A 53,884-nucleotide genomic window follows, 5' to 3' on the forward strand; every position below is an offset into this window, starting at 1 on the left:
CGCCGGTACACCGAGCTGGTCCGTGCCGGCGCGGGCAATGAGGCCGTGCGGCTGGACTTGCTGCGGGCGCACCGGACCCGGGTGCTGGCCCAGATGAGCCAGCTTGGGCGGTGTCTGGACCTGGTCACCTTCAAGATCGGGGTGTACGAGGACATTCTGGACAGCGCGTCGGCCGTGTCGGACCAGGGTTGACCGCGGCGCGTTTCCGGCACCCCACCGGACCGGCGCGCCCGGTAGGTTTCTCCGGGTGGAAGAGACCGACCGTGCCATCCTCGCCGCGCTGACCACCGACGGCCGGTTGTCCTATACGGACCTGGCCGAGCGGGTGGGCCTGTCGGTGTCCGCGGTACACCAGCGGGTGCGCCGGCTGGAGCAGCGCGGGATCATTCGCGGGTACGCCGCCCGGGTGGCCTACGACGCGGTGGAGCTGCCGTTGACCGCGTTCGTGGCGATCCGTCCGTTCGATCCGTCCCAGCCTGACGACGCCCCGGAACGGCTGGCCCACCTGCCGGAGATCGAGTCGTGCTATTCGGTGGCGGGGGAGGACTTCTACCTGCTGCTGGTCCGGGTGGCGGGCCCGGTGGACCTGGAACGGGTGTTGCAGGAGATCCGTACCTCGGCGAACGTCACCACCCGGACCACCGTGGTGCTGTCGACGCCGTACGAGGCCCGGCCGCCCCGGTTGGCCCCGCAGCTCTGACCCGGCTCGACCCGGCCTGACCCCGGCGGGCAACGCCGGGTCTCACCCGTCCCACGGCCCGGCCCGGATTTCGGCGCGGCCCCGAGTGATTGCCGCCGCCGCGATGACGGTCAGTCGGTCACCTGGCTGTCAGCCGGTCACCGGGGCGTTCCAGCGCCGGATGACCCGGCGGTCCCGTTCGAAGCCGAGTACCGACAGCGTGCCGGTGGCCAGCCAGAGCAGGGCGCCGCCGGCCGGGGAGAGTCCGATCCACCGCGCGGCGGCGACGCGCAGGCTGTGGCCGTGCGCGATCAGGGCGACGTCTCCGTCGTCGAGCCGGTCGGCGACCCGGGCCAGCACCCGGTCCAGGCGGGCGCCCACCTGGGCGGGCGATTCGCCGCCGGGACAGCCGTCGACCCACAGGTCCCAGTCGGGGTGGTCGGCGCGGATCTGGGGGGTGGTCCGGCCCTCGAAGGCGCCGTAGTTCCACTCGGCCAGGTCGTCGTCGAGGTCGGTCACGGTCAGCCCCGCCAGTTCGGCGGTGCTCCGGGCGCGTAGCCGGGGGCTGCACAGCACGGTGCCGAAACGCCGCCCGGCGAGCGGGGCGGCGAGGGCGCGGGCCTGCCGCTCGCCGTCGGGGGTGAGTGGCAGGTCGGTGTACGAGGTGTGCCGGCCCGCCGCGCTCCACTCGGTCTGGCCGTGTCTGAGAAGAACGATCTCGCCCATCAGGCCAGTCAACCACCGCACCCGGCCGGTCACCCGACGGGGAGATCCGGCCGGCAAAGATACCCCTAGCATCCTAGGACGCCCTACGGGGTGTGCGGCCTGGCACATGGCGGAAAAACGGTTTCCCCGACACCGGAACCGGGCACCAAAGAGGTCGACCCGAACCTGAAACGGCGACTTGAGGAGTGCGATATGAGCTTCGCGGACAAGGTCTCGAACAAGATCGAAGAGCTGAAGGGCGCCGGCAAGGAGAAGTTCGGCGACGCCACCGACAACGAGAGCCTGCAGGCCGAAGGCGCGACCGACCGTACCGAGGCGCAGACCAGGCAGGCCGGCGAGCACCTCAAGGACGCGGGTCGGGACGTCAAGGACGCGTTCGGCGCCTGATCCTGATCCGACGTTTGAGGGCCCGGAACACCGCGGTGTTCCGGGCCCTCAAACGTGGACGCCGCGGTGGGCTCAGTGGCCGGCTGGCTCCTGCTCGGCCCACCACTTCTGGCCGGTTTCGGGAAGCGTGTCGATCGGGTCGTAGTACGCGTACCGCTTGCTGAGCGCGTCGGCGTCGGCGGCCTCGATGGAGGTGCGGTAGTTCTTCGTCCAGTACGAGATGCCGCGTTCGCGGTCGTACTCGGTGACCATGTGCACCCACCGCTTGCCGACGAACGGTACGTCGCAGACGATCCGCGGGGTCGCGTAGCCGGGCAGGTAGCCCATCATGTCGTGCTGGAGCTGCTCGGCGTGCCAGACCGGCACCCGCCAGTGTTCCGCGTTGGGGATCATGTCGCACATGTAGAAGTAGTACGGCAGGATGCCGGCCTCGCCCTGCAGGGCGAAGCACAGGTCGAGCAGCGCCGGGGCGGTTGCGTTGACGCCGCGCATGAGGACGCCCTGGTTGCGGACGTCCCGGACGCCGACCTCGAGGGCGGTCTGGGCGGCCCGGGCGACCAGCGGGGTGAGCGACTGGGCGTGGTTGACGTGGGTGTGGATGGCGAGGTTGACGCCGCGGCGGGAGGCGGTGCGGGCGACCCGTTCGAGGCCCTCGACGACGTCGGGTTGGAGCCAGTGCTGGGGGAGGCCCATGAGGGCCTTGGTGGCCAGCCGGATGTCGCGGATGGTTTCGATCTCCAGCAGGCGCATCAGGTACGCCTCGAGGTTGCGCCAGGGCACGTTGGCCACGTCGCCGCCGGAGACGACGACGTCCCGGACCCCGGGGTGGGCCTTGAGGTAGTTGACGTGGGCGTCGTACCGGTCGACGGGCTTGAGGGTGAGCTTGAGTTTGTCGACGGTGGGGGTGGAGTTGCCGACGAGGTCCATCCGGGTGCAGTGCCCGCAGTACTGGGGGCAGGTGGAGAGCAGTTCGGCGAGGACCTTGGTGGGGTAGCGGTGGGTGAGTCCCTCGGCGACCCACATGTCGTGTTCGTGCAGGCTGTCGCGGGTGGCGTAGGGGTGTGAGGGCCAGTCGGTGCGGCGGTCGGAGGCCACCGGGATCATGTAGCGCCGGATGGGGTCGGCGTAGAGGGCGTCGGTGCTGGGTGGGGCGTCCGGGACCATGGTGTTGAGCATCTGGGGTGGCACCAGCATGGACATGGTGGCGTGCTGGGCCTGGTCGTCGGCGAGGTCGGCGTAGAAGGTGTCGTCCACCAGGTCGCCGAGGAGCCGGCGGAGCTGTTTGGCGTTCTTGACGCAGTTGACGCGCTGCCACTGGGCGGATTCCCACTGTTCGCGCGTGACGTCGCGCCAGCCGGGGAAGCGGGTCCAGTCGGGTTCGACCAGGGGCCGGCGGCGGTATTCGTATGGCTGGCCGCCGGCGAGGGTGGTGCGGGCGGCGGGGGATTCGGCGGGGTGTTCCGGTGCCGGTTCGGTGGGGGTGCGAGGGGTGGGCGCGCCCAGTTGGGCGGCCGGTACGGGCTCGGTCTGGGTCACGGGTCCTCCTCGGGTGGCGGCGCTGTCTGGCGGTGACCCCGGACGGTACTGGAAAATATCCTGGTCAGAAACTATTCTGCCGTAAGTTTTCCGGCCAGGCGAGTGGGGTCGGGAGTATCAGGGGAGGGTTGGCATGACGTCACCGGTCGGGTTGCACCGGGTGCTGGAACCGGTGGGGGTGCTGCCGCAGGCGGCGTACCGGTTGGATACCGCTCCGGAGGTCGGCCCGGACGAGGTGCGGGTGCGGGTGGAGCGGCTGAATCTGGACGCGGCGAGTTTCCGGCAGTTGGCCGAGAAGCACGGCGGGGACGGCGCGGCGGTGCGGGCTGAGGTGCTGGACATCATTTCCAGCCGGGGGAAGATGCACAATCCGGTGACCGGCTCGGGTGGCATGTTGATCGGCACGGTGGACGAGGTCGGCCCGGATTCGCCGTTGGGGTTGAGGCCGGGTGACCGGGTGGCGACGTTGGTGTCGTTGACGCTGACCCCGCTCGCGGTGTCGGACGGGCTGGCCGGGTGGGATGGCCGGGGTGAGCAGGTGCCGTGTGCGGGGCACGCGATCCTGTTCGCGCGGTCGATCGCGGCGGTGCTTCCCGGGGACCTGGATCCGCAGCTGAGTCTGGCGGTGTTGGACGTGTGTGGGGCGCCGGCGCTGACGGCGCGGGTGGTGGGTGCGCGCCGGTCGGCCGGCGCCGGGGTGTCGGTGGCGGTGATCGGGGGTGCCGGCAAGAGTGGGTCGCTCGCGCTGGCGGCGGCCCGGCGGGCGGGGGCGAGCCGGACGGTCGGGGTGGTGCCGGTGCCGGCGGAGCGGGACCGGCTGGTGGCGGCGGGTCTGGCTGACGCGGTGGTGTTGGCGGACGCCCGGGATCCGGTGGCGCTGTCGGGGGCGGTGACCGGTGCGTTGGGCGGGCCGGCGGATGTGACGGTGGTGTGCGTGGATGTGCCGGGGTGCGAGCACGGGGCGATCCTGGCGACCGCGGATGGCGGCACGGTGGTGTTCTTCTCGATGGCGACGAGTTTCGCGGCGGCGGCGTTGGGCGCGGAGGGTCTGGCGGCGGACGTGACGATGCTGGTGGGCAACGGGTACGTGCCGGGGCACGCGGAGCTGGCGTTGGGGTTGTTGCGGGAGGTGCCGGGGGTGCGTGCGCTGTTCGAGGCCCGGCTTTCGGCAGACTGACGTCATGACTGCTCAGGTGTCGGGCCGCGCGCGGGTGGCCGGGAAGTCCTCGACGTTGTATCGCGGTGGACGGTTGCACTGTCCGTCTGATCCGTCGGCGACGGCGTTGCTGGTGCGGGACGGCCGGATCGACTGGTTGGGTCCGGACGGGGACGCGCCGGTGGCGGATCGGGTGGTGGAGCTGGACGGGGCGTTGGTGACGCCGGCGTTCGTGGACGCGCATGTGCACTGCACGGACACCGGTCTGGCGTTGGCCGGGTTGGATCTGTCGGCGGTCCGGTCGGCGGGGGAGGTGTTGGACCGGGTGGCGGGGTTCGCCGCGGGTCTGCCGGGTGACGCGGTGGTGTTGGGGCACGGGTGGGATGAGTCCGGGTGGTCGGATGCCCGGTTGCCGGACGCGGCGCAGTTGGATCGGGCGGCGGGTGGTCGCCGGGTGTATCTGTCGCAGGCGTCGATCCATTCGGCGCTGGTGTCGGCGGCGTTGCTGGCGGCGGCGCCGCGGGTGCGGGAGGCGGTGGGGTTCGACGGGTCGGGTTGGGTGCGGCGGGACGCGCATCACGTGGTGCGGGAGGTGGCGTTGGGTTCGGTGTCGGCGGCGCAGCGGTCCCGGGCGCAGCGGTTGGCGTTGCGGCGGGCGGCGGAGTTGGGTGTCGCGGCGGTGCACGAGTGTGGTGGGCCGGGTACGTCGGACGAGGCGGATTTCACCGGGGTGTTGGCGTTGTCGGGTGACGGGTTGCCGGAGGTGTACGGCTACTGGGGTGAGTTGTTGGGTGCGGAGCGGGCTCGGGAGTTGGGTGCGGTGGGTGCGGGTGGGGATCTGTACGCGGACGGGGCGTTGGGGTCGCGGACGGCGCACGTGTCGGTGCCGTACCTGGATGGTGAGCCGGGTGGGTGTGGGCACGGGTACCTGTCGGTGGAGCAGGTGCGGGATCACCTGGTGGATTGTGTGCGGCGGGGGATGCAGGGCGGGTTTCACGCGATCGGTGACGCGGCGTTGTCGACGGTGTTGGCGGGGTTCGCGGCGGCGGGCGGGTTGGTGGGGGTTGACCGGTTGCGGGCGGGGCGGCATCGGGTGGAGCACGCGGAGTTGATGGACAAGCGGTTGATCGCGGGGTTTGTGGAGTTCGGGGTGGTGGCGAGCATGCAGCCGGCGTTCGACCGGTTGTGGGGTGGTGAGCGGCAGATGTACGCGGCGCGGTTGGGGGCGGGGCGGGCGTTGGCGTCGAATCCGATGGGTGCGATGCACGGGGTGGGGGTGCCGTTGGCGTTCGGGTCGGATTCGCCGGTGACGCCGTTGGATCCGTGGGGTTCGGTGCGGGCGGCGGCGGCGCATTTCAATCCGGTGCAGCGGATGAGTGTGGCGGCGGCGTTCGCGGCGCACACCCGGGGTGGTTGGGCGGCGTTGCCGGCTCGGCCGCGGGGGTCGGGGTTGCCGGCGGAGGGGGTGTTGGCGCGGGGTGCGGCGGCGACGTTCGCGGTGTGGTCGACGCCGGCGGGGGTGCGTCGGGGGTTGCCGGTGTTGTTGGCCGCCGATCCGGAGGTGCGGGGGCCGGAGGATCCGACTCCGTTGCCGGTGTGCCGGCGCACGGTGCTGCGGGGTGACGTGATTTTCGAGGAGGGCGGGTCGTCGTGAGCGGCAAGTTGGGATTGGATCCGGCGGTGGTGGCGCGGGCCCGGGAGTTGGCCCGGTTGGCGGGCCAGCCGGTGGTGGATCTGGCGCGTGGTCACACGACGGTGTCGGTGGAGCGGGCGGTGTTGCGGCTGGCCGGGGTGGCGGGTGCGGATCCGGAGGGGATTCCGTGGGTGAACCGGCTGGTGGACGCGGTGGTGGCCGATGTGGGGTTGGGGCATGGGGTGGCGTTGCCGGTGTTCGACGCGCTGGCGCGGGAGCAGCTCGATGATCTGACGTTGCTGGCGCAGAAGGCGGCGGCCGGGTCGGTGCGGTTCGAGGTGCCGGTGGGGAAGGCGGCGACGGCGGCGCGGCGGGGGGCGCGGCGGGCGGTGGCGGGTGGGATCCGGTTGATCGATCGGCGGCGGGTGGAGCGGGAGCGGTTGATCAGGCGGTACGGGGATGCGCCGCGGCGGCCGTGGGTGTATCTGATCGTGGCGACGGGGGACATCTACGAGGACATTCCGCAGGCGCAGGCGGCGGCGCGGGCGGGTGCGGATGTGATCGCGGTGATCCGGTCGACGGGTCAGTCGTTGTTGGACTACGTGCCGGAGGGGGCGACCCGGGAGGGGTTCGCGGGGACGTACGCGACGCAGGAGAATTTCCGGTTGATGCGGGCGGCGTTGGACACCTCGTCGCGGGAGTTGGGACGTTATGTCCGGTTGACGAATTACGCGTCGGGGCTGTGCATGCCCGAGATGGCGGCCCTCGCGGGGCTGGAGCGGCTGGACATGATGTTGAACGACTCGATGTACGGGATCCTGTTCCGGGACATCAACCCGATCCGCACGTTCGTGGACCAGCGGTTCTCCCGGCAGGTGCACGCGCGGGCGGGGATCATCATCAACACCGGTGAGGACAACTATCTGACCACGGCGGACGCGGTGGACGAGGCGCACACGGTGACGGTGTCGCAGTTGTTGAACGAGTTCTTCGCGCACGAGGCGGGGTTGGCGGACTGGCAGTTGGGGTTGGGGCACGCGTTCGAGATCAATCCGGAGGTGCCGGAGTCGTTCCGGTTGGAGTTGGCGCACGCGTTGCTGGCCCGGGAGTTGTTCCCGGACGCGCCGTTGAAGTGGATGCCGCCGACGAAGCACATGACCGGGGACGTGTTCCGGGGGAACCTGCTGGACGGGTTCTTCAACCTGGTGGGTGCGATGACGGGCCAGGGGATCCTGCTGGTGGGGATGATGACGGAGGCGGTGGTGACGCCGTGGTTGTCGGACCGGGACATCGCGCTGCAGAACGTGCGGTACGTGTTGGGCGCGGCGGGCGGATTGCACGAGGATTTCGTGCCGGCGCCGGGTGGGTTCATCCAGACCCGGGCGCACCGGGTGCTGGCCGAGGCGGTCGAGTTGCTGGCGAGGATCACGGACAGTGCCGGCGCCGCCGAACCGCACGCTCTCGGCGGGCCGCTGCTGAACGCGATCGCGGACGGCACGTTCGGGATCATGAAGCGGCCGGCGGACCGGGGCAGGGGCCTGGACGGGGTGGCGCCGCACGAGGCGGGTTACTACAACCCGGCCACGGAGATCCTGGAAGGGGACCGGTCGTGACGGCCGCGACGGACCGGCCCGGCGTCAGCCCGGCCGGTGGCGCCGAGGATCCCGGCGTGACCGGCGGCGCGGCGAAGCGGATCGTGCGCCCGTACGGGGACACCACCGGGGACGGCATGGTGCAGGTGTCGTTCACGTTGCCGGTGCCGCACGACAAGCGGGCCGAGGGCGCGGCGTTGCAGTTGGCCGGGAAGATGGGTCTGGATCCGGCGATGCTGGTGCACGCCAGGCAGATGGGTGACGGGTTCACCTTCTTCGTGGTGTACGGGCGGGTGGGTCATCTGGTCGACGTCTCGGCGGTGGAGGTGGTGGAGCGGGACTTCCCGCTGCTGTCCGCCAAGGAGGTCAACGCGGTGGTGCGGCAGCGGTTGCGGCGGAAGCTGTCGGTGGTGGGCGCGTGCATCGGCACCGACGCGCACACGGTGGGCATCGACGCGATCCTGAACGTGAAGGGCATCGCCGGGGAGAAGGGCCTGGAGTACTACCGGGAGTTGTCGGTGACGAACCTGGGCGCGCAGGTGAGCGTGCCGGATCTGGTGGAGGCGGCCCGGGCGGCGAAGGCGGACGCGGTGCTGGTGTCGCAGGTGGTGACGCAGCGCGACGCGCATCTGCGTAACACCCGGGAGATGTCGGCGGCGTTCCGGGAGGCGATGCCGGCGGGGAAGCGGCCGCTGCTGGTGGTGGGTGGTCCGCGGTTCGACGAGAAGCAGGCCGGTGAGTTGGGGGTGGACCGGATCTTCGGCCGGGGCACCACGCCCGGTGAGGTGGCGAGTTACCTGGTACATGCGCTGGTCACGAACCGGAAGGCGGCGAGGGTGTGAGTGGGACGACGGGCGCGGACCCGCGGCTGGGGTTGACGGTGACACACCGACGGTACGTGCCGTACTCGCACGCGCACTACGCGGGGAACCTGGTGGACGGGGCGTACGCGCTGGGGCTGTTCGGGGACGTGGCCACGGAGGTGTGCATCCGCACCGACGGTGACGAGGGGTTGTTCGCGGGCTATTCCGAGGTGCGGTTCGACGCGCCGATCCGGGCCGGGGACGTGGTGGAGGTGACCGCGCGGGTGTCCCGGGTGGGTACCCGCAGCCGCACCCTGGAGTTGAGTTGTGTGGTGGTGTGCCGGGGCCGCCCGGACCGCTCGGAGTCGGCGGCGGAGGTTCTCGACCCGCCGCTGGTGGCGGTGACCGCGACGGGCACGGTGGTCGTGCCGCCGCCGGCGGCGTGAGCGGGTACGCGATCTGCGCCGACGTCGGGTCGACGTTCACCAAGGTCGCGGTGGTGGACCTGGCGGCCGGCCGGTTGGCCGGGGCGGCGGTGGCGCGCACCACGGTCGGCACCGACGTGTTGCACGGGCTGGACGCGGCGGTGGCGCGGGCGACCGCCGGGGTGCCGGGGGTCGGGGCCGCGCCCTGGTACGTCTGCTCGTCGGCCGGGGGTGGGCTGCGGCTGGCGGTGGTCGGCTACGAGGAGTTGGTGACGGCGCAGGCGGGGCACCGGGTGGGGTTGTCGGCCGGGGCCCGGGTGGTGCACGTGGCGGCGGGCCGGTTGACCGAGGTGGACCTGGCGGCGGTGCGGGCGGCCCGGCCGGACGTGGTGCTGCTGGTGGGTGGCACCGACGGTGGGGACGCGGAGGTGCTGGTACACAACGCCGGCCGGTTGGCGCGGGCCCGGTGGCGACGGCCGGTGGTGGTGGCCGGCAACGCCGAGGCCGCCGACGAGGCGCGGGCGGTCCTGGCCGGGCGGGGGGTGCCGGTGACGGTGACCGCCAACGTGCTGCCCCGGATCGGGGTGTTGGCGCCGGGGCCGGCGCGCGCGGCGATCCGGGAGGTGTTCCTGCGGCACGTCATCGGCGGCAAGGGCCTGTCGCGGGGGCGCCGGTTCGCCTCGCTGGTGCGGGCGGCGACCCCGGACGCGGTGTTGACCGGGGTGGAGGTGCTGGCCGACGGGTGTGGTGGGGACCTGGCGGTGGTCGATGTGGGCGGTGCCACCACGGACGTGTACTCGGTGCTCACCCCGGACGAGCGGGCCGGCGGGCCGGGCCGGCCGGTGGCCGGTGAGCTGTGGCGGGCCCGCACCGTGGAGGGCGACCTGGGGATGCGGTGGAGCGCGCCGGGGGTGGTGGCCGCCGCGGCGGCGGAACGGTTGCTCGACGAGGCGGAGCGGGACGGGTTGGCCGCCGCCGCGGCGGTCCGGGCGGCCGATCCGGGGTTCCTGGCCGCTGACGAGCGGGACCGGGCGGTGGACCGGCGGTTGGCGTCGCTGGCGGCGACGGTGGCGGTGCGCCGGCACGCCCGGGGTGGGGCGATCGGGGAACGGGCCGCCCGGGACCTGCGGGATGTGCGGCTGCTCGTCGGTTCGGGTGGGGTGTTGCGGCACGCGGGCGCGGCGGACCGGTCGGCGGTGCTGGCGGCGGTGCTGGCCGATCACGCCGGCGGGTGGTCGGTGCCCAGGGCGGCGCGCGCGGTGGTGGACGGTGACTACGTGCTGGCCGCCGGTGGGCTGCTGGCGGCCGAGCATCCGGGCGCCGCGGCCGGGTTGCTGCGCCGGTACCTGCTGCCGGACTGACCCGGGCCGGCGGCCGACGTCCCGGATCCCGGGACGTCGGTGAGCGAGTTTTCCGGGTGGTCCACCGGGCCCGGCGGCGGGGTGTCGGCTTCGACACGCCGGATCGGTACCGGCGACAGGCCCGGGGCGGTTGACAGCGCCGGGGGGGCACCACGTACCGTCTTTGAGTCCTACAACGGGAAGCGATTGTTGTTCGCTTCGTCCCTTCGCCCGCTGGCCGAGCGGCAGGTTTGGTTCCGCCGCGGCGGCCAGGTCCAGCGGGCGGGGGTCGGCGGGGCGGCGCGAACCGATCGCTGTTACCGGTGTCCGGACGGGGTGGTTTGTGCGGCCAGTAGACAACGGGTGGACGGGAACAGCCAGTTCGCGTCCGGTCGGTCCGAAGGTCGTGTGGACCATCTTCGCCGCACCGGCCGGGAGGGGCCTGGGAGCATCGGGGCGCGGTCATCGACCGCGCCCCGATTTTCGTTCCCCCGGCTGTGGCGGGCCGCCGTCGGCCGGCCCGACCGGCGTTGGTGAACACCCGCCGGCCCGACCGGCGCCGACCCCGAACAATTCCGGCCCGACCGGCGCCGCTTCGGCACGCCGGACTGGGCGGCCCCGGCACGCCGGCCGACCGGCCCCGAGCCGGCCCGCCGGGGCGGATGGGATGATCCGGTGATGTCGCCCGCGGTGTCCATCCCGGAGCGGTTCGCCCGCACCACCGTGACCGTGTGGGGTGCGGCGGGCCGCCGTTGGCTGGCCGAGCTGCCCGCGACCGTCGCGGCACTCGCCGCCGACTGGCAGCTGCGGGTCGGTGACCCGTTCGGGTTGACGTTCCACTGGGTGTCGGCCGTGACGACGGCGGACGGCACGCCGGCCGTGCTCAAGATCGGCGTACCCGGGGGGAGCGATCTGGGTCGGGAGGCCGCCGCCCTGCGCGCGTTCGCCGGCCGGGGCGCGGTCCGGCTGCTGGCCGAGGACCCGGCGCGGGCGGCGTTGCTGCTGGAGCGGGCCCGTCCCGGCACGACGGCCCGGGACCTGGTGCCGGAACGGGACGCCGAGGCGACCGACGTGGCGGTCGGGCTGCTGCGCCGGCTGCACGTCGCGCCGCCGGCGGGATGCCCGCTGCCACCGCTGTCGGACTACCGGCGGTCGTTCACCGGGCACCTGGGCCGGTTTCCCGGCGACGATCCGCTGCCCCGGGACCTGGTGCGGCACGGGCTGGCGCTGTTCGACGAACTGTGCGCCACGGCGCCGGCGACCGTCGTGCTGCACGGCGACCTGCACCACGACAACATGTTGACCGCCGAACGGGAGCCGTGGCTGGCCATCGACCCGCACGGGGTGGTGGGGGACCCGGGGTTCGACGCGGGGCCGCTGCTGTACAACCCGGGGCCGGACGCCCGCTCCGGTGGGCTGCTGGCGCTGGTGGAGTCCCGGGTCGAACGGTTGGCCGCCGGGCTGGGACTGCCGGTCGAGCGGGTTCGGGCCTGGGGGTTCGTGATGGCGGTGCTGTCGGAGGTGTGGACGGTGCAGGACGGCGGGACGGCCCGTACCCGGGCGTTGGACGTGGCGCTACGGCTGCGCCCCACCCTGCCGTAGAACGTTGCGGGGCGAGGGCGGCGGCCTGCTCAGGTCCGGCCCACTGACCCGGCGGGCCACCCCCACCCACTCCCGGTCGGGACGCGGGTGTGGCGGGTAACCTTCGCCCGGGAACACCGCCGCCGGTCCGGCGGCCGGACCGGAGGGTGTGGGACGCGGGTGGTGAGGGTGGACACGGCGGACGTGCTCGACGCGGATCGCGTTGAGACGGCACCGCGGGCGGGTCGGCTGCCGCTGCCGCTGCCGGCGGCGACGCTGGCCGCGGTGGCCGCCGGTGGCGCGTTGCTGCTGGCCTTCCCGCCGTACGGGTGCTGGTGGCTGGCGCCGGTCGGGGTGGCGGTGCAGGCGGCGGCGGTGCACCGGCGGCGGTTGCGCGCCGGCGCCGGGCTGGGTCTGCTGACCGGTCTGACGTTGTTCGTCCCCCTGCTGGCCTGGACGAACCTGCACACCGGCTGGCTGCCGTGGCTGCTGTTGTGCGGGTCGCAGGCGACCTTCCTGGCCCTGTCGGGGCTGGTGTCCGCGTACCTCAGCCCGGTGGTCGACCGGTGGTGGTGGGCGTGGCCGCCGCTGGTCGGGGCGCTGTGGGTGGCACAGGAGGCGGCCCGGTCGCGGATTCCGTTCGGGGGGTTCCCGTGGGGGCGGCTGGCGTTCAGCCAGGGCGACTCGCCGGTGCTGCGGCTGGCCGTGGTGGGCGGGGCGCCGCTGGTGACGTTCGCGGTCGCGTTCGCCGGTGGGCTGCTGGTGGCCGCCGCGTGGCAGCCGTGGCGGGCCGCGGCGGGCCCGGCCGGTACCCGTACCGGGGTGCTGCGCACGCCGGCGGCGGTCGGCGCGGGCCTGGCCCTGGCCGCCGTCGCGGTGCTGGCCGGTGGGGCGCTGGTGCCGACCGGTGCCGCCGCGGGCCGGTCGGTGACCGTGGCGATCGTGCAGGGCAGCGTGCCCCGGCTGGGCCTGGACTTCAACGCGCAGCGGCGGGCGGTGCTGGACAACCACGTACGCGGCACGCTGACGCTGACGCAGCGGGTGGCGGCCGGGCAGGAGCCGCAGCCGGATCTGGTGGTGTGGCCGGAGAACTCCAGCGACATCGACCCGCTGCGTAACCCCGACGCCGCGCAGGAGATCGGCACGGCCGCCGCGACGGTCGGGGCCCCGATCCTGGTCGGTGCGGCGCTGCTGGGACCCGATCCGGGACAGGTGCGCAACGCGGGGCTGGTGTGGCGGCCGGGAGCCGGACCGGACCTGGACCAGGTGTACGTCAAGCGGCATCCGGTGCCGTTCGCCGAGTACATACCGCTGCGCGGCATCGCCCGCCGGGTCAGCAAGGAGGTGGACCGGGTCCGGACGGACTTCATCCCCGGTGACCGGCCGGGGGTGCTGCACACCGGTGGGATGACCGTGGGTGACGTCATCTGTTTCGAGGTGGCCTACGACGGGCTGGTGCGGGACACCGTCACCGGCGGCGGTCAGGTGCTGGTGGTGCAGACCAACAACGCCACCTTCGACGAGGCGGAGGCGTTGCAGCAGCTGGCGATGGTGCGGCTGCGGGCCGTGGAGCACGGCCGGGAGTCGTTGATGGCCTCCACGGTCGGCGTGTCCGGGTTCGTGACCCCCACCGGGCGGGTAGTCGCCCCCACCGGGTTCGACACCGGCGCGGTGATCACCCGGCAGATACGTCTCGGTCAGGGCCGTACGGTCGCCACCCGATTGGGGGCGTGGCCGGAGGTGGTGCTGGCCGGGCTCGCCGTCATCGGGGTCGCCGGGGCGGCGGTGGTGCGCCGCCGGCGGGTGACCGGGGCGCCGGTGGCGCCGGATGAGCCGGCGGGGGCGGAGGAGCCGTGACAGGCAGATCCGGGTCGGCGGGATATCCCGGGGTGGGCCGGGTGTTGATCGCCGTGCCGACGTACAACGAGGCGGAGAACCTTCCCGGGATCGTGCGCCGGTTGCGGGCCGCGGTGCCGGCCGCGGAGATCCTGGTCGCCGACGACGACAGCCCGGACGGCACCGGCGCGGTGGCCGACCGGCTGGCCGCCGACGACGACCAGGTACGGGTTCTGCACCGGCCCGGCAAGGACGGGCTGGGCGCGGCGTACGTGGCGGGGTTCCGGTGGGCCCGGGAACATGGTTTCGACGCGGTGGTGGAGATGGACGCCGACGGGTCGCACGCCCCGGAGGAACTGCCCCGGCTGCTGGACGCGGCGCGGCACGCGGAGGTGGTGCTGGGGTCGCGGTGGGTGCGGGGCGCGCGGGTGGTGAACTGGCCGTGGCACCGGCTGCTGCTGTCGCGGGTGGGAAACCTGTACACCCGGGTCGCGTTGGGGATGCCGGTGTCGGACGCCACCGGCGGGTTCCGGGTGTACCGGCTGCCCGCCCTGGAGAAGATCAACTTCGGGTCGGTGTCGTCGCAGGGCTACTCGTTCCAGGTGGAACTGGCCTGGCGGGCCCACCAGGCCGGGTTCCGGGTGGTGGAGGTGCCCATCACGTTCGCCGAACGGGAGCGCGGGGCCAGCAAGATGAGCCCGGCGATCATCGCGGAGGCGTTGTGGCGGGTCACGCAGTGGGGCGTACACGATCGGCGGATGGCGGTGCGGCGGGCCCTGCACGGCACCGCCACCGGTCAGGTGCGGTGGCCGTGAGCGGCACCGTGGCATGCTAGGTGGTACGGACCATCGGGTCCGGTCCCGCTTCCGATGAGGTGACATGCCCCGCTGGCTGAGGTTCGTGCCGCTGGCGTTGCTGGCCGCGGCCGTCGTCGAGATCGCCGTGTTCGTCCTGCTCGCCCACCTGATCGGGTACGGTCCGGCCCTGTTGCTGCTGCTGGCCGCCTCCGTCGCCGGGCTGTTCCTGCTGCGCCGGGAGGGCATGCGGGCCTGGCGCTCGTTCCGCGCCGCGGCCTCGGCCGGGCAGCCGCCCGGCCGGCAGGTCACCGACGGCCTCGTGGGCCTCGCCGGTGGGCTGCTGCTGGCGGTGCCGGGCCTGGTCAGCGGCCTGATCGGGGTGCTGCTGGTGGTGCCGCCGGTGCGCCGCGGGGCGAGCCTGCTGGCGCGGCGGGCAGCGGAGCGGCGGGTGTCGTCGATGGTGGCCGGTGAGATGTTCGGCCCGCGCCGGGTGCGGGTGCGCCGCGGCGCGCCTCGCCCCGCCGGTGACGGGCCCGGCCAGCCACCGGCTGATCCGGTACGGCCGGTCGGCCCGCCGCCGGGTGACGTGGTGGTCGAGGGCGAGATCGTCGACCACTGAACCTCTCAGGACTGGACGACGAGGCCGGATTCGCACACGCGGTCGGCGCCGCTCTTTTCGATGCAGACGTTCATGACGTAGGTGTTGTCCTCGGGGAGATCACCCGTTACCCAGGGGCTCTGGTAGGGGGAGGCGTGGCCGGCGGTCGTCGCCGAACGGCCGGTGCTCAGATAGGCGTTGATGCCGTACCCGTCGGCTAGGACGTCCCCCGCCGCGAGGGCGTCACCCGGGTCACTTCCACACGGGTCCCTGCTCCACAGGGCGTACCCCGCGTACTCGCCGGTGCCCGACCAGTAGATCTTCAGGCGGTAGTACTGGCAGCCGGTGAGGGCGACCTGACGGGTGAGGATGGTCAGCGCCGGACGGGCCGCCGGTGCCGCCTGCGCCGCGCCGCCACCGGCGCCGAGGCCACCGAGCGTGACGGTCAGGGTGGTCAGCAGGGTCGCAACCCGGTGTGTCGGACGCACGAGTTCCCTCTTTCGCCGGTGTTTCCCCCGGAGCCCGCCCAGCGGGGCCTTCCGTCCATTCGTACGCGATGAATCCGCGGAGTTGGGACCGGCGGTCAGGAATGCGTCACTTCTTCGGGCCGTCGGTCCCGGCCACCTCGGAACGGACGGCAGGAACAACGGACATCCGCCCGAACGGCGGCGGACACGCAGAACGCCGCCCCCGACCGGAATCGGGTCGGGGGCGGCGGACTGGTTCGTTCAGGCGCGAGGCCGACGGATCTGGCCAGGCGGTGGGTGTCGGTCAGGCGCGACCGCGGCGGGTACGGACCTCCTGGAGCCGCTCGGCCAGGATGTCCTCCAGCTCGGCGATGGAACGCCGCTCCAGCAGCATGTCCCAGTGGGTGCGCGGCGGCTTGGCCTTCTTCTGCTCCGGCTCGCTGCCGTCGACCAGCCGCGCGACGCTGCCGTCGAACTTGCATTCCCAGGTCATCGGGACCTCGGCGTCCACGGCGAACGGCACCTCGAACTGGTGACCCTTCGCGCACAGGTACTCCCGGGTCTGGCGGGGCGCGAGTTCCGTGTTGCGGTCGGACTCGTAGCTGACTGCGCCCAGTCGGCTTCCGCGCAGCATGCGCTCGCCCATGATCGGATGTCCCCTCGGTCGGTGCTGGTTGTCATCGGTGTAACGAAACGAATCAGGCCCGCGATTCCCGCCCGACCGTCCAGGGTACGGACAGGAAGTCCCTTCGAGGGTAGCCCGTCGTGGTCGGTAGTGACCTACCTCACCGCCGCCGTGCGCCGTCGGGGCGATTCGCCCGATACGCGATATTCCTCCCGCGTCGACGGTTCCCCTCAGCTCCGTGCCGCCCCGTCGCGCCCGTTCCAGGGTTAGGAAGGGGCCCTTGCTATACAAAATGCGATAACAAGGTGCCCTTCCTTTCACTTCGGCGCGGCCAGCCGGGCCAGGGTCGCGGCCAGGTCGCCCACCTGGCCGGAGAGCTGGTCGGCCCGCAGCCTTGCCGCGTCCCGCTCGGCTCTGGCCTCGGCGAGCCCGGCGGTCGACTCGGCCAACCGGGCCTCGGTCGCGGCCAGCGTACGGCGGGTCTCGGCCAGCTCGGTGTGTACGGTGCGCAGCTCGGCTCCGGCCCGCTCGGCGTCCCGGCGCAGGGCGGCGGTGAGCTGCTCGGTGTCCCGCCGTAGCGCTTCGAGCGCGGCGGCGCTCTCGACCCGGGCCCGCTCGGCCGTCTCGGCGGCCTGCCGGGCGCGGGTGGCGTCCGCCTCGGCGGCCCGCGCGGCCGACCGTTGCCGGTCGGCCTCCCGCCGGGCCTGATCGGCCTCGGCCCGGAACCGGTCAGCTTCGCCACGGAACCGGTCGGCCTGGGCCACGGCCTCGGCCGCTGACCGGGTGGCCCGCTCCGCGTCGACCCGGGCGGCGTCCCGCTCCCGCAGCAGCTCCGCGCCACGCAGCTGCGCGGTCTCGGCGGCGGTCCGCGCGGACCGGCTGTCCCGGCGGGCCTCGTCGCGGTCCCGCTCGGCCCGGGCGAGCAGCGCCTGGGCGGTCACCGCCGCGTTGCGGGCCTCGTCACGGTCCGCCTCCGCCGCGGTCCGGGCCCGGGCGGCCTCGGCCGCGGCGCGGGTGGCCGCCTCCGCCGCCCGCTGGGCTGCCACCCGCTGCTCGTCGGCGTCGGCCGCGGCCCGCTGGGCCGCCCGCAGTGCGGCGTCGGCCGACTCGGCGGCCTCCCGGGCGTCGTCGCGTTCGGCCTGCGCGGCGGCCACCGCGGTCGCGGCCTCGGCGCGTACCTCGGCGACCTGCCGTTCCACCCCGGCGGGGGACAGGTCGGCGTGCAGCGCCTCGCTGAGGGTGCCCACCAGCTGGTCGAGCCGGTCGACGACCTCCCAGGTGCGGGCCACCTGCCCGGTCAGGCCGGGCGCGGAGCGCTGGCGCATCCGGGCCCCCCGGGCCGCCCGCTGGCAGGCCCCGTCATTGTCCCGGCAGTACCGGAACGGCCGTCCGGCCGCCGCCCGCTGCGGCACCGGCGCTCCACAGTGCCCGCAGGGCCGGGTCTCCACGGAGTTCGGCTGGCTGTCCATGGCGGCGAAGTCTAGGCGGCCACGGCGGCGGTGCTCGGCATCGCCCGGGCCGCGCCGCCCGGCCCCGGGGGGGGGCACCACACGCCCGGCCCGGCCCGCAGGTCGCGCGCTAGGGTGGAACCCGGCGGTACGAGAGGTGACGCTCATGTCAGGTCCACGCCGGCCGGAGTCGCCGATCGAGGCGCAGATCCGGCAGGCCCAGGAGCGCGGCGAGTTCGACAACCTGCCCGGCGCCGGCAGACCGCTGCCGAGGACCGACAGCTCCGACGACGAGCTGTGGTGGATCAAGGGCTACGTCCGTCGGGAGGGTCTGCCCACCGACAGCCTGCTGCCGCCGTCGCTGCGGCTGGCCCGTCGGGTGGAGCAGCTACCCGACGAGTTGGACCGGCTGCCCGACGAGCGGGCGGTCCGGGAGGCGGTGGCCGCGCTGAACACCGAGATCACCGCGTGGCTGCGTACCCCGTGGGGACCGCCGGTGGCGCTGCGGCCGGTGCGGGTCGAGACGGCGGTGGCCGACTGGCGGTCCCGCCGGGCGACGAGGCTGGCCGGACCAGCCCCAACGCCGGCCCCGGCGCCGGGTGGGTCGACTCCGGCCGGATCGGCCCCGGACCGGCCGGCGACGGTCTCCGGCGAGGTCGCGGGCACGCCGACCGGACCGCGACGGCGACGCTGGAACCCGTTCTCCCGCCGGGGTTGAACCGCGGCGGGGACGGGTCGATCCGGCGGTGGTGCCCGCCCGGTTAGGCTGGCCGGCGGCATCCACCCGGGTCGCAGGGGAGGCGGCGATGGCCCGCAGTCACCGGTACACCGCAACCGTCACCTGGACGGGAGCGCGGGAGCACGGCACGGTCAACTACCGCTCGTACGGGCGGGAGCACGAGGTGAGCGTCGAGGGCAAGCCGGTCATCGCCGGTTCGTCGGATCCGACGTTCCGGGGCGACCCGACCCGGTGGAACCCCGAGGAACTGCTGCTGGCGTCTCTCGCCCAGTGTCACATGCTGGCGTACCTGCACCTGTGCGCGGTCAACGGCGTGGTGGTCACCGGGTACGTCGACCGGCCGCACGGCACGATGACCGAGACGCCCGGCGGCGGCCACTTCACCGAGGTGGTGTTGCGACCGGAGGTCACCGTCGCCGACGGCGCCATGGCGGACCGGGCCGTCGAGCTGCACGACCGCGCGCACGCGGCGTGCTTCATCGCCAGTTCGGTGAACTTCCCGGTACGCCACGAGCCGAGCGTGCGCGGCGCCGACTGACCAGCGGTTCCGGCCAGAGTCCGCCGGACAGCGGTCCGGCTCTGGCCAGAGTCCGCCGGACGGCGGTCCGGCTCGCCGCGTACCGGATTCCGTCGGAGCCGGTGGCGGCCGGATTATCGTCGGACCCGGGTGGCAGGCTTGCCCGGTGACCAGGACGCGGTATTACACGGCCACCAGCATCGACGGATACATTGCCGACGAGCGCCACTCGTTGGACTGGTTGTTCGAGGCGGACTCGGGCGGCGACGACCGGTTCGGCCGGTTCTTCGCCGACGTCGGGGCGTTCGCCATGGGCGCGAGCACCTACGAGTGGATGATCGGCCACGAGAACCTGCTCGCCGAGCCGGACAAGTGGCCGGGCTGGTACGGCGACCGGCCCGCCTGGGTGTTCACCCATCGCGACCTGCCCCGGGTCCCCGGCGTCGACCTGACCTTCGTGCACGGCGACGTCGCCCCGGTCCACGCCGCGATGGTCGCCGCCGCGGGCGGGCGGGACATCTGGCTGGTCGGCGGCGGGGAACTGGTCGGAGCGTTCGCCGACGCCGGCCTGCTCGACGAGATCATCCTCGGCGTGGCGCCGGTGACCCTCGGCGCGGGCGCCCCGCTGCTCCCGCGTCGGCTGACGACGGGCCGGCTGGAGCTGACCGACCTGGAGCGGTTCGGGCAGTTCGCCAACCTGACCTACCGGGTCGGCCCACCGCCGAAGGCTGGTCAGCCGGGGTAGTCCGGTAGGTCGACCTGGGTGGCCAGCGAGGCGGTGCCGCGCACCATCAGCCGTTGCACGGCTCCGGTGGACAGCAGCCGGTTGCGCAACCGCAGTCCCCGGGCGGTCGCCGGGGCCAGGAACCGTCCCGGGCTGGCCCCCTTCTGCCACCGGGCGGCGTAGCGGCGCATCCGGGCCTCGTAGGCCGGCAGCGCGACCCGGTGGTCGCCACCGGCCACGGCCAGCTCGCCGGCCAGGACGTAGGCGCCCACCAGGCCGGTGCCCACGCCCATGCCGCCGAGCGTGACGCCCCACGCGGCGTCGCCGACCAGCGCGACCCGACCGGTGTGCCAGGCCGGCACCCGGACCCGGCTGATCGAGTCGAGGTACACCTCCGGCGCGTCCCGCAGCCCGTCCAGCAGATGCGGCACGTGCCAGCCCAGCCCGGCGAACCTGTCGGCGATCACCTTCTTCTGCTGGTCGAGGTCGTGCCAGTCGTAGTCCAGTGGCGGCGCGGCGAAGACCACGAACGCCCCGGCGCGGTGCGGGTCGCGCCGGTCGGCGGAGACCGCCGCTAGCCGGCCGGGCACGTTGTAGTTGCGGGGGACCGGGTCGAAGCCCCGGTCGTTGGGCAGGTCCCATCCGGCGAGGTGATAGCCGAGGTGACGCACGTACCGGGACTCGTCGCCGAGGGCCAGCCGGCGTACCCCGGAGTGCAGGCCGTCGGCCCCGACGACCAGGTCGACGGTGCGGGCGGGGGAGCGGGCCAGCGTGACGCGTGCTCCCTCGGGGGTTTCGGTCAGCCCTGTGATCGTGTCACCGAACAGGTACTCGACCCGGTCGGCGCTGTGTTCGTAGAGGATCCGGGACAGGTCGCGGCGGTGAGTTCACATGGACCTGCCGGGCCCGACGCCGGCCGACCACCGCGCCGCCAACGCGCTGCTCTGGGACCCGCCCGTCCCGCCCCGGCGCGGCCCCCGGCCGACGCTGACCCTGCGGGCGATCGCCTCGGCCGGCGTCACGATCGCCGACGCCGAGGGCATCGGCGCGGTCACCATGCAGCGGGTCGCCGACGGCCTGGGGGTGACCAAGATGGCCCTCTACCGGTACGTCCCGGGCAAGGCCGAACTGGTCGCGCTGATGATCGAGACCGCCCTGGGTGGGCCACCGGAACGGACCGCCGCCCGGCCCTGGCGCGCGGAGTTGGACGCCTGGGCACGGCAGATGTTCGCCCGGTTCTGCCGACACCCGTGGACCCTCGCGGCCACTCTCGGGCCGCGCGCCGTCGGACCCAACGAGATGGACTGGCTGGAGTGGGCCGTCGGCGCGCTCACCGGCACCGGCCTGCACGGCGGTGAGATCCTCGACGTCGCGGTCACCCTGCTCGGACACGTCCGCAACCTGGCCCAGGTGGGGGCGGCGATGGCCACCGACCACCCGGAGCAGGCCATGCAACCGGCCCTGGCCGCCCTGTTGCGCGGTCGCGAGGACCGCTACCCGGCGCTGGTCGACGTCATGGCGTCGGCCGGCCCGCAGACGGCCCACGACCAGGCGCTGGACTTCGGGCTGGAACGCATCCTCGACGGCGTCGAGTTGCTCATCGCCGGCCGCGAGGGTCAGTCGACGGTGCCGTCCAGGTCACCGGCGTAGTCGACGATGGCCCGGCGGTAGCGCCGGACCCGCTCGTCCATGCTCGTCTCGGCCAACAGCCGCAGCAGGTCCGCGACCGCCTCCCGCGGGTCGCCGAGGTTGTAGCGGGTCATCGCGAGGAACACCCGCAGCGCGCCGTCGTCCGGGAACTCGGCCAGGCCGCGTCCGAGGGTGGCGGCAGCGTCGGCGTACCGGCCCAGCACCCGATACGTGCTGCCCAGGCCGAGATACGCGCCCCGGCGGTCCTGCGCGGACAGGTCGGCCGAGGCCAGGGCCCGCTCGTAGCCGGGTACGGCCTCGGCCTCCAGGCCGAGCGCGTCATGTGTCCAGGCGGCCTGGTAGGCCACCTCGCCGTCGTCCGGGTACCGCGCGACCAGTGCCAGCAGTTCGATCCGGGCGGCCTCTACCTCGCCCCGCTCCCGCAGCTCGACCGCCGCAGCCAGCCGTACCGACCGTTCGTCGGCGGCTCCCGCCGGCTGCCTGGGCCCATTTCCGCTCGACACGCCGCCCGGCCTCCTTCGCTGTCGGTCCGGGCAAGACCCTACCGGGCGCAGACCACGCCGACGCAGCCGTGCGGATCGCCCCGGGAGGTGTTGCCGCCGCCGTCGACCACGCTGCCGGCGGGCAGCGCCTCGATGCCGTGGTCCGCGTCGACGTACGTGTGGTTGTCCGCCACCACCAGCGGGCTGCCGACCGGCACGTCCGTGTACAGCCCGTCGTCGACCCGGCGGCCCGCCGCACCGAGGTCCAGTCCGGTACGTCCGTTGGCCCGGAACAGGTTGCCGGAGATGACGAACCGGTCGTCCGGGCCGGCGCTCGGGTCACCGGCCGTGACCACCACGCCGGCCGCGCTGTTGCGGGTGAACGTGTTGCCGCTGATGTCCAGGCCGGTCACCTCGGCCAGGACGAACGTCGAGACGTACACCCCGATCACGTTGCGGTCGAACCGGTTGCCCGTCACCCGCAGGTTGCGGCCGTCGGATTCCAACCGCACCGCGTACCGGGCGGACCGGAAGACGTTGCCGGTGATCGACAGCCCGTCGGCGAGGAACCCGTAGATCCCGGCCCCGGTGAACACGTTGTCCGCCACCACGAAGCCGCCGGTCTCGCCCAGGTCGATGGGGCTGTTCACCCACTGGTTGCCGCGCAACCGCACCGAGTACAGCTCGATGGCGCTCAGCCGGCTGTCGGTCAGGACGCTGTCGGTGACGGCGGCGTCGTGTACGTCGATGTACGACAGGAAGCCGTCGGTCATCCGTATCCGGTCGACGGTCAGATCACTGCCCTGCACGCCGCCGACGCCGGAGCCGGTGAGCCGGCTCCGGCGCAGCGACACCCCGGCGAACTGGTTCGGGTAGACGTCGGTGTCCACGAGCCGCAGGTCGGTCAGGGTGACGTCGCGGACGTCCTGCAACACGATGCCACCGGGAAAGTCCCGGATCGTGCCGTTGGCGATGGTGACGCCGGTGACGGTCTGGTCCCCGGTCACCGTGACGGCGACCTGGTCGGCCGTGCCCGTCCCGATGATCGAGTGGTGCCGCAGGTCGACGGTGACCCCGCTGGTGGCGATCAGCAGGCCCGGCCCGGAACAGCGCAGATCGGCCCGCAGCACCACGCTGGCGGTGACCGTGTCGCCGCAGGAGGGTCCGCCGGCCCGGGCCGCCGCGGGCGCGGGCGCGACGACGACCACCGCCGCCGTGAACAGCACCGACCAGCCCGTCAACCGGTTCCACCGCATCTCGCCCACCTCTTCCGGCTCTCAGCAAGGAGCGTATGCGCGTCCGGTAGTGGCGTGGTCACCCAGAGTCGTCGATCTGACCGCTCGTCCGGCGCCACGTCGACCAGCGGTCCGACCGGTCACCCGCCGCCCTGGTCGGCCCCGCGCAGCATCTTCGAAAACCGGTTGAGCTCTTCCGGCGCGGTCGCCTAGGTTGCCTGCGGCCCGTCACCGTGAGGACAGAGGACAAACCGCGTGCTCCCCCCTGCTCTGTAGACCTGACACCTTCTACCGCTCACCGGTAGCCGACGCTCCCGTCGGCTCCGCCGGGCTGCCCTCGCGCGCCCGGTCGTAAGCGTTCGAGGCCGCGCTTGATCGGCCTCGGGTCAGGTCTAGAGAGATCAGGTCTCCCGACATATGTCTTCACAACCTCATATCGTGCTGCCCTGGGTCGTCCGCCGGACCCGGCTGCCCCTGCTGTCGCTGCGCTGCGTGGTCTGCCGGGCGGAGTCGGCCACCACCGGCGAGGGCAGGTTCCGGGTCAACGCCAACGGCAACCTGCTGGACGTGTGGCTGCTGGTCCGCTGCGTGTCCTGCGACCGGACGAGCAAACTCACCGTGTCCGAGCGGGCTCCGGTCAGCTCCTTCGATCCGGCCGAACTCGACGGCTTCCACACCAACGATCCGGATCTGGTGGCGGCGACGCTGCTGGCCCCGCCGCTCGCCCGGCGCAACCGGTTCACCCTCGACTGGACGGGGGCCTGGCGGCTGGACGCCCCGTCGGCCTGGCCCGCCGGGGCGTGGCCGGTCCAGGTGGCGGTCGTCTTCGAGGATCCGGTGCCGGTACGCCCGGACCGGCTCATCGCGCGGGGGCTCGGCCTCAGCCGGGGCGAGGTGCTGCGCCGGGTCAAGTGCGACATCTCGCTGCGCCGGCCGACCAAGGCCGGGTTCACCTTCACCGTACTGGCCGGGGACCAGTCGCCGACCGGCGCGGGTTGAGGTAGCCGCGGCGGCCCGGGCCGGGGGGGTTCCGCCGGTTCGCGGACCCGCGCGCGGCCTCGTCCCGGGGGCGACTCCACGACGCCGGAGTCGCCCCCGGGCGCTCAGGCGTAGCGGCGGGCGACCGCGTCGAACGCGCGCTTGCGTCGCCAGGAGCCGTCCGGCAGGCAGGCGACGATCCCGTACGCGGCCATGTCCAGGTCCCGGGCCGGGTCCTCGTCGTGCGGGTTGGTCCAGGTGGCGAAGGTGAACACGAAGGCCCCGGCCAGCTCGTGCTCCGCGAACAGGTCGAGCATCCGCTCGATCTCGTCCGCCTGTTCCTGCTCGGAGCGCTCGAAGCTGCCCCGCAGCCGGGGCGGGTCCACCTTCCGGTCCACGACGGCCCAGGCCATGCCGCCGCGGTCGGCCGCGCCCCGGTAACAGCAGCACCCGAACTCGGTGGCGATCACCGGCTTGCCGTGCCGCCGGTAGGCGGTCAGCATCTGCGGCAGCCGTTTACGGGTCCGCCGGTCGCCGTAGCAGTCCACGGCCACGAAGTCGAACGGGGACCAGTCCACCTGCTCCCAGGTGCCGGAGGCGTACGTGATCGGGCCGGTGTAGTGCTGCCGTACCGTCTCGACCGCTCGGCCCAGGAAGGCGTTGAGTCTGGTGTGGAACGAGCCGTGCCGCATCATGTCGAAGATCAACCGCCACGGCCGCAGGAAGGTCCTGAGCCGCTCCTCCAGCCCGTCCCCGGGGACGAGCCCGTGCATGAACAGCGTCAACTCCCAGCCCAGGACCAGCACCACCGTGCCGTCGGCGCGCAGCCGTTCGGCCAGCCGGGCCGCCTCGGTCAGGTAGGCCAGCAGTTCGTCCGCGGTCCGGTCATGGGCCAGCGGACACAGCCACACCTCAAGTCCCAGGGCGAGAGCCTGCCGTGCCGCGGTCTCCACCCGCTCCAGGTCCACTCCGGAGATCCGTACGGCGGTGCAGTGCAACTCGTCGCGGATGATGGTCAGGTCCCGCTGGGACTGTTCGGGGTCGAAGTCCGGCCGGGTCGACTCACCCGGGCGAGGACTCAGCCCGACGTCGTAGTCGATACCTCGTCGCGTGAACGTCACGCGCTGAGCGTAGCGATGGCCGTCGGGCCCGGCACTCACGCCGAAGGCTTCTCCCACACCGAGACGTGACTCCGGCTGTCGCTGGTGAACGGCCGGCGGTCCCAGTCCGCCCACCGGTGGCTCAAACGCAGGCCGGCCAGCCGCGCCATCAGGTCCAGCTCGGCCGGCCAGACATAGCGGAACGGAATCGACCGGTACCTGGCGTGCCCGCCCGCCACCTGCACGTGGTGCGAGGCCATCGCCTGGGTGGCCACGTCGTAGGTGTCGAAGCCCAGCCGGGAGTCGCTGACGTGGAACGGCACGGCGTTCTGCCCCGGTGGGAGCCTGCGCAGGTCGGGGACCGCGACCTCGATGACGAACCGGCCGCCGGGCGCGAGGTGCGCGGCCACGTTGCGGAAGCAGTCGACCTGGGCGTCCTGACTGGTCAGGTTCATGATCGTGTTGAACACCAGGTACGCCAGCGAGAACGTGCCCTCGACCCGGGTGGTGGCGAAGTCGCCGATCGTCACCCCGATCGCCTCGGCGCCGGGCTTGGCGCGCAGCCGCTCGACCATCGCCCGGGACAGGTCGATGCCGTGTACCGGTACGCCCCGGGCGGCCAGCGGCAGCGCGATCCGGCCGGTGCCGATGCCCAGCTCCAGGGCGCGGCCGGGGCCGGCGAGTTCCGCCAGCAGGTCGACCGTGCGGTCGATGACGTCCCGAGCGAACACCTCGCTGTCCGGTTCGTCGTACCTGGCCGCCACCTCTTCGCCGAAGTATCCGTCGGGGTCCGTCATCTCGGGATCCGTCACGCCGGGGACGGTACAACGGCCCGACAGGCCGGCGCCGCCGATTTACCCGACCGCTGGTTCACCGGCGACACCGTGAGTGACAGTGCCGGCGGACATCCCGCCCTTGACACTCGGTAGTTCTCCGGAGGGCTCGCCTACCGCCCTTCTCCTCGCTTTGCAATGCTTCCCTCCCGGCGACACCGATGCTGGGCTGCGGTGCTGCTCGGTGCCGGGTTCCTCCGGTTCGGACTGCTGGTTACCCGGTGTGTCTGTTGCCTGGAGGGAAGCATTGCAAAGGCGGGGAAGAACATCTGGGCATGGGGAAACTGGCGTTCACTCTCGGTGAGCGGGTGCCCCGGATGACGGCTCGGTGACCGGGCGCAGGCTTCGGGATGCCGCGCTAGCCCTCCGGATAGAAGAGGAACAGCGTGCAGCCGGTGGTGCTCGCCGGTACGTGCCAGGACCCGGCCGGGGCGTGCAGGAAGGTCCCGGCCGGATAGTCGCGTGCGCCGTCGTTGAACGTGCCCGCGACCACGTAGACCTCCTCCGGGCCGGGTTCGTGGACATCCCGGCGGGGCCACGACGTACCCGGGTCCATCTCGAGCACGTGCGCGTGGGCGCCGGTCGGTCCCGTCCACAGCGAACGCAGCCGGATCCCCGGGAAGACTTCCCGGGCGGGACAGTCCTCGACGGCGACGGCGGTGTAGCCCTCCTGGGCCAGGATTTCGGAACGCATGCCTCCACGGTGCCGTGCGGGGTCGTGGTGGGACAGTGTCAACAAAGACGCCGTGGGGTACTTTCCTGCCATGCATCGAGTGGTCGCCCTGGTGCGACCGGTGCAGCCGACGTTCGAGCTGGGCTGTGCCGCGGAGGTCTTCGGCACGGTGCCACCCGGGACTCCCCGGCACTACGAGTTCGAGGTGTGTACCGAGACGCCCGGTCCGGTGCCGACCTCCGCCGGGTACGCGATGTCGGTGACCCGGGGCCTCACGGCGCTCCGGTCCGCCGACACCGTGGTCATCCCCGGGTGGAGGCCGTTGGAGGCGCCCCTGTCCCCGGCCGTCCGCCACGCGCTGCTGCGGGCCCATGCCCGTGGGGCGCGGCTGGTCACCATCTGCGCCGGGGTGTTCGCGCTGGCCCGTACCGGCCTGCTGGACGGGCGTTCGGCCACCACGCACTGGGCGCGGGCCGAGCGGCTGCGGCAGGAGTTCCCCCGGATCCGGGTGGAGCCGGACGTGCTCTACGTGGACCACGGCGATGTCGCCACCAGCGCTGGCGCGGGGGCGGGCATCGACCTGTGCCTGCACCTCGTCGGAACGGACCACGGGGCCGGGCACGCCGCCCTCGTCGCGCGGTACATGGTGATGCCGCCGCACCGCGACGGCGGTCAGACCCAGTACGCGCCCTCCGCGCCACCGGTGGACGCGCTGGACGGCCTGCTCGAGTGGGCGGGTGCCCGGCTGGGAACGTCGCTGTCGGTCGCCGACCTGGCCGCCCAGCTCAGCGTCTCACCCCGCACGCTGGCCCGTCGCTTCGCCGAGCAGCTCGGCACGAGCCCCGGGGCGTGGCTGCTGTCCCGCCGGGTGGCCGAGGCGCGCACCCTGCTGGAGGAGACCGACCTGCCGGTACAGGCCGTCGCGGTCCGGGTCGGGCTCACCTCGGCGGCCAACCTGCGTCGCCGCTTCCACGCCCGCCTGGGTACGACGCCGGGCGCCTACCGCCGGGCATTCCGGATTCCGTGAGCGGTGCCCTGATCCGCCCTTGCCCCACCGTTCAGACTGGCCGGGTGGAGTTGGTTCGTCACCATGGTGATCGATGACTAGTGGCTACGATGTGCAATCGCTGAGAAAGAAGGAGTTGCTGGGTGGCAGCGCCGAGGGACATGACCGGCAATCCGTCCGACGAATCGCCATCGGGCGGCGCCGGACGGCGGACTCTGCGGAAGCGCATGCGCGACCACTACCATCACCAGTTGGACGGCAGCGGCCGAGGGGCTGTGTTGGCAGCCATCATCACGGTGTTCGGCGCCATCCTCGTGCCCCTGATCGCGGCCGTTGTGACGCTTCACAGCAAGGACGACGGCGGCGAGAGTGACGCCCTGCCGAACAGCAGATCGAGTGCCAGCGTGAGCAGCACAGCCGACACCCCGCCAGCGCCGATTTCGTCCAGTCCCGCAGCGGCATCGGCGAGCCCTGCGGTCGCCTCGCCAGCAGAGCCCGCGGCTGACGGGGTCCGCTGGCGAGGCAGGGTGCTGTTGACCAGTATCGACCTCGACTCGGTACCGCCCAAGGTGCTCGGCAGCAACACCGGAGCCAGTGCCTGGGTCTCCTACGGCTACAACGGCCTGGACAACACTCTGTACGGCCTCAACGGTGGCTTCTTCACCACGAAGCCCACCATCGCCACCTGGGAGAACGCCGCCATACCCCACCCCAGCCGGCAGCAGTGTGCCGATCTGATCTCCACGCAGGGGACGGAGACCGCCCCGATCAGAAACGACAGCCGCTTCTGCGTCAAGACCGCCGCCGGACGGGTCGCCTACCTCGCCATCAGGAAGTTCGACAAGGAGAAGGGCTACCTGTCTGATGTGACGGTCTGGGAGGGTGTCGAGGAGTAGGCCGCCCCAGCGCTCCGCGTCCGCGTAGCCCGATGGCTGCCAGTAGTGAACGCATCGGCGCAGAGGGTGATCAGATGACTGGGAAGCGCTGGACGGCAGGACGCCCGGGGTTGTAGCTTACGGGCGACCGTGACACCGCCCGAGGAGGTGAGACCCATGAACGCTGGATCGAAGTGGGTGCTCCCCCTTGCCGTCACGGCCGGGCGATTGACGTAGGTGTCGCCGGGAGCGCCTCGCCAAGCAGGCACTCCCGAAGGGCAACACCTATGAACTCTCAGCACGTCACCGGCTCATCGTCGACCGACCGGGTCGAGCCGGACTCCCCGGTGGGTGACGCAGCACCGCCCTCCGGCGTCGACCGCCCGACCGGCACCTTCGATGTGATCATCGCCGGGTGCGGGCCCACCGGCGCGGTGCTGGCCGCCGAGCTGCGGCTGCACGATGTGCGGGTACTCGTTCTGGAGCGGGAAACCGAGCCCGAGCCGTCCGTCCGCATCGTCGGTCTGCATGTTCGCAGCCTCGAGCTGATGGCGATGCGCGGGTTGTTGGACAGGCTCCTCGCGCGTGGCCGGCGGCGCCCGGCCGGCGGCTTCTTCGCCGGGATCGACAAGCCGGTACCCGAGGGCCTGGATTCCCCGTACGCGTATCTGCTGGGCATTCCGCAGCCGGTCCTCGTCCAGCTGCTCGAAGAGCATGCCGTCGAGCTGGGCGCGCAGGTCCGGCACGGTTGCGCGGTGGCCGGTTTCGAGCAGGACGACGAGGGGGTGACCGTCGAGCTGGCCGGCGGGGAACGACTGCGTTCGCGCTATCTCGTCGGCTGTGACGGCGGGCGCAGCACGGTGCGCAAACTGCTCGGCGTCGGCTTTCCCGGCGAGCCCGCCCGGACCGAGACGCTGATGGGCGAGATGGCGGTGGGCGTACCGCCGGAGGAGGTCGCCGCCAAGGTGGCCGAGATCCGCCAGATCCAGCAGCGTTTCTGGCTCCGGCCCGTGGGCGTCGGGGTCTACAGCGTCGTGGTCCCCGCCGCGGGAGTCGGTGACCGCCCGGAACCGCCCACCCTCGACGATTTCAAACAACAGCTGCGGTCCGTCGCCGGAACCGACTTCGGCGTGCATTCGCCGCGCTGGTTGTCCCGCTTCGGGGATGCCACCCGGCTGGCGGACCGCTATCGGGTCGGGCGGGTACTGCTGGCCGGCGACGCGGCACACATCCATCCACCCACCGGGGGACAGGGTGTCAACCTGGGCGTTCAGGACGCGTTCAACCTGGGCTGGAAACTGGCCGCGCAGATCCGTGGCTGGGCCCCGGAACCACTGCTGGACACCTACCAGGCCGAACGCCGTCCGGTCGCCGCGGAGGTGCTGGACAACACCCGCGCCCAGATGGAACTGTCGTCCACCGAACCGGGCCCCCGGGCCGTGCGCAGGTTGCTCACCGAACTGATGGACTTCAACGAGGTGAACCGCCACCTGATCGAGAAGATCACGGCGATGGCCATCCGCTACGACTTCGGTGCCGGTCCCGACCTGCTCGGCCGTCGAGTGACCGACGTCGAGGTGAAACAGGGCCACCTCTACGGTCTGCTGCATCGTGGTCGCGGCCTGCTGCTGGACCGTACCGAGCGGCTGAGCGTCGGTGGCTGGTCGGACCGGGTCGACCAACTCGCCGATCCCACGGCGGCGGTGGACGTTCCGGGTCTCCTGCTTCGCCCGGACGGCCATGTCGCCTGGATCGGTGACGATCAGCAGGACCTGGACGGTCAGCTGTCCCGCTGGTTCGGCAGGCCCACCAGCTGATCTCGCCCTGAGCGGCGGTCATCCCGCGATTGTCCGGGTCGGCCGCTGCCGCCGATCGCCATGACATCCTGACAACCCCCGGTTGACAGTGACAACTGGGGGTTGTCAGACTGTCTTCATGGACCAGCGTGACGAGCCTCAGACCCAGGCAGACCTCATCGACCGGCTGAAGGAGGTACGGGCCGCCGCCATCGAACACACCCGCATCGCGCGTGAACTGGCCCGGGAACGACGGCGACTGATCGAAGCGCTGCTGGCCAACGGCCTGTCCCAGTCCGACATCGCCCGGGAACTCGGCGTGACCCGGCAGGCGATCCAGAAGATGGTCGAGGCCGGCGCCGAAGGACCGCGCCGGTGAGCCGCCCGGCCTTCGCTACGGCGGAGGCCGCGTGACCGGCGGTCTTTCAACGTGGGCGGCTCGTCACACCGCCGCGCCCTTGGCCGCTCGGGCGTACGGTGGGTGGGTCAGGGGCATGACCGGGTCACCTCGTGGAAGTCGAGGGCGTCACGCGGAAGGCCCGAGCAGGTCCCACCGGTTGCCGGAGATGTCGAGGAAGACGGCGACCTGGCCGTAGGGCTCGGTGCGGGGCGGCCGGACAAACGTGACACCGGCCCCGGTCATCCGCCGGTAGGTGGCGTCGAAGTCGTCGACGCGCAGGAAGAAACCGACCCGGCCGGCCAGTTGGTTGCCGACCGCCGCCCGCTGGTGCTCACCGTCGGCGCGGGCGAGCAGGATCCCGGTTTGCGCGCCGGGGGGCCGGACGACCACCCACCGCTTGGGTCGTCCGTCGTTGGTCAAGGACGGGGAGTCCTCGACGAGGTCGAAGCCGAGTATGTCGGTGAAGAACGCGATCGCCGGGTCGTACTCCTCGACGATCAGCGCTACCAGGTCGATCCGCACCACGGCAGCCTATGTGGCAGCGCCCATGGCTGGCCGACCGGCCGTCGGCGTGACTGCGGCGTGTATCTGACGTTATATCTTCGCACCCGATACATTGATGGCGTGGAGACACCGGTACGCGAACCCACCTTCCTCATCCTCACGGCGTTGGCCGCCGAGCCGCTTCATGGCTACGGACTGATCACCGAGGTAGCCCGGCTTTCCGACGGCCGCGTGTCGCTGCGCCCCGGCACGCTCTACGGCGCCCTCGACCGGCTGCTCGACGCGGGGCTGGTCACCGTCGAGCGGGAGGAGGTGGTGGACAGCCGGCTGCGCCGCTACTACCGGCTCACCGAGCACGGCGGTGACCTGCTCGCCAACGAGACCGAGCGGATGCGTCGCAACGTCGCGGCCGCAACCGCGCGGTTGAACACACGTACCCGTCGAGGCACGCCCCGACTCAGTGGAGGGATCGCATGAGCGACCTGGAACGCCGCTATCTGCGATTGGTCCGGATCTGCTATCCGGCCGGCTACCGCGACGCGCGCGGCACCGAGATCGTGGGTACGTACCTCGCGCTGTCCTCGCCGGACCGGCGGTGGCCTTCGGTCGCCGACGTGACCGACGTAGCCGGCGGCGGGCTACGCCAGCGCCTACGCGCGATCGGCGCCACCGGAATCGGCCCCGGAGTGCGGCTGGCCGCCACGCTGGCGTTGCTGACCGCCACGGCTCTCGCCAGCGGCTGGGCCATGCTGGAACTCAATCCGTGGACGACAGCGTGGTTCGGCTTCGAGCAGCACGGCACGTCCGTCTCGCTCGGTCTCGGCGTGTGGACGGCATGGCTGCTCGCCGCGGTGGTGCGCGCGGTGACAACCGGCCGGTGGACCCGCCTGGCGATCGGTCTCGCCCTTGTCCTCACCGTCGCCGTCGTACCGCTTGCCGCCGTCGTCGACCGGTCCCGCCCTCCGCTGTTCGTACTGCTCGCCCAGGTCTGCCTCGGATTCGTGGCGCTCGGCGTTCCCGGCCAGCCGCCCGTGTGGCTGCGACTGCTGCCCGTCGCCGGCGCCGCCGCGGTTCTACCCGTAGCGGCGACTCTCGCCCGTAACGGTGGCGACGTCCTCCCTGGGTACTACGGCTGGCCCGCCGGGCAGGTCCTGCCCGGCGCCGGGGCGGCACTTTTCGTGGTGACGTTGCTCGTCGGCGTGTGGCTGGCGGCGCGCAACGACCTTCGTGGTGCTTGGGCACTGCTGGTGCTGCTCTGCCCGATCGGCGTGCTGTGGCTGCATCCGCTGGCCGAAGAACTCGCCGTCAGCTTGTACGGCGGCGGGCCGAATGCGGACTGGACGACCCTGGCCACAGCAGCGGCGATCATCGCGGCGGTTGCGGCGGTCGTCATGTCGGCTGCGCTGATGGTCCAACGACGGGTCGCCTTCACCCACGCCGCCGTCGAGCGCGGTACGGCGCGGGACTCCGCCATCAGCGACAGCGGGCAGCGATAGCAGCCCGTCTGGCACCAAGCGACCGGCCGCCTGTTGTCAACGCACTGCCGTCGAACCCCACAGTGGTTTGACGGCGCGGGTCGCGAAGTAGCCGGGCAGCCAGCCCGCGGTGGCGTCCGAGTGGTGCGGCGCCTCCTCGAACCCGGTGATGACGAAGCCCGCGGCGAGCTGCCCGCCGAGCTGCTCGGCCATGCTGTGGCTGTACTCCAGCGGCGAGTCCGCACCGAAGAGCCGCTCGCGTTCCTCGGCCGGTACGTGCGTGACGTCGCTGTACGGCAGCTTGTGCCGGACCACCAGTTCGCCGCGCTGGTCCAGCGCCTCGTGGTCGAACAGGTAGACGTCCGGGTTGAGGAAGCCGCACAGCAGCGCCCCGCCCGGTCGCAGCACCCGGAAGCACTCCCGCCACACCGGGGCGAGTTCGGGGATGAACAGGTTCGAGACCGGGTTGAAGACGAGGTCGAACGAGGAGTCGGCGAACACCGACAGGTCGCGCATGTCGCCGAGCACCGTCCGCAGCGGCACGTTGTCCCGTCGGGCGACCAGCTCGTCCTGCTCGAGCTGGCGCGGCGAGTTGTCCAGCACGGTGACCCGGGCCCCGGCCGCGGCGAGCGTCGGCCCCTGCTGGCCGCCGCCGGAGGCCAGGCACAGCACGTCCACGCCGGCCAGGTCGGCGGGGAACCAGGAGCGGTCCACGGGTTGGTAGCCGATGAGCACGACCGACCAGTCACCGGCCCGCGCTCTGGCGACCGTCTCCGCGGAGATCGGCCGCGACCACTCGTTGCCCAGGTCGACCTGCCGGTCCCAGGCCACCCGGTTGTGCGCCACCGGATCAACACCCATCCGCCCACGCTATCCCGTGCCCCGGCCGCGCCCGGGCGGGCGGCTGCCCTGGAACACCAGGTTGAAGCCGGCATCGGCCGCCAGGTCCAGCGTCTGCCGGGTTGACAGCCAGTATGAGTCGAACTCCACGCCGAGGCCGGCGCACCGCCCGCTGCGCCGGTGCTGACCGTCGCCGTCCTTGAACGCGGTCGCCAGATGACCTCCCGGCCAGAGGACCCGCGCGAGTTCGGCGAACGCGACCGTCCGTGCCGGCGGCGGCAGGAAGATCAGCGAGTACCAGCACACCACGCCGGCCAGCGAGGCGTCCGCGAACGGCAGATCGCGCAGGTCGGCCACTTCGAACGAGAACGCCGGGTGATCCCTGCGGGCGACCTCGATCATGCCGGGAGAGAGGTCGACACCGCGCGGGGAAAGGCCGCGCGATGCCAGGTACGGTACGAGCCTGCCGGTCCCGCACCCGAGGTCCGCGACCTCCGGCCCAGCTTCCCGACCAAGGTCAGCTCGCTGAACAGATCGAGCACCGCACGCTCGATCGGCATCGACTCCAGCACACCAGCCAGGCGTTCCGCGTAGAAGGACCGCCGGTAGCTTCCAGCGAAAAAGCAACGCTAAGGAGATGATTGGCCGGTGGCAGCTGTTGGTCGCAGGTACGCGTACACCGTGTCGCGGCTGATGCGGAACTCCTTGGCAAGGACGGACTTTGGTTCGCCGGCTGCCGCGCGGTCGCGCAGCTGCTGGGTCTGCGCTGCGGTCAGTGCCGGCTTGCGGCCGGGCGCAGTCCGTCAAGCATGAACGCGAGCAGGCGGTCGCCCTGCTCGGCGGGAACTTGCTCGCGGACCCAGGCGGCCGCGCTGATGAGCGCGAACATGTCCGCGGCGCCGGCCTCGGCCCGAATGAGACCAGCCGCGCGCGCGCGTTCGAGCAGCCGCTCGCCGGCGGCGGTCATCTGCTGGCACGCCCGGTACAGCGCCGAATCTTCGTCCTTCAGGCCGTGTAGCAGCGACGTGGCCAGGCCGCGGTAGGGGGACATCTGCGTTGCGGTCGCGTGGGCCCACTGGGCAAGTGCCTCGCCGGGCGAGGGGTGGGTGAGTAGCTCGTCGGCGATGGCGACGAGCCGGTCGATGTGCTCGCGGAGCATGGCTTCGAGCAGCGCTTGCCGGGTCGGGAAGTGCCCGTACAGGGTGCCGATCGACACCCCGGCACGGCGCGCGATCTCCTCCAGCGACGCCTCCGTACCCCGTTCCCGGAAGCCGACCTCCGCCTCCGCGAGCAGCCGTTCGTAGTTGCGGCGGGCGTCGGCACGCATCGGGCGTGGGGGTGTGTTCGCAGCGTCCACGGCACCCTTCTTGCTAAGTCGAGGCAGCCTCAATATATTTCGAGGCAGCCTCAGCTTAGCTGACCACGAAGGGACCCTCATGTCGACCAGGGCCACCGCGCCTATCAGTACGGGTGGCACCATCCTGGCGATCATCCCGCTCCGGACATCCCGCCTCGGTGGTGGTGCAACGGCGCACACAACGCAGGCCCGAGACGAGCGTTGGCCGACGGCCGAAAACCGACCGAAGCCGGGCCACGACCGTGCCCTTGGATCGCTACCCACAGCCCGTCACGCGGCCCGCGCGGACAAGCACAAAAAGGAGTAGATGATGCCGATCGCCACGCTGCGAGGGGTGACCCTGGACTGCGCCGATCCCCAGGCTCTGGCCCGGTTCTACCAAGCACTCACCGGCATGGAGCCTAGCTATGACACCGACGGGTTCGTCGCCCTGACCGCTGGTTCGGGCTGCGACCTGGGCTTCCAGCGAGTCTCCGGATACCGGGCCCCGCAGTGGCCCGGCCAGGACGTGCCGCAGCAGTTCCACCTGGACCTCCAGGTGCAGAACCTCGACGCCACGGAGAAGCTGGCGCTGGAGCTCGGCGCGGTCAGGCCGGACCACCAGCCGGGCGACGACCGGTGGCGGGTGCTGCTGGACCCGGCCGGTCACCCGTTCTGTCTGACCGCGGGCTGACCGCCACGGACCGGACCGCGGTGGACCGCGACCACGACCGGCCACGGGTGATCGCATCGTGGGCGTACGCGACCGTGGGCGGCGTTGACGAGTTTCAGCCGCCGCCACGGCCAACAGACGGAACGTAAGGTGGTAATCGAATGTTCGTGGGCCATTATGCCGCTGGTCTGGCAATAAAATCGGCATACCCCGGGTTCAATCTGGGTTGGGTGCTCCTCAACGTGCAGGCACTCGATTTCCTGAACGCTGGTTTGAGTATTGCCGGAATTGAAACTGCAAAGATCGTTGAGGGCGCTCCGGCGACCGACCCCTACGTCCTGCACTATCCCATCAGTCACAGCCTGGCGGGGGCGGCGGTGTTTTCCGCGGTTTCCGCTGGCCTCTATTGGGCGTTGACCAATCGCCGCGTGTCGGACGCAAAGATGGGAGTGCTGATCGTCGGGATCGCCGTCTTTTCCCATTTCTTTCTGGACGTGTTCACCCACCATGCCCTACCGCTGGCTCCCGGCTCCTCGGTGATGCTGGGCCTGGGCCTTGGCCACTATGTGTTGCCCACGATCATACTCGAAATGGGCCTCCTCCTCTCTGCGGCCGTTCTTTATTGGCGCCGCGTGAGGAGCACGTTGTTGGGTGATTCGGCACTGTTGGCGTTCATCGCGATCATCGCCGCTCCGTTTCTCTCGTTGCTCAGCAATCCGCCTCCGGTCGAGCATTCAATTAGTGCTTCGATGACCGTGCTCTCAATCTTCACGGTGTTTGCGGCGTTGGGTGCACTGATGGACTGGTTTCGGAAACGACAGCGGGCGCGGATGAAGGTGTAACCGGGACGTCGTTTCGGTGGCCCGGATTGCGATACGACTGTTCAGTGTGGCGGCACGGTGACCGCCTGGCGCAAGTTCGGGGAACCACGTCGCGGGCTGTCGATGGCGTATGGCGACGGGCGTCTTACTGCTCGGCCAGGTCGGGCCGCCACATACACACCGTGCGCACCGTGCGCACCGTGCGGCGCCGGCCACGGCCGTCGACCCGGTAGGCCAGCTCCGCCCAGTCACCGGTCAGCCCAGGATGGGTCGGCACCATCTCCCGGCCGGGTAATAGGTGAGATCCGTCTGCGACCGACGGCGACCGCCCTCATGCCTAGATCATCTTTTTGGCCCCTGGTGTCGCGGTTCTTACCAACACCCCACTTCCGACAGGCGGGTCGCTTCCGGGTGGGAGGCCGGGCCTAGGGATTGGGCAGCGGGCGGCCGGCGAGGCGCATCGTGGTGAGGTCGGCCGGGTTGCGGATTTCGAGCATGGCGTAGCAGACGACATCCGGCCGTAATTACCAGATTGCTATTACCGATAATCCGATAATCCCGACAGGCAGACCCCGGGCAGGTGTACATCATAATGACAGTTATTGTGCGTAAGCACAGAGGATGGTGTATTTCCGTGCGTCGTCGTCGTGGGACGCTCGTGGAGTTCGTCGTGGCGCGCGACACGACACCACGCTGGTCGAACAGGAAGCCGCAGTGCCTGGCCGGATCGAACACCTGTTCGGGCCCGTACCGACGAGTTCCTGCAGGTCCCCACCTACGCGAAGCAGGACCGCCAGGTGGCACTGTTCCTGGCGGTCCAAGCTGCTACAGCCTCACCGGCTCTACGCCCTGGCAATCCTCCGCGATATTGTTGACGAATCTGCGGAATGCGGCCCCAGTCCCCGATCCGGCGATTCCGTCGCTCGGGCCACCGAAGTAGCCCCGGTCCCTCAATACGAGTTGTGTGGGGAGTAGTAGAAGCCCTCAGGGCAGTTGACTCGCGGAGCACCCACGATCCGCTTGTCGATCAGTAGTAGTCAGTGCAGGTCTTGGGCAGGTTGGTGCCCTGCATGCAGGCGTGTGACTCGCTGCCCGCGTCGCTGACCGCGTCGGTGTGGTTGTCGGTTCCGGAATTGATCCAGGCCTCTTTGACCGCGCCGGTGTCCCGGTTGTACACCCACAGGTGGTCGCCGACACGACCGCTCACTTCGCGCGCCCAGGCGGTCCGGCAGGTCGGACTGTACCGCAGTTGGATCGTGTAATTGCCGTAGCTCTTGGCGTAGATCAGCTGGGCGTTCTGGAACGGATCCGACGAGCAACTGGCCGCCTGCGCCGGACTGGCCACGATCAACCCGAGGCTGGTCGTCACCGCGCAGACCGCGAGCGCCGCGCCGGTACGTATCCGGAGTTTGTTCATGACGTTCGGCTCCCTTCGTAGAGCTGATGTTCGCCGTGTGCGGTTGCCGCGCCCGGCGAGCTGAACTTCGACTGACGCCTCTCTGACACAATCCGCCGCCCAGTGCGGGATTGAGATAAGAAAGGGGGGTGTCAATGTTGGGCTGGGCGCCGAAACAGCGTGCCGTGCTGGCAGTGCTGCGGCTGATCCGGCGGCAGCAGGAACCACGCGACTCCGACGAGCCGCCTGAATGCTTGACTCTCCCTTCGCTTACGCTCGTTGCCATCGACATCAGTTTTCAACGCTCATCGATGATGGGTCATTAGCATTCGGTGCTGGCTTGTTGACTGCCCGCGCAACAGCCGGCTGGAGGAGGAAGCCGTTTCGACATGACCGAGCCGGACAGCCGAGACGAGCCGACCACCAGTGGATTCGAGTGGTGGTCAAGCGCCGCCAACGCGCTGATACCCACGATCCTGACCAGCCCCTTAACGGCCGACTTCTGCGGATCCGCGCTCTCGCTTGACCTGGGATCGCTGCCCGCGTCGCTCCAGTCGGCTCCTGCGGTGCGATCGGTGCGGACGGCGGCCACGATCCGCCGCCACGACCCCGAGCTGTGGCTGGTGACCCTCATCACCCATGGCCGGTCGGGACTCGTCCAGCACCGCAACCAGGCGCTGCTGTCCGCCGGTGACCTGATGGTGTTCGACACCTCCCACCCCTACGACTTCCAGGTTCTGAGCGGGGATCAGCCGTCCGGATCGGTCATGGTCCACCTGCCCAGGGGCATGCTGCCGGTACCCGATCAGGCCCTACGGACGCTGGCCGCGCGGCGCCTGCCGTCCGGATCAAGTCTGGGCGGGGCGCTCCGGAAGCTGCTTCGCGAGGTGGCCGCGCCGAAGCAAAGGTGGGGTACCCAGGTGAGGGGGCATCTGGGCTCGGCGGTACTCAGCCTCACCGCGGCGTTCCTGGCCGATCTCGCCGGGGCGGAGAATCTCCTGCCGGCCCAGCACGTTCGGGATGCCCTCAGGTTCCGGATCCGCATGTTCATCGAGCACCACCTCGCGGATGTCCGGCTGTCGCCGCCGATGATCGCCTCGGTCCACCACATCTCCGTGCGGTACCTGCACCACCTCTTCCACGAACATGGGCAGACGGTCGGTGCGTTCATCCGTGAGCGGCGGCTCGAGCGGTGCCGGATGGAGCTTGTCGAGACCAGCGTGCCGGTTCGGGCGGTAGGCGCCCGCTGGGGATTTCCCGATCCCGGCGTCTTCAGCCGGACCTTCAAGGCGGCGTACGGCCTGCCTCCCGGCGAGTACCGCCGCCAGTTGCCCGGAACCGACCCGACGGTGGTCCGGACCTTCCGTCCGGATCCGGCGCTCGACATATGATCTTGTGGGAAAAGTTCCAAGCCAGTTATGGCGGGTCCTGGAACCGGACCCGGCGGCCCCGGGGTTGGGCCGGTCAATCGCGGTCTTGCGACTGGTGTGGCGCTTGTCGGTCCTCGTTCGCCGGTTCGCCCGGCCGGTGATCCGGGACGAAGGCGACATCGACCGCCAGGGCGGCGCGGGCCTGGCGGACACGCTCAGCCTCCCGTTCCCGCCAGCGCCGCTGCGCCTCGCGGTTGCACACCCGGCAGTTGCGGCGAACCCGTCCGCTCCGTTCCTCCCACTCCCGAGGATGGCCGTTGCGGCAGGTCTCCGCCTGCCGCCGGGAGCGGCAGGTGTCCGCGCGGTCGACCTGCCGCAGATGGGTCGGCTCAATGCAGTCCCTGACGCCGCACAGATGCTGGACGTCCAGGTCGGCGTCGTAGTTCCCATGGAACGCGGCATAGGCGGCGATGTGCGCCCAGGCGCGTCCGGCGACCTTCTGGTACACCCCGCGTTGTGTTCCGTAGCCGCGGATGATGAGGCAGCCGTCCGGCCGGCGGACGGAACGGGCGAGCAGATGGTCCCGCAGTGCGTCCACGGTGAAGTGCTGGGACAGCCCTCGAACGGCGCTCAGCATGCGGTCACGGTAGCGGGCCGCGCTGATCGGGTTGCTGTCAAGGACCTTGCTGCGGCCAGGGGGTGATCCGTGGGTGGCCTACCACCGCTGCCGCGCGGCGGACTGCTTCCGCCCGGTTGGCCGCGAGTTCGACCAGTGTGTGCTGATCGCTGAGGGGCAGGGATCGTACGAGAGTCCGCCGTACCGCGAGTGCGGTCGAGGGCACCTTGGCGTCGATGGCGCACTGACCATCGGCCACGGCGACGGCGATCTCCTCGTGCCGCAGCGCGGGAGTGGGGCCGGTCTGCCGGTAGCGGGTTTCCAGTGCGTCCCGTGCCATGGCCGGCGTCTCGTACCGGAATCCCTGCGCCTGCATGCACGATCGCCAGCGGGCCATGGCCCCCAGGTAGTTCGGCGACGTCACCACCTGGGCCGTCAGCTGGTCGTCGAGCGCCTCGGGCAGATAGGTGATGCGGGCCCAGGTGGTGACGTCGCCGGCCAGTGCCCGCCGGCTTTCCGCCACACATCCCTCCTGGCCGGTCGTCACGGTACCGGTGCCCGGTATCTCGACGTTCACCGTCTTGTCAGGGGGGCCGAAGAACGCCAGATCGTAGCGTTGCTGATCCTGCGGGGACAGGGCTTCGTGGGATGAATCGGCGGGCTGTGCCGAAGCGGAGCCGGGCGGCTTCGTGGTGATGCCGTAGCCGTTCTGACGGCGCTTGGGCAGGTCGATCGTTGTCGCGTCGTCCTCGGGTGCGGACAACAGGCTGGCCGTGACGGCGGGGTACTCGAAGCCGCGCCGGCGCATGCAGCCGGAGGCCAACCGGTTGAGCGCGGTGTCGAAAGTCTGCTGGGTCTTCGGCCAGGTGCCGGAGTGGGTGACCAGGTCAATGGCGTCGGAGCTGAGTACGCCGGAGGACGCGGGCGGCGGGGGGGGGGGGGGGGGGGGGGGGGGGGGGGGGGGGGGGGGGGGGGGGAGGCTGCGGGAGAGCGTGGGGTCTGTTTGCTGTCCCCCCCCCCACCCCCCCCCCCCCCCCGCCACAAGGGCGCCCAGTGCGACGTATCGCAGGATCCGCACTTGGGGTGTCTTCATGTTCTACGGGGTCGCGGTGCACCAGCTGTTGGAGCTGATGGAGTCGTTGAACGTAGGATCCTTGTACCCGCTCGTCGACGAGGACAGATCGCTGATCGCAACACCGATGCCGAGGCTGTGATAGCCGTGAGCGTGGCTGTAGTTGATGTCCTTGAAGAAGTAGACCGTGCACTTGGTTCCGTGGTTGTACAGGGAGCTGATGCAGTCCTGCCAGCCACCCTTCGCGCAGCTACCAGAGCTGTTGGACAGATTCCGGAAGTCGGGATTGTTGCCCGACACCTTGCCCATGTTGCCGCGGTATCCGGCGTTCGGCCAGAAGCAGGCGTACCCGGACGGGCAGTCGCCAGTACCTGCCGCCGCGACGGTCGCCTTCGATCCGTCGGGCGCGGATCCGGCCCCTACCGTCGTGCTCACCGACCGGTCCGCGGGGTTCGGGGCTGCTTGAGCAGCGGCGGCACCGCTCAACGCGACGCTCGCCACCAGCACGATGCCAGGCAGAAGCATGGCAATTCTTGCCTTCATGGATATTCTCCTCACTCAGGTTCACCGAAGGACCGCGTCCCCCGTTGTGACCGGGCTGGCAAAGGTGGCGTGCCAGGAGATCCCTGTGCACGTCCGGGAGCCGATGCCATGTCTGAACCTAGAGAATCGGGAATCGACCTCCGTCCAGCCAGCGATTGAAATACATCTAAACCTGTAGGGCGCGGTGGCTGGTGGGTACAACGGCGGCGGTAGGCACGTCTCCAACCAGGGGTTGACGTTGCTCGCCCGCAAGTGGACTACCGTGCGCGGATGCTGACGCGTCTCCGACAGTTCAGTGGCCGGTATCCGTTGTTGCTGGACGCGGTGCTCGCGGTGGCGGGGCTCGCGGTGAGCCTGACGCTGGGCGGGCAGGATCCGCTCGGACAGTGGCGCGGCTTCGACGGCGCCGCCTACGCCCTGACCGTGACTGCCAACCTGACGCTCGTGGCGCGTCGGCGGGCCCCGATGACCGTGCTGGGGTTGTACTGCGCGATCTGGGTCGGATACGTGTGGGCGGGATACTGGCCGGTCGTCAACAGCGCCGGCGGATTGCTGGCTCTCTACACCGTGGCAACCCACCGCACGTCCCGGCAGACGGTCGCCGCCGCGGTCACGGTCGCGGGAGTGTGGATCTACGGTGGCGTGTCCGGCAGGGACGATTCCCTCGGGACCGTTCTCGCCCAGAGCATCGTGTGGCCGGCGGCGATCTGCTATTTCGGCAACGGCTTTCGGCGGTTGGCGCAGCGGGGCCGGCAGCTGGCCGTCCTCACCGCCCAGCTACGGCGCGAACAGGAGGAGCGGGCGCGTCGTGCGGTGATGGAGGAAAGAATACGCATCGCCCGGGAGCTGCACGATGTGGTGGCCCATCACATGTCCGTCGTCTCGGTGCAGGCGGGGCTGGCCCGGTACGTTCTCGAATCCGATCCGCGCACCGCTCACGCGGCCCTGGATTCCGCGCTGGACAGCAGCTCCGAGGCGCTTGAGGAGATGCGCCGCCTCCTGGCTGTGCTGCGGATGGACTCCGACCGGGACGAGGTTGGCCCGTACGGACCGGCACCGGGGCTGGCGCAACTCAACGAGCTGCTGGAGCGGGTACGCGCGTCGGGCGTGGTGATCGATCTGGTGGTGACGGGGACCCGTCGGCCGCTCGCCCCCGGGCTGGACCTGTGTGCGTACCGGATCATTCAGGAGTGCCTGACCAACGTCCTCAAACACGCGGCGCCGACCGACGCCACCGTCGCCCTGGACTACCGGGCCGACTGGTTCGTCGCCCGGGTCCGGGACCGTGGCCGAGACCCGGGCCAGGTGGCGAAGGTCCGTACGGGTGGACAGGGACTGGTAGGAATGGCGGAGCGGGCGAGACTTTATGGCGGAACCCTGACGGCCGGTCCTCACCCCGAGGGCGGGTTCGAAGTTGTCCTCACCCTGCCGCTGCCTTACCGGCGGACCGAGGAGCACCCGGGACCCGACCGGCCGTGAACAACGTGGGGAGCGGTGGATGACCAGCGTACTGGTGGTCGACGACCAGGTGCTCATCCGCGCGGGACTGGCCGCGTTGATCCACGCCGCACCAGGACTGGAGGTCACGGGTCAGGCCGATGACGGGGCGGCGGCGGTCCGGCAGGCGGCGGCCGACAAACCCGACGTGGTCCTGATGGACATCCGCATGCCGAACGTCGACGGGGTGACCGCGACGCAACGCATCATCACCGCGGGTGGGGCGCACCGGCCGAAGGTGCTCGTGCTCACCACCTTCGACCTCGACGAGTACGCCTACGCCGCGTTGCGTGCCGGCGCCAGCGGCTTCCTCCTCAAAGACACTCCGCCTGAACAGTTGATCGCCGCCATCCACGCGGTCGCCGCCGGCGACATGCTGCTGGCGCCCACCGTTCTGCGGCGCCTGATCGAGGCGTACGCGCACGGGCAGGACCGTGCCTCGGATCCGCCGCCAGATCTCAAGGCGCTGACCACCCGGGAGGTCGAGGTGCTCGAACTCGTGGGCCGGGGCCTGACCAACGGCGACATCGCCGGTCAACTGGTGGTCAGCGAGGCGACGGTCAAGACCCACCTCAACCGGGTGATGACCAAGCTGCACCTGGCCAGCCGGGCACAGGCGGTCGTGATCGCGTACGAGACCGGGCTGGTCGTGCCCGGCGGTGGTGGACGTACCCGATCGCGCGCTCAGCAGACCCACGTTCCCTGAGGACCGCCGAGTGCTGTCTCAGGTCGCGGCGCCCGGCCCGGGGAGCAGGTCGACGTCGGCGGCGTGCATCGGTTGTCCGCAGTTGGCGCAGCACAGCTCGACGTGGCTGACCTGGCCGCAGGCGTGGTGGCGGTACAGCACCGGCGGGCCGGCCGCACCGGCCAGCCACTTGTCACCCCAGCCGACCATCACCATCAGCAGGTCGACCAGTTCGGTGCCCTTCTCGGTCAGGACGTACTCGAAGCGGGGTCGGCGGTCGTAGGGCCGGCGCTCGATCACCCCGTGTTCGACGAGGTGGTTCAGCCGTTCGGTGAGGACCTTGCGGGAGATGCCGAGGTCGGCCTGGATCTGCTCGAAGCGGCTCAGGCCGACGTACACGTCCCGCAGGATCAGCGGCGACCAGGGTTCGCCGATGACCTCGAGGGTGCGGGCGATCGAGCAGGCCATCTCGCCGAAGTTCGTGCGCTGCATGGAACCCAGCCTAGCGCTCGGGGTTCCCTCAAGGAACTATGACTGCTACCGTTCCTGAGTCTCCTCAAGGAACTCAGGAAGGACGAACGACATGGGCAAGGTGTTCATCGCGATGACGGTCTCGGTCGACGGATACGTCACCGGCCGCGATCCCGGGGCCGGTCGCGGCCTCGGTGACGCGCCGACGCTGTTCGACTGGTATTTCAGCGGCGACACGCCCAGCGAGACGCTCGACGGATTCCGACCCAGCAAGGCCAGCGTGCAGATCCTGGACGCCCTGGTCGGTCGGGTCGGTGCGAGCCTGGCCGGCCGCAACACCTACGACAACTCCGGCTGGTCGACCGGCGGCACCCCGCTCCCGACGGCCCCGCTGGTGGTGCTCAGCCACCGCCCGGCACCGGCCGACAACGAGCGGCAGACCTTCGTCAGCACCGGCATCGAGGACGCGGTCGCCGCGGCCCGCGAACTGGCCGGCGACAAGGACGTCGGGCTGATGGGTGGCGGCGTCGCGACCGCGGCCCTGGCGGCGGGACTCGTCGACGAGGTGATCCTGCACCAGGTCCCGATCCTGCTCGGCGGTGGTCGACCGTTCTTCCAGGAACTTCCCGGGCACGTGCGGCTGCGGCTCGTCGAGGCCGTCCAGGCGCCCGGCGTCACCCACCTGCACTACGAGGTCCTCCGATGACAGGGACCCCGGCCGGGGTGGGTGCACCGCGTCAGCGCAGCCGGGCCAGGTCGGTGAAGAAGCCGGGGTAGGTCTTGGCGACACAGCCCGGGTTGCTGATCTCGATCCCGGCGGTACGCAGGCCGAGCAGCGACAGGCTCATGGCCATCCGGTGGTCGTCGTAGGTGGCGAACCGGGTGGGTACGGGCGTCCCCGGCCGGATGGTGAAACCGTCATCGTGTTCGGCGGCGTCGATGCCCGCCCGGCGCAACTCGGTCACGATCGCGGCGATCCGGTTGGTCTCCTTGCCCCGGATGAAGCCGATCCCGCGTACCCGGGTGGGTGAGTCGGCGAACACGGCCACCGCGGCCAGCGTCTGCGCCGTGTCGGAGACGTCCGCCATGTCGACGTCGATGCCCCGCAGCACCCCGGTACCGGTGACGGTCACCCGGTCGGCGGCCCACTCGACCCGGGCGCCCATCCGGCCCAGCAGGTCGGCGAACGCCACATCGCCCTGGATGCTGCCGCTGCCCAACCCGTCGACGGTGATCCGGCCGCCGGTCACGGCGGCGGCCGCCAGCAGGTAGGACGCGGCGCTGGCGTCGGGCTCGACGGCGTAGTCGGTGGCCCGGTAGCCGCCGGGTGCGACCCGCAGCCCGTCGACGGTCACCCCGAACGCCGCCATCACCGCGGCCGTCATCGCCACGTAGGGCACCGACACCAGCGGCGAGGTCAGTTCCGGGTCCAGGCCGTCGCCCATCAGGGGCCCCGCCATGAGTACGCCGGACAGGAACTGGCTGGACAGGTGCCCGGGCAGCCGGACCCGGCCCCCGCGTAGCGGGCCGGTGACCGAGACCGGCAGGTACCCGGGCCGGGGACCGTCCTCGACCTGCGCGCCGAGCTGGCGTAGCGCCTCGACCAGCGGACCCATCGGGCGGGCCCGCAGCTGGTCGGCGCCGTCGACGACCGTGCGGCCCGGCCGCAGCGCCGCGGCGGGCAGCACGAACCGCGAGGTGGTGCCGGACTGCCGGGCGTCGACGGCGGCCGGTGCGCTCGACCGACGCGGATCAGCGCCGGTCACGGTGACGACCCCGGCCGCCTCGTCGGCCGCGACGACCGCGCCGAGCGCCGTCACGGCGCCCATCATCGCCCGGGTGTCGTCGGCGAACAGCGCCCCCGTCAGGCGGCTGCGCCCGGCGGCGAGCGCGGCGCACAGCAGGGCACGGTTGGTGATGCTCTTCGACCCGGGTGGCCGGAGCGTCACCTGCGGCGGGGCCGCAACCGGCGGCACGGCGAGCACTTCGGGCAGGTCCTGCGCGGTCGACGGCACCGCGTCACTCTGCCGGATCGTCCCCGTCGTCGGCCAGACGGGAACCCGCCCGTCCACATGCCGGACCGGGCCCGGCCGGCTCAGCCGCCGCGCCGTGCAGCGCGCCCGGGAGCGTGGGGGCGCCGGATCCGGTTGACCGGACCGCCTGGCGGGATACCCTGGGGCCGTGGAGCGAGGGTCGGTGGAGCTGACGCGCCGGTGGCAGAGCCGGCCGGGCCGGCTGACGCTGGTCATCCCCGCCCTGGACGAGCTGCGCGGCCCGGTGCGGGGCACGGTCGAGCTGCCGCACCGGATGGTGTGGCAACCGGCGCCGCTGCGCCGGTTCGATCTCGACGACCCGTACGAGCGGTGCCGCGTCTACGAGATCGTCCTGCGGGAGGCCGTGCGGTTCGACGAACTGCGGTCCCTGCTCGACGGCACCCTGCTGCGGCGGATCTGGTCGGACCTGTACCTGCCGTCCGGGGTGCGCCGCGCCTGGCAGGATCACCACGCCGAACTCACCGTGCCGGGCGCCGTCGGCTGATGCCGGAGGGCATCGACCCGTTCCAGGAGCGGGTGGCCCGGATCGCCCTGGCCGTGGCCCGGGACGACGGGTTCGTCCTGGGCGGCGGCCTGGCCCTGGCGGCGCACGGGATACTCGCCCGACCGACCGAGGACATCGACCTGTTTCGGGACTCCACGCCCGGCGGCGGGGTGTCGGCCGCCGCGGCCCGGATCGGGGCCGCGTTGGCGGCGGACGGGGTACGGGTGGAGGTCGAGCCGACGGAGGGGTGGCTGTCCGAGCTGGTGGCCGACCTGGACGAGCAGATCGTCGAGCTGGTCGCCCACCGTGACGGTGCCCCGGAGGGGATCCGGCTGAGCCTGGGTCATCTGCACCGTCGGCACGGGCCGGTGGTGCTGGACATCGGGCCGGTGATGCACCTTGACGACCTGCGGGCCTGGAAGGTGGCGGCGCTGGTGGCGCGGGCCGAGCCGCGCGACTACATCGACGTGGCCGCCTTCCTCGCCACGGCGGGACCGGACGAGCTGATCGCGCTGGCCCGGAGCATGGATCCGGGCATCGAGGACGACGAGGTGGCCGCCGTGCGGGGCCGGTTGGACCGGATACCGGACCGGGAGTTCACCGCGTACGGCCTGGACGACGCCGGGGTGGCCGCCCTGCGGCGCCGGTTCTCGGCCTGGCCGGGTCGGTAGGCGGGCTCCGGCCAGGCTGGTCGTCGTGGACGCGGCGCCGGCGGAGGGCGGCCGGGCCCACCCGGATCACCGCGCTCGCGGGGTGGATTGTCCGTTGTTGGATAATCTGCCGCGGATCGAAACGGTAGGCTGGGGGCATGACGGCAATGGCCCCCGCGCGCACCGAACCGGACCTGTCGTTCCTGCTCGACCATGCCGGGCACGTGCTACGGGCCCGGATGGCCGCGGCCCTGGCCGAGGTCGGGCTCACCGCCCGGATGCACTGTGTGCTGGTGCACGCGCTGGGGGAGGAGCGGACCCAGATCCAGCTCGCCGAGCTGGGGGACATGGACAAGACCACCATGGTGGTCACGGTGGACGCCCTGGAGCGGGCGGGGCTGGCCGAGCGCCGCCCGTCGAGCCGGGACCGCCGGGCCCGGATCGTGGCGATCACCGACCGGGGGGCCGAGGTCGCCGCCCGGAGCCAGGAGATCGTCGACCGCGTCCACCGGGAGGCCCTGGCGGCACTGCCCGCCGACGAGAGTGCGGTCCTCCTGCGGGCGATGAACCGCCTGGTGACCGGTCACCTGGCCGCCGCGCCGGCGGGTGCGGGCGGGGCCCGGCGAGCGCGTCAACGACAAGACTAGCTCCGTAGCAGATCGTCTGCATCGGAACTATCTGCTAACGTCCCTCCTGTTGGACCCGTTCGACAGGAGGGACGGCCATGTCTGCCGTACCAACCCCACCCCGCTCCCGCTGGCTCGCCCTCGCGGTCGTCGCCACCGCGATGCTGATGACCGTCCTCGACGGCAGCATCGTCACGGTCGCCATGCCGGCCATCCAGGATGACCTCGGATTCTCACCGGCCGGGCTGACCTGGGTGGTCAACGCCTACCTCATCGCCTTCGGCAGCCTGCTGCTGCTCGCCGGCCGGCTCGGTGACCTGGTCGGCCGCAAACGGATCTTTCTGGCCGGCACCGCCGTGTTCACCGCCGCGTCCCTGCTGGCCGCCGGCGCCGGTTCGCCGTCGACGCTGATCGCCGCCCGGTTCCTCCAGGGAATCGGCAGCGCCCTGGCCGCCGCCGTGAGCCTCGGCATCCTGGTCACCCTGTTCACCACCCCCCGGGAACGCGGCACCGCGATCGCCGTGTTCAGCTTCACCGGCGCGGCCGGCGCATCCATCGGCCAGGTGCTCGGCGGGGTACTCACCGACGCCCTGAGCTGGCACTGGATCTTCGCCATCAACCTGCCGATCGGGCTGGCCGCGCTGCTGCTCGGCGTACCGCTGCTGCCGAACGACCGGGGGATCGGCCTGCGGGCCGGGGCGGACCTGGCGGGGGCGGCGCTGGTCACCGCCGGCCTGACCGTCGGGATCTACACCCTGATCCGGGTCGACCGGACCGGCTGGACCTCGGCCGGCACACTCGGTCGGGGTGCGATCGCGGTGCTGCTGCTCGGCGCGTTCGTGGCCCGGCAGGCCACCGCCCGCCGTCCCCTCGTACCGTTGCGGTTGTTCCGGAACCGGGCCGTTGCCGGCGCCAACGCGGTCCAGCTGCTGATGGTCGCCGCGGCGTTCTCCTTCCAGGTTCTCGTCACGCTCTACCTGCAACGGGTCGGCGGCTACGGCGCCGCCCGGACCGGCCTGGCCCTGCTGCCCGCCGCGCTGGTGATCGGCGCCGTGTCGCTCGGCGCCGCCGCCCGGCTCAACGTCCGGTACGGGGAGCGGCGGGTGCTGCTGGCCGGGCTCGGCCTGCTGGTGGTGATGCTCGCCCTGCTGGCCCGGGTGCCGGCGCGGGCCGACTACCCGGTCGATCTGCTGCCGGTGATGCTGCTCGCCGCGGGTTTCGGGCTGGCCATGCCGGCGCTGACCACCCTCGGCATGTCGGGCGCGGGTCAGCGGGACGCCGGCCTGGTTTCCGGACTGTTCAACACCACCCAGCAGATTGGCATGGCGGTCGGGGTGGCGGTGCTGTCCACCCTGGCCAGTTCCCGGACCGGGACGCTCCGGGCGGCCGGCGCCGACCCGGCGACCGCGCTGACCGGCGGATACCGCCTCGCCTTCGGCACCGGCGCCGGACTGCTGGTGGTGGCGCTCCTGCTCGCGACCCTGATCCTGCGCCAACCCGAGCGCCTGATTGGGGCCACGGCGACTCGGCCCGGCGCCACCGTGCCGGCTGCCGGGCGCCCGAACTCGTCGGTGCCGACGACACGCGCGTACCACTCGGCGTCCCCGGCCAGCCAGGCCGCAGCGGACCTGTCCGGTCGGTCAACGGGTCAACGCTCGGCGGGTGAGAGCACCGCCGGCTGACAGGACCGGACCGGGATCCGCGGATCGGCTAGCGTCGAGGTGACGACGAGCGGTGGGAGGCCAGCGAGGTGCGCACGAGCGTGAGCGTCGGATCCGCCGATGACCAGATCCCACGCCGCACCGGATCAACCGGCGGCGAACCGGACCAGCACGCAACCACGGCCGGCCGGACGCCTCCACTCGGGGCCGCGCGGCTGCTCGCCGCCCTGACCGAGCGCACCGGCGTACGGCTGGATTACCTCGGGTCCTGCCCGGGTGGCGAGGTGGGCGCCGCGTACGTCCAATGGCCCGACGGCCGGCGCTCGGTGCTGGGCCGGGACCGCGCCGAGGTGGCACCGCTGGTCGATCTGGCCCGGGCCGCCGGCGTGCCGGCGCCCCGGTACGAGCTGACGGCGCCGCTGCACGGCGGGTCGGTCGCGGTGGTGCAACAACTGCTGCCCGGCGCGCCCCCGGCAGACCTCGACCGGTCGCTGCTGGACCAGCTGCTGGCGGTGAACGCGCGGCTGCATGGTCTGCTGGCCGACCGGCCCGAGCTGCCGGCGATCCCGCTGTACCTCACGTCGAGCGGTCCCGGGTTCTGCCAGCACGAGTCCCTCACCGGGTACGACCGGCGGACCGCGCGGCTGCTGGACTGGGTGCGGGAGGTGGGCTTCGAACGGGACACGGCGGACGGTCCGGACCTGGTACACCTGGATTTCCATCCGGGCAACGTGCTGGTCGACGCGGGCCGGATCAGTGGGGTGCTCGACTGGGATGGCGCGGGTCGGGGTGACGGCCGGCTCGACCTGGTGACCCTGCGGTTCGACCTGGCCCGCCGGGCACCCGCGCTCGGCGCCGAGCTGTCCGAGCTGCTGCGCGGGTCGGTCCCGTCGGAGCGGTTACGGGCGTACTGGGCGCACCACAGCCTGCGGTTGGTCGACTGGTCGATCCGCCACCACGGGCCCGCCGAGGTGGACCGCTGGCTGGAGGTCGCCGAACCCGCGTTGTCCTGGTGACCGGGCTACCCCCGACCGCTCACCCGGTCCGGCGGTCCCCGCCAACACGCTCCGCCGACCCGGCGGGGACCGGCGATGGGGGTCAGCGGGGCCGGCGGCGGGCGGCGGACCGGTTCGGCGTGCCGGCGGCCGTCCAGTGCGCGGGACGGGTGAACCCCGGCGGCAGCCGGGTGGCGGCGTCGCCGGTGGCGGCGTCGAGCTGGGGCTGCACGAGGAAGAGCGTGTCCCGCAGGTCCGCGCCGTCGAGCCGGGCGCCCCGGGTGTCGGCGCCGATCAGGTCGGCCCGCCGCAGGTCCGCGCCGCGCAGGTCGGCCCCGATCAGGTACGCCCCGCGCAGGTTCGCCCCCCGCAGGTCGGCGCCACGCAGGGCCGCGCCGATCAGGTCGGCGCCGCGTCGTTCGATCCGCCGGCCACCGACGCCGGCCCGGGCCAGCTCGCTGGCCCGGGTCAACAGGACGTTGACGCGTTCCCGCCAGGCCGGCACGTCGGCGGCGAGGAGCGCCTCGGGGGTGTCGTCCACCAGCCGGTGCAGCTCGGCCAGCGTCGCGTCGAGGTCGGCGGGCAGCGACCCGACGGCCGGCAGCCCCCGCGCCTCGGTCAGGTACGCGAGCAGCTCGTGCAGTGGGCGCTGCACCGCGAAGACGTCGAACATCCGGGCCGCGGTCTCCGGGTCGCTCCGCCAGTCCCGGCCGCCGAAGGTGACCTGGGAGACCCGCTGCCCGGCGCCGAAACAGTCGAACACCGTGCAGCCGGGAAAGCCGCGCTGCCGCAACCGGGCGTGGATGCCGCAGCGGAAGTCGTCGCCCAGGTTCGGGCAGGCCCGACCGGCGGGCTTGTCGATGGCGAAGTCGGCGGAGGCGGCGAAGGCGGGCGCCACGCAGCACAACCCGAAGCAGCGCGCGCAGTCGGCGCGTAGCGGATTGGTCGGCGCGGTGGGCTCAGTCAGGACGGACTCCCGGTCGGTACGGATGGGCGCTGACCATCATGGCACCGGGGTGGCCGGACCCACCCGACCGGTGCGGCCGGGAGGCACCCGGTCGGGACGTACCGGCTGGTTGTCGGGGTTCTCAGTCGGGGTCGAGGGTGGCCAGGTCCGTGGGCCGGGCCCGGCGACCCCGCCGGGCGGCCCGGTACGCCACGGCGCGGATCCGGGCCACCGGTTCCGGCAGCCGCAGCCCCGGCAGTGGGTGCAGTACCGGGTCGAACGTGACGGGACCGTCGGCGGCGTCGGCGGGCGGCGGGCTCAGCTCCAGGGTCCCGAAGGGTCGCCACGCCGATCGAGCAGTGGCGACGGCCAGGACGAACCGGGGGACCGGTCCGGCGTTCCCGGGAGGCGACCCGGACCGGACGGCCGGAGGCTGCGGGATCGCGGCGAGCAGCACCGAAGCCCGCTGCGACCGGTACGGGGTGACCGAGGTGTACGCGGCCCGGGTCGGGTCGCGGCGCGGCATCAGCACGTGCCGGGCCACCGGGGCCAGGCCGGTGGTGGACAGCAGCAGGTCGCAGGGGCGGCCGTCGGGGCCGGGGAAGCGCACGGCGAGCCCGAGCACGTCCGGCAGCGGCCGGGGCAGGCTCGCGCCCCGCGACAGCCGGGCCACCCCCCGGTCGTGGCCCGGTTCGGTGAGCCACGGCGGCAGGTCGGGCGCGTCGAGGCCGTGCCGGGTCAGGAGCGCGCTGTGCACCGTACCGTCGGTGTGGATGGGCCTGCCGCGCCGCAGCCGGGCGGCCACGAGGAAGCCGGCCCCCAGCAGGACGGCGGCGGTCGCGACCGCCGGTCGGGTGCGGGCGCCGGTCGGCCGGGTCGACGCGGTGCTGTTCATCCCCCGGCTCTACCCCGGCAACGGCGTCCCATTCCGTACCCGGACGTCCCTTCCCGGTACGCGGCCCGCTCGCCGCGTCCCGCCGGTCGTTTCCGGTGGCCGGCAGGCTGTCGTTTCGGGGTGCGGGCCCTGGGGTAGACGGCCCGGTCATGAGCGCTGATGATGTGTTTCTGGTTGGTGGCCCCCGCGACGGCAGCACGGCGTCCGCCGGTGGCAGCGGCCTGCTGGAGTTCGAACTCGACGGCATGATCCATCGGTACATCCCGACCACGAAGGAGCGGGAGCACGACGGACGCGCCCTGGCCGTCTACAACTACGACGGAATGGTGGCGCCGTCGGGTGGCCAGCCGGGCGTGGAGGACCCGGAGGCCCGGGTCGCCTCGCCGCTGGCCGATTCCGACAACCGCTGAGGTCCGATCGCGGTCCACGCCGATCACCGGCGTGGAAGCACCGGCCGCCGGCCCGGACTGCGGTCGGGTCGGCGGCGTCCCGGAACCGCTCCGGCGGCGTCCACTCTGTCCGGGGTGGACGCCGCCGCGACACCGGATCGGGTCAGGCGTTGTGACGACCGCCGCCTCGGCGACCCGCCAGACAGGTCGTCGATCGGATACCTCACGGATGCGCTCCGTCATGGATGATGTCCGGTGACAACCGGCAGCCGGGACGGAGAGGCTTACGTTGCACAGTCTGGCGGGAGCGGACCCGTACCAGCTCGCGGCCGACGCCGCGGCGGCCCTGGCCGAGGCCACCGGCTGCCAGCGCCACGACGCGGTGGTCGTGCTCGGTAGCGGCTGGGGTGGCGCGGCCGACGCCTTCGGGACACCGCGGGCCGAACTGTCCTTCGTGGACCTGCCCGGGTTTCACGCCCCGACCGCGCCGGGGCACCGCGGACTCGTCCGATCCTGTCTGCTCGACGGCGCCCGGGTGCTCTGCTTCCTCGGGCGCACCCATCTCTACGAGGGGCTCGGCGTCGACGCCGTCGCCCACGCCATCAGGACGGCGGCGGCCAGCGGCTGCCGCGTCGCGGTGCTCAGCAACGCCAACGGTGCCCTGCGTCCGGACTGGGAACTCGGCACCGGGGTCCTCATCCGCGACCATCTCAACCTCTCCGGTACCTCACCGCTGCGCGGACCCCGCTTCGTCGACCTGACCGGGTGCTGGAGCGAACGACTGCGGCGGCTCGCGGTCGAAGCCGACCCGACGCTCCACGAAGGCGTCTACGCGTTCCTGCCGGGCCCGCACTACGAGACGCCGGCGGAGGCGTTGATGCTGCGCCGGCTCGGCGCCGACGTCGTCGGCATGTCCACCGTCGTCGAGGCGATCGCCGCCCGGGAGGCCGGCCTCGAACTGCTCGGCCTGTCGGTCGTCACCGCGGTCGGCGGCGGCGACGGCGAACCCACCGACCCCGCCGAGGTGGTGGCGGTGGCGGAGTCCTCCGCCGCGCGACTCGGCACCGTCATCCGCACCGTACTGGGGCAGGCGTTCCGCGACTGATTCCACCCACGCAGGGAGAACACATGAACGCAGCGACGCACACCACCGGCAGCCAGCCGGTGGCATCCGGCGGCCCGGCCGGGCTGCCGGTGGAGGTCAACGGCATCAACGTGATCGCCGAGCGGGACCGCAAGGGCCGGCCC

General features: G+C 72.0%; 62 protein-coding genes and 1 pseudogene (2 of these 63 cut by a window edge). 38 read left to right on the top strand and 25 right to left on the bottom strand.

Going from position 1 to position 53,884, the window contains the following annotated elements:
• Positions 1-192, top strand: partial view of a MerR family transcriptional regulator gene (locus ACXN5W_RS11060; RefSeq protein WP_473158115.1) — the 3' portion only. It extends 213 nt beyond the left edge of the window; the window shows 192 of its 405 coding nt (coding positions 214-405); its start codon lies off the left edge, out of view; the stop codon is at positions 190-192.
• Positions 193-247: 55 nt separating this feature from the next.
• Positions 248-700 carry an Lrp/AsnC family transcriptional regulator gene (locus tag ACXN5W_RS11065; protein WP_473158116.1) on the top strand — a complete coding sequence of 151 codons (453 nt, stop codon included), beginning with the start codon at positions 248-250 and terminating at the stop codon, positions 698-700.
• Between the two features lie 129 nt (positions 701-829).
• Here ACXN5W_RS11065 and ACXN5W_RS11070 read toward each other — a convergent pair whose 3' ends face one another.
• Positions 830-1,405: a histidine phosphatase family protein gene (locus tag ACXN5W_RS11070; RefSeq protein ID WP_473158117.1), complete on the bottom strand. Its 576-nt coding sequence runs from the start codon at positions 1,403-1,405 to the stop codon at positions 830-832.
• A gap of 192 nt (positions 1,406-1,597) precedes the next feature.
• On the opposite strand from ACXN5W_RS11070, the gene ACXN5W_RS11075 reads away from it, so the two are divergent.
• The gene (locus ACXN5W_RS11075) at positions 1,598-1,792 is read left to right on the top strand and encodes a CsbD family protein (RefSeq protein WP_473158118.1); all 195 of its coding nucleotides are present in this window, start codon (positions 1,598-1,600) and stop codon (positions 1,790-1,792) included.
• Positions 1,793-1,864: 72 nt separating this feature from the next.
• Here the strand turns inward: ACXN5W_RS11075 and ACXN5W_RS11080 are convergent, their stop codons facing one another.
• Positions 1,865-3,295, bottom strand: coding sequence for a KamA family radical SAM protein (locus tag ACXN5W_RS11080; RefSeq protein WP_473158175.1), 1,431 nt, complete (start codon positions 3,293-3,295; stop codon positions 1,865-1,867).
• A 166-nt stretch (positions 3,296-3,461) separates the two neighbouring features.
• On the opposite strand from ACXN5W_RS11080, the gene kdd reads away from it, so the two are divergent.
• The 10 genes from kdd to ACXN5W_RS11130 all read left to right on the top strand — a co-directional run bounded on the left by kdd (position 3,462) and on the right by ACXN5W_RS11130 (position 15,110).
• A complete protein-coding gene (gene kdd / locus ACXN5W_RS11085) occupies positions 3,462-4,505 on the top strand; it encodes an L-erythro-3,5-diaminohexanoate dehydrogenase (protein WP_473158119.1) in 1,044 nt (347 codons plus the stop codon).
• A 4-nt stretch (positions 4,506-4,509) separates the two neighbouring features.
• Positions 4,510-6,138, top strand: a complete 1,629-nt coding sequence (locus tag ACXN5W_RS11090; RefSeq protein WP_473158120.1) for an amidohydrolase — start codon at positions 4,510-4,512, stop codon at positions 6,136-6,138.
• A complete protein-coding gene (gene kamD / locus ACXN5W_RS11095) occupies positions 6,135-7,730 on the top strand; it encodes a lysine 5,6-aminomutase subunit alpha (RefSeq protein ID WP_473158121.1) in 1,596 nt (531 codons plus the stop codon). Before ACXN5W_RS11090 ends, kamD begins: the two co-directional genes overlap by 4 nt.
• Before the next feature lie 56 nt (positions 7,731-7,786).
• The gene (gene kamE / locus ACXN5W_RS11100) at positions 7,787-8,551 is read left to right on the top strand and encodes a lysine 5,6-aminomutase subunit beta (protein ID WP_473158176.1); all 765 of its coding nucleotides are present in this window, start codon (positions 7,787-7,789) and stop codon (positions 8,549-8,551) included.
• The gene (gene kal, locus ACXN5W_RS11105; protein ID WP_473158122.1) at positions 8,548-8,958 is read left to right on the top strand and encodes a 3-aminobutyryl-CoA ammonia lyase; all 411 of its coding nucleotides are present in this window, start codon (positions 8,548-8,550) and stop codon (positions 8,956-8,958) included. The genes kamE and kal overlap by 4 nt, the downstream gene beginning before the upstream one ends.
• Positions 8,955-10,298 (top strand): glutamate mutase L, encoded by a 1,344-nt coding sequence (locus ACXN5W_RS11110; protein WP_473158123.1) that lies wholly within the window; start codon positions 8,955-8,957, stop codon positions 10,296-10,298. Before kal ends, ACXN5W_RS11110 begins: the two co-directional genes overlap by 4 nt.
• 657 nt (positions 10,299-10,955) lie before the next feature.
• On the top strand, positions 10,956-11,879 hold the full coding sequence (locus ACXN5W_RS11115) for an aminoglycoside phosphotransferase family protein (RefSeq protein WP_473158124.1): 924 nt from the start codon (positions 10,956-10,958) through the stop codon (positions 11,877-11,879).
• 183 nt (positions 11,880-12,062) lie between these two features.
• A complete protein-coding gene (gene lnt, locus ACXN5W_RS11120; RefSeq protein ID WP_473158177.1) occupies positions 12,063-13,715 on the top strand; it encodes an apolipoprotein N-acyltransferase in 1,653 nt (550 codons plus the stop codon).
• Positions 13,712-14,509 carry a polyprenol monophosphomannose synthase gene (locus ACXN5W_RS11125; RefSeq protein WP_473158125.1) on the top strand — a complete coding sequence of 266 codons (798 nt, stop codon included), beginning with the start codon at positions 13,712-13,714 and terminating at the stop codon, positions 14,507-14,509. Before lnt ends, ACXN5W_RS11125 begins: the two co-directional genes overlap by 4 nt.
• A 64-nt stretch (positions 14,510-14,573) precedes the next feature.
• A complete protein-coding gene (locus tag ACXN5W_RS11130; RefSeq protein WP_473158126.1) occupies positions 14,574-15,110 on the top strand; it encodes an FxsA family protein in 537 nt (178 codons plus the stop codon).
• 5 nt (positions 15,111-15,115) lie between these two features.
• On the opposite strand, the gene ACXN5W_RS11135 is transcribed toward ACXN5W_RS11130, so the two are convergent.
• The 3 genes from ACXN5W_RS11135 to ACXN5W_RS11145 form a co-directional block, all read right to left on the bottom strand.
• The gene (locus tag ACXN5W_RS11135; RefSeq protein ID WP_473158127.1) at positions 15,116-15,577 is read right to left on the bottom strand and encodes a hypothetical protein; all 462 of its coding nucleotides are present in this window, start codon (positions 15,575-15,577) and stop codon (positions 15,116-15,118) included.
• Positions 15,578-15,860: 283 nt separating this feature from the next.
• A complete protein-coding gene (locus ACXN5W_RS11140) occupies positions 15,861-16,202 on the bottom strand; it encodes an RNA polymerase-binding protein RbpA (protein WP_095565228.1) in 342 nt (113 codons plus the stop codon).
• Between the two features lie 296 nt (positions 16,203-16,498).
• A complete protein-coding gene (locus ACXN5W_RS11145; RefSeq protein ID WP_473158128.1) occupies positions 16,499-17,650 on the bottom strand; it encodes a hypothetical protein in 1,152 nt (383 codons plus the stop codon).
• A gap of 145 nt (positions 17,651-17,795) precedes the next feature.
• Here ACXN5W_RS11145 and ACXN5W_RS11150 point away from each other — a divergent pair, with 145 nt between their 5' ends.
• From ACXN5W_RS11150 to ACXN5W_RS11160, 3 genes are all read left to right on the top strand, one after another.
• Positions 17,796-18,347: a DnaJ family domain-containing protein gene (locus ACXN5W_RS11150; protein ID WP_473158129.1), complete on the top strand. Its 552-nt coding sequence runs from the start codon at positions 17,796-17,798 to the stop codon at positions 18,345-18,347.
• 88 nt (positions 18,348-18,435) lie between these two features.
• Entirely contained in the window at positions 18,436-18,906 is a 471-nt protein-coding gene (locus ACXN5W_RS11155) for an OsmC family protein (RefSeq protein ID WP_473158130.1), read from the top strand.
• Between the two features lie 145 nt (positions 18,907-19,051).
• Entirely contained in the window at positions 19,052-19,630 is a 579-nt protein-coding gene (locus ACXN5W_RS11160) for a dihydrofolate reductase family protein (protein WP_473158131.1), read from the top strand.
• Here ACXN5W_RS11160 and ACXN5W_RS11165 read toward each other — a convergent pair.
• Positions 19,618-20,280 (bottom strand): Rossmann-fold NAD(P)-binding domain-containing protein, encoded by a 663-nt coding sequence (locus ACXN5W_RS11165; RefSeq protein ID WP_473158132.1) that lies wholly within the window; start codon positions 20,278-20,280, stop codon positions 19,618-19,620. The genes ACXN5W_RS11160 and ACXN5W_RS11165 overlap by 13 nt on opposite strands.
• 220 nt (positions 20,281-20,500) lie before the next feature.
• Between ACXN5W_RS11165 and ACXN5W_RS11170 the strand changes: the two genes are divergently transcribed.
• On the top strand, positions 20,501-21,259 hold the full coding sequence (locus ACXN5W_RS11170; protein ID WP_473158133.1) for a TetR/AcrR family transcriptional regulator: 759 nt from the start codon (positions 20,501-20,503) through the stop codon (positions 21,257-21,259).
• Here the strand turns inward: ACXN5W_RS11170 and ACXN5W_RS11175 are convergent.
• Positions 21,226-21,762, bottom strand: a complete 537-nt coding sequence (locus tag ACXN5W_RS11175; protein WP_473158134.1) for a tetratricopeptide repeat protein — start codon at positions 21,760-21,762, stop codon at positions 21,226-21,228. The genes ACXN5W_RS11170 and ACXN5W_RS11175 overlap by 34 nt on opposite strands.
• 38 nt (positions 21,763-21,800) lie before the next feature.
• On the bottom strand, positions 21,801-22,997 hold the full coding sequence (locus tag ACXN5W_RS11180) for a right-handed parallel beta-helix repeat-containing protein (RefSeq protein WP_473158135.1): 1,197 nt from the start codon (positions 22,995-22,997) through the stop codon (positions 21,801-21,803).
• 417 nt (positions 22,998-23,414) lie between these two features.
• Between ACXN5W_RS11180 and ACXN5W_RS11185 the strand changes: the two genes are divergently transcribed.
• Positions 23,415-23,975 carry a DUF1062 domain-containing protein gene (locus ACXN5W_RS11185; RefSeq protein WP_473158136.1) on the top strand — a complete coding sequence of 187 codons (561 nt, stop codon included), beginning with the start codon at positions 23,415-23,417 and terminating at the stop codon, positions 23,973-23,975.
• 104 nt (positions 23,976-24,079) lie between these two features.
• Here ACXN5W_RS11185 and ACXN5W_RS11190 read toward each other — a convergent pair whose 3' ends face one another.
• The 3 genes from ACXN5W_RS11190 to ACXN5W_RS11200 all read right to left on the bottom strand — a co-directional run bounded on the left by ACXN5W_RS11190 (position 24,080) and on the right by ACXN5W_RS11200 (position 26,581).
• Positions 24,080-25,075 carry a hypothetical protein gene (locus tag ACXN5W_RS11190; RefSeq protein ID WP_473158137.1) on the bottom strand — a complete coding sequence of 332 codons (996 nt, stop codon included), beginning with the start codon at positions 25,073-25,075 and terminating at the stop codon, positions 24,080-24,082.
• A 35-nt stretch (positions 25,076-25,110) separates the two neighbouring features.
• Positions 25,111-25,866: a class I SAM-dependent methyltransferase gene (locus tag ACXN5W_RS11195; RefSeq protein WP_473158138.1), complete on the bottom strand. Its 756-nt coding sequence runs from the start codon at positions 25,864-25,866 to the stop codon at positions 25,111-25,113.
• A gap of 379 nt (positions 25,867-26,245) precedes the next feature.
• Positions 26,246-26,581, bottom strand: coding sequence for a cupin domain-containing protein (locus ACXN5W_RS11200; protein ID WP_473158139.1), 336 nt, complete (start codon positions 26,579-26,581; stop codon positions 26,246-26,248).
• Between the two features lie 70 nt (positions 26,582-26,651).
• On the opposite strand from ACXN5W_RS11200, the gene ACXN5W_RS11205 reads away from it, so the two are divergent.
• The 4 genes from ACXN5W_RS11205 to ACXN5W_RS11220 all read left to right on the top strand — a co-directional run bounded on the left by ACXN5W_RS11205 (position 26,652) and on the right by ACXN5W_RS11220 (position 30,616).
• Entirely contained in the window at positions 26,652-27,587 is a 936-nt protein-coding gene (locus ACXN5W_RS11205; protein ID WP_473158140.1) for a GlxA family transcriptional regulator, read from the top strand.
• A 122-nt stretch (positions 27,588-27,709) separates the two neighbouring features.
• Complete coding sequence (locus ACXN5W_RS11210) at positions 27,710-28,462, top strand: hypothetical protein (protein ID WP_473158141.1); 753 nt, start codon at positions 27,710-27,712, stop codon at positions 28,460-28,462.
• 266 nt (positions 28,463-28,728) lie between these two features.
• Positions 28,729-30,258 (top strand): rifampin monooxygenase, encoded by a 1,530-nt coding sequence (gene rox / locus ACXN5W_RS11215; RefSeq protein WP_473158142.1) that lies wholly within the window; start codon positions 28,729-28,731, stop codon positions 30,256-30,258.
• A gap of 118 nt (positions 30,259-30,376) precedes the next feature.
• Positions 30,377-30,616 (top strand): TrfB-related DNA-binding protein, encoded by a 240-nt coding sequence (locus ACXN5W_RS11220; RefSeq protein ID WP_473158143.1) that lies wholly within the window; start codon positions 30,377-30,379, stop codon positions 30,614-30,616.
• A 147-nt stretch (positions 30,617-30,763) separates the two neighbouring features.
• Here ACXN5W_RS11220 and ACXN5W_RS11225 read toward each other — a convergent pair whose 3' ends face one another.
• Positions 30,764-31,162: a VOC family protein gene (locus ACXN5W_RS11225; RefSeq protein WP_473158144.1), complete on the bottom strand. Its 399-nt coding sequence runs from the start codon at positions 31,160-31,162 to the stop codon at positions 30,764-30,766.
• Between the two features lie 99 nt (positions 31,163-31,261).
• Here ACXN5W_RS11225 and ACXN5W_RS11230 point away from each other — a divergent pair, with 99 nt between their 5' ends.
• Positions 31,262-31,618: a PadR family transcriptional regulator gene (locus ACXN5W_RS11230; RefSeq protein ID WP_473158145.1), complete on the top strand. Its 357-nt coding sequence runs from the start codon at positions 31,262-31,264 to the stop codon at positions 31,616-31,618.
• Positions 31,615-32,637 (top strand): hypothetical protein, encoded by a 1,023-nt coding sequence (locus ACXN5W_RS11235; RefSeq protein ID WP_473158146.1) that lies wholly within the window; start codon positions 31,615-31,617, stop codon positions 32,635-32,637. Before ACXN5W_RS11230 ends, ACXN5W_RS11235 begins: the two co-directional genes overlap by 4 nt.
• A 36-nt stretch (positions 32,638-32,673) precedes the next feature.
• On the opposite strand, the gene ACXN5W_RS11240 is transcribed toward ACXN5W_RS11235, so the two are convergent.
• From ACXN5W_RS11240 to ACXN5W_RS11255, 4 genes and pseudogenes are all read right to left on the bottom strand, one after another.
• Complete coding sequence (locus ACXN5W_RS11240; RefSeq protein ID WP_473158147.1) at positions 32,674-33,477, bottom strand: class I SAM-dependent methyltransferase; 804 nt, start codon at positions 33,475-33,477, stop codon at positions 32,674-32,676.
• A 9-nt stretch (positions 33,478-33,486) separates the two neighbouring features.
• A pseudogene (locus ACXN5W_RS11245) lies at positions 33,487-34,016 on the bottom strand (class I SAM-dependent methyltransferase).
• A 69-nt stretch (positions 34,017-34,085) separates the two neighbouring features.
• Positions 34,086-34,232, bottom strand: coding sequence for a helix-turn-helix domain-containing protein (locus ACXN5W_RS11250; RefSeq protein ID WP_473158178.1), 147 nt, complete (start codon positions 34,230-34,232; stop codon positions 34,086-34,088).
• Positions 34,229-34,813 (bottom strand): TetR/AcrR family transcriptional regulator, encoded by a 585-nt coding sequence (locus ACXN5W_RS11255; RefSeq protein WP_473158148.1) that lies wholly within the window; start codon positions 34,811-34,813, stop codon positions 34,229-34,231. The genes ACXN5W_RS11250 and ACXN5W_RS11255 overlap by 4 nt, the downstream gene beginning before the upstream one ends.
• Positions 34,814-35,123: 310 nt before the next feature.
• Between ACXN5W_RS11255 and ACXN5W_RS11260 the strand changes: the two genes are divergently transcribed.
• Positions 35,124-35,486 carry a VOC family protein gene (locus tag ACXN5W_RS11260; protein WP_473158149.1) on the top strand — a complete coding sequence of 121 codons (363 nt, stop codon included), beginning with the start codon at positions 35,124-35,126 and terminating at the stop codon, positions 35,484-35,486.
• 140 nt (positions 35,487-35,626) lie between these two features.
• On the top strand, positions 35,627-36,307 hold the full coding sequence (locus ACXN5W_RS11265) for a hypothetical protein (protein WP_473158150.1): 681 nt from the start codon (positions 35,627-35,629) through the stop codon (positions 36,305-36,307).
• A 124-nt stretch (positions 36,308-36,431) separates the two neighbouring features.
• Here ACXN5W_RS11265 and ACXN5W_RS11270 read toward each other — a convergent pair whose 3' ends face one another.
• A complete protein-coding gene (locus ACXN5W_RS11270) occupies positions 36,432-36,563 on the bottom strand; it encodes a hypothetical protein (RefSeq protein ID WP_473158151.1) in 132 nt (43 codons plus the stop codon).
• A gap of 750 nt (positions 36,564-37,313) precedes the next feature.
• On the bottom strand, positions 37,314-37,703 hold the full coding sequence (locus ACXN5W_RS11275) for a DUF2690 domain-containing protein (protein ID WP_473158152.1): 390 nt from the start codon (positions 37,701-37,703) through the stop codon (positions 37,314-37,316).
• 368 nt (positions 37,704-38,071) lie between these two features.
• On the opposite strand from ACXN5W_RS11275, the gene ACXN5W_RS11280 reads away from it, so the two are divergent.
• Complete coding sequence (locus ACXN5W_RS11280; protein ID WP_473158153.1) at positions 38,072-39,073, top strand: helix-turn-helix domain-containing protein; 1,002 nt, start codon at positions 38,072-38,074, stop codon at positions 39,071-39,073.
• A 73-nt stretch (positions 39,074-39,146) separates the two neighbouring features.
• Here ACXN5W_RS11280 and ACXN5W_RS11285 read toward each other — a convergent pair whose 3' ends face one another.
• The 3 genes from ACXN5W_RS11285 to ACXN5W_RS11295 form a co-directional block, all read right to left on the bottom strand.
• Positions 39,147-39,689: an HNH endonuclease gene (locus ACXN5W_RS11285; protein WP_473158154.1), complete on the bottom strand. Its 543-nt coding sequence runs from the start codon at positions 39,687-39,689 to the stop codon at positions 39,147-39,149.
• A 37-nt stretch (positions 39,690-39,726) separates the two neighbouring features.
• The gene (locus ACXN5W_RS11290; RefSeq protein WP_473158155.1) at positions 39,727-40,476 is read right to left on the bottom strand and encodes a hypothetical protein; all 750 of its coding nucleotides are present in this window, start codon (positions 40,474-40,476) and stop codon (positions 39,727-39,729) included.
• A 288-nt stretch (positions 40,477-40,764) separates the two neighbouring features.
• A complete protein-coding gene (locus tag ACXN5W_RS11295) occupies positions 40,765-41,283 on the bottom strand; it encodes a peptidase inhibitor family I36 protein (RefSeq protein ID WP_473158156.1) in 519 nt (172 codons plus the stop codon).
• Positions 41,284-41,553: 270 nt separating this feature from the next.
• Between ACXN5W_RS11295 and ACXN5W_RS11300 the strand changes: the two genes are divergently transcribed.
• Together ACXN5W_RS11300 and ACXN5W_RS11305 are read left to right on the top strand one after the other, a co-directional pair.
• Positions 41,554-42,762: a sensor histidine kinase gene (locus ACXN5W_RS11300; RefSeq protein WP_473158157.1), complete on the top strand. Its 1,209-nt coding sequence runs from the start codon at positions 41,554-41,556 to the stop codon at positions 42,760-42,762.
• A 19-nt stretch (positions 42,763-42,781) separates the two neighbouring features.
• Entirely contained in the window at positions 42,782-43,486 is a 705-nt protein-coding gene (locus ACXN5W_RS11305) for a response regulator (RefSeq protein ID WP_473158158.1), read from the top strand.
• Between the two features lie 18 nt (positions 43,487-43,504).
• On the opposite strand, the gene ACXN5W_RS11310 is transcribed toward ACXN5W_RS11305, so the two are convergent.
• Positions 43,505-43,957 carry a winged helix-turn-helix transcriptional regulator gene (locus ACXN5W_RS11310; RefSeq protein ID WP_473158159.1) on the bottom strand — a complete coding sequence of 151 codons (453 nt, stop codon included), beginning with the start codon at positions 43,955-43,957 and terminating at the stop codon, positions 43,505-43,507.
• 91 nt (positions 43,958-44,048) lie between these two features.
• On the opposite strand from ACXN5W_RS11310, the gene ACXN5W_RS11315 reads away from it, so the two are divergent.
• Complete coding sequence (locus ACXN5W_RS11315) at positions 44,049-44,642, top strand: dihydrofolate reductase family protein (RefSeq protein ID WP_473158160.1); 594 nt, start codon at positions 44,049-44,051, stop codon at positions 44,640-44,642.
• 31 nt (positions 44,643-44,673) lie between these two features.
• Here ACXN5W_RS11315 and aroA read toward each other — a convergent pair whose 3' ends face one another.
• A complete protein-coding gene (gene aroA / locus ACXN5W_RS11320) occupies positions 44,674-45,951 on the bottom strand; it encodes a 3-phosphoshikimate 1-carboxyvinyltransferase (protein WP_473158161.1) in 1,278 nt (425 codons plus the stop codon).
• Between the two features lie 166 nt (positions 45,952-46,117).
• On the opposite strand from aroA, the gene ACXN5W_RS11325 reads away from it, so the two are divergent.
• From ACXN5W_RS11325 to ACXN5W_RS11345, 5 genes are all read left to right on the top strand, one after another.
• Positions 46,118-46,474, top strand: a complete 357-nt coding sequence (locus ACXN5W_RS11325) for a hypothetical protein (RefSeq protein ID WP_473158162.1) — start codon at positions 46,118-46,120, stop codon at positions 46,472-46,474.
• Positions 46,474-47,145 (top strand): nucleotidyl transferase AbiEii/AbiGii toxin family protein, encoded by a 672-nt coding sequence (locus ACXN5W_RS11330; protein ID WP_473158163.1) that lies wholly within the window; start codon positions 46,474-46,476, stop codon positions 47,143-47,145. The genes ACXN5W_RS11325 and ACXN5W_RS11330 overlap by 1 nt, the downstream gene beginning before the upstream one ends.
• A gap of 137 nt (positions 47,146-47,282) precedes the next feature.
• Positions 47,283-47,771, top strand: coding sequence for a MarR family winged helix-turn-helix transcriptional regulator (locus ACXN5W_RS11335; protein ID WP_473158164.1), 489 nt, complete (start codon positions 47,283-47,285; stop codon positions 47,769-47,771).
• Between the two features lie 77 nt (positions 47,772-47,848).
• On the top strand, positions 47,849-49,432 hold the full coding sequence (locus tag ACXN5W_RS11340; RefSeq protein ID WP_473158165.1) for an MFS transporter: 1,584 nt from the start codon (positions 47,849-47,851) through the stop codon (positions 49,430-49,432).
• 80 nt (positions 49,433-49,512) lie between these two features.
• Positions 49,513-50,427, top strand: a complete 915-nt coding sequence (locus ACXN5W_RS11345) for a phosphotransferase (protein ID WP_473158166.1) — start codon at positions 49,513-49,515, stop codon at positions 50,425-50,427.
• A gap of 82 nt (positions 50,428-50,509) precedes the next feature.
• Here the strand turns inward: ACXN5W_RS11345 and ACXN5W_RS11350 are convergent, their stop codons facing one another.
• Positions 50,510-51,373: a pentapeptide repeat-containing protein gene (locus ACXN5W_RS11350; RefSeq protein ID WP_473158179.1), complete on the bottom strand. Its 864-nt coding sequence runs from the start codon at positions 51,371-51,373 to the stop codon at positions 50,510-50,512.
• A gap of 121 nt (positions 51,374-51,494) precedes the next feature.
• Positions 51,495-52,247, bottom strand: a complete 753-nt coding sequence (locus ACXN5W_RS11355; RefSeq protein WP_473158167.1) for a phosphodiesterase — start codon at positions 52,245-52,247, stop codon at positions 51,495-51,497.
• A gap of 149 nt (positions 52,248-52,396) precedes the next feature.
• On the opposite strand from ACXN5W_RS11355, the gene ACXN5W_RS11360 reads away from it, so the two are divergent.
• The 3 genes from ACXN5W_RS11360 to ACXN5W_RS11370 all read left to right on the top strand — a co-directional run.
• Positions 52,397-52,657: a hypothetical protein gene (locus ACXN5W_RS11360; RefSeq protein WP_473158168.1), complete on the top strand. Its 261-nt coding sequence runs from the start codon at positions 52,397-52,399 to the stop codon at positions 52,655-52,657.
• Positions 52,658-52,925: 268 nt separating this feature from the next.
• Positions 52,926-53,741, top strand: a complete 816-nt coding sequence (locus ACXN5W_RS11365; protein ID WP_473158169.1) for a purine-nucleoside phosphorylase — start codon at positions 52,926-52,928, stop codon at positions 53,739-53,741.
• A gap of 23 nt (positions 53,742-53,764) precedes the next feature.
• Positions 53,765-53,884, top strand: partial view of a purine-cytosine permease family protein gene (locus ACXN5W_RS11370; protein ID WP_473158170.1) — the beginning only. The gene runs 1,362 nt beyond the window's last position; only the first 120 of its 1,482 coding nucleotides appear in the window; the start codon lies at positions 53,765-53,767; the stop codon falls past the right edge of the window.

This window comes from Plantactinospora sp. A48, from assembly GCF_055793945.1.

What these genes read in the sequence shown, in the direction of transcription:
- ACXN5W_RS11070 (WP_473158117.1), bottom strand. Translation starts at nt 1,405, where the DNA reads ATGGGCGAGATCGTTCTTCTCAGACACGGCCAGACCGAGTGGAGCGCG.
- ACXN5W_RS11075 (WP_473158118.1), top strand. Translation starts at nt 1,598, where the DNA reads ATGAGCTTCGCGGACAAGGTCTCGAACAAGATCGAAGAGCTGAAGGGC.
- kdd (WP_473158119.1), top strand. Translation starts at nt 3,462, where the DNA reads ATGACGTCACCGGTCGGGTTGCACCGGGTGCTGGAACCGGTGGGGGTG.
- ACXN5W_RS11090 (WP_473158120.1), top strand. Translation starts at nt 4,510, where the DNA reads ATGACTGCTCAGGTGTCGGGCCGCGCGCGGGTGGCCGGGAAGTCCTCG.
- ACXN5W_RS11115 (WP_473158124.1), top strand. Translation starts at nt 10,956, where the DNA reads ATGTCGCCCGCGGTGTCCATCCCGGAGCGGTTCGCCCGCACCACCGTG.
- ACXN5W_RS11130 (WP_473158126.1), top strand. Translation starts at nt 14,574, where the DNA reads ATGCCCCGCTGGCTGAGGTTCGTGCCGCTGGCGTTGCTGGCCGCGGCC.
- ACXN5W_RS11140 (WP_095565228.1), bottom strand. Translation starts at nt 16,202, where the DNA reads ATGGGCGAGCGCATGCTGCGCGGAAGCCGACTGGGCGCAGTCAGCTAC.
- ACXN5W_RS11145 (WP_473158128.1), bottom strand. Translation starts at nt 17,650, where the DNA reads ATGGACAGCCAGCCGAACTCCGTGGAGACCCGGCCCTGCGGGCACTGT.
- ACXN5W_RS11150 (WP_473158129.1), top strand. Translation starts at nt 17,796, where the DNA reads ATGTCAGGTCCACGCCGGCCGGAGTCGCCGATCGAGGCGCAGATCCGG.
- ACXN5W_RS11155 (WP_473158130.1), top strand. Translation starts at nt 18,436, where the DNA reads ATGGCCCGCAGTCACCGGTACACCGCAACCGTCACCTGGACGGGAGCG.
- ACXN5W_RS11170 (WP_473158133.1), top strand. Translation starts at nt 20,501, where the DNA reads ATGGACCTGCCGGGCCCGACGCCGGCCGACCACCGCGCCGCCAACGCG.
- ACXN5W_RS11180 (WP_473158135.1), bottom strand. Translation starts at nt 22,997, where the DNA reads ATGCGGTGGAACCGGTTGACGGGCTGGTCGGTGCTGTTCACGGCGGCG.
- ACXN5W_RS11200 (WP_473158139.1), bottom strand. Translation starts at nt 26,581, where the DNA reads ATGCGTTCCGAAATCCTGGCCCAGGAGGGCTACACCGCCGTCGCCGTC.
- ACXN5W_RS11205 (WP_473158140.1), top strand. Translation starts at nt 26,652, where the DNA reads ATGCATCGAGTGGTCGCCCTGGTGCGACCGGTGCAGCCGACGTTCGAG.
- rox (WP_473158142.1), top strand. Translation starts at nt 28,729, where the DNA reads ATGAACTCTCAGCACGTCACCGGCTCATCGTCGACCGACCGGGTCGAG.
- ACXN5W_RS11220 (WP_473158143.1), top strand. Translation starts at nt 30,377, where the DNA reads ATGGACCAGCGTGACGAGCCTCAGACCCAGGCAGACCTCATCGACCGG.
- ACXN5W_RS11235 (WP_473158146.1), top strand. Translation starts at nt 31,615, where the DNA reads ATGAGCGACCTGGAACGCCGCTATCTGCGATTGGTCCGGATCTGCTAT.
- ACXN5W_RS11240 (WP_473158147.1), bottom strand. Translation starts at nt 33,477, where the DNA reads ATGGGTGTTGATCCGGTGGCGCACAACCGGGTGGCCTGGGACCGGCAG.
- ACXN5W_RS11260 (WP_473158149.1), top strand. Translation starts at nt 35,124, where the DNA reads ATGCCGATCGCCACGCTGCGAGGGGTGACCCTGGACTGCGCCGATCCC.
- ACXN5W_RS11265 (WP_473158150.1), top strand. Translation starts at nt 35,627, where the DNA reads ATGTTCGTGGGCCATTATGCCGCTGGTCTGGCAATAAAATCGGCATAC.
- ACXN5W_RS11275 (WP_473158152.1), bottom strand. Translation starts at nt 37,703, where the DNA reads ATGAACAAACTCCGGATACGTACCGGCGCGGCGCTCGCGGTCTGCGCG.
- ACXN5W_RS11280 (WP_473158153.1), top strand. Translation starts at nt 38,072, where the DNA reads ATGACCGAGCCGGACAGCCGAGACGAGCCGACCACCAGTGGATTCGAG.
- ACXN5W_RS11285 (WP_473158154.1), bottom strand. Translation starts at nt 39,689, where the DNA reads ATGCTGAGCGCCGTTCGAGGGCTGTCCCAGCACTTCACCGTGGACGCA.
- ACXN5W_RS11290 (WP_473158155.1), bottom strand. Translation starts at nt 40,476, where the DNA reads ATGCGCCGGCGCGGCTTCGAGTACCCCGCCGTCACGGCCAGCCTGTTG.
- ACXN5W_RS11295 (WP_473158156.1), bottom strand. Translation starts at nt 41,283, where the DNA reads ATGAAGGCAAGAATTGCCATGCTTCTGCCTGGCATCGTGCTGGTGGCG.
- ACXN5W_RS11300 (WP_473158157.1), top strand. Translation starts at nt 41,554, where the DNA reads ATGCTGACGCGTCTCCGACAGTTCAGTGGCCGGTATCCGTTGTTGCTG.
- ACXN5W_RS11305 (WP_473158158.1), top strand. Translation starts at nt 42,782, where the DNA reads ATGACCAGCGTACTGGTGGTCGACGACCAGGTGCTCATCCGCGCGGGA.
- ACXN5W_RS11310 (WP_473158159.1), bottom strand. Translation starts at nt 43,957, where the DNA reads ATGCAGCGCACGAACTTCGGCGAGATGGCCTGCTCGATCGCCCGCACC.
- ACXN5W_RS11315 (WP_473158160.1), top strand. Translation starts at nt 44,049, where the DNA reads ATGGGCAAGGTGTTCATCGCGATGACGGTCTCGGTCGACGGATACGTC.
- ACXN5W_RS11330 (WP_473158163.1), top strand. Translation starts at nt 46,474, where the DNA reads ATGCCGGAGGGCATCGACCCGTTCCAGGAGCGGGTGGCCCGGATCGCC.
- ACXN5W_RS11335 (WP_473158164.1), top strand. Translation starts at nt 47,283, where the DNA reads ATGACGGCAATGGCCCCCGCGCGCACCGAACCGGACCTGTCGTTCCTG.
- ACXN5W_RS11340 (WP_473158165.1), top strand. Translation starts at nt 47,849, where the DNA reads ATGTCTGCCGTACCAACCCCACCCCGCTCCCGCTGGCTCGCCCTCGCG.
- ACXN5W_RS11355 (WP_473158167.1), bottom strand. Translation starts at nt 52,247, where the DNA reads ATGAACAGCACCGCGTCGACCCGGCCGACCGGCGCCCGCACCCGACCG.
- ACXN5W_RS11360 (WP_473158168.1), top strand. Translation starts at nt 52,397, where the DNA reads ATGAGCGCTGATGATGTGTTTCTGGTTGGTGGCCCCCGCGACGGCAGC.